Origin of the sequence: Rhizobium sp. BK529, assembly GCF_014194105.1 — a bacterium.
Classification (GTDB): Bacteria; Pseudomonadota; Alphaproteobacteria; order Rhizobiales; family Rhizobiaceae; genus Rhizobium.
In genome coordinates, this window is sequence record NZ_JACIAU010000004.1 from 1 (window position 1) to 56,772 (window position 56,772).

The 56,772-nt window shown below is 59.7% G+C and carries 56 protein-coding genes and 1 tRNA gene (1 of these 57 only partly in view); 29 read left to right on the forward strand and 28 right to left on the reverse strand.

Features of this window, described 5'->3' with window-relative positions; all coding sequences use genetic code 11:
* A partial coding sequence (locus FHX08_RS31280; protein WP_207896882.1) for a hypothetical protein occupies window positions 1-200 on the forward strand: 200 nt, incomplete at its 5' end.
* Between the two features lie 252 nt (window positions 201-452).
* The gene (locus FHX08_RS22730; protein WP_132655469.1) at window positions 453-2,393 is read left to right on the forward strand and encodes a M23 family metallopeptidase; all 1,941 of its coding nucleotides are present in this window, start codon (window positions 453-455) and stop codon (window positions 2,391-2,393) included.
* 69 nt (window positions 2,394-2,462) lie between these two features.
* Here FHX08_RS22730 and clpB read toward each other — a convergent pair whose 3' ends face one another.
* The 6 genes from clpB to FHX08_RS22760 form a co-directional block, all read right to left on the reverse strand.
* Window positions 2,463-5,066, reverse strand: a complete 2,604-nt coding sequence (clpB, locus tag FHX08_RS22735; protein WP_132655471.1) for an ATP-dependent chaperone ClpB — start codon at window positions 5,064-5,066, stop codon at window positions 2,463-2,465.
* Between the two features lie 454 nt (window positions 5,067-5,520).
* Entirely contained in the window at window positions 5,521-6,225 is a 705-nt protein-coding gene (locus tag FHX08_RS22740) for a DUF4167 domain-containing protein (protein ID WP_132655473.1), read from the reverse strand.
* 345 nt (window positions 6,226-6,570) lie between these two features.
* Window positions 6,571-7,440, reverse strand: coding sequence for a peptide chain release factor N(5)-glutamine methyltransferase (gene prmC, locus FHX08_RS22745; protein ID WP_132655475.1), 870 nt, complete (start codon window positions 7,438-7,440; stop codon window positions 6,571-6,573).
* The gene (prfA, locus tag FHX08_RS22750) at window positions 7,437-8,516 is read right to left on the reverse strand and encodes a peptide chain release factor 1 (protein ID WP_132655476.1); all 1,080 of its coding nucleotides are present in this window, start codon (window positions 8,514-8,516) and stop codon (window positions 7,437-7,439) included. Before prfA ends, prmC begins: the two co-directional genes overlap by 4 nt.
* 28 nt (window positions 8,517-8,544) lie before the next feature.
* Window positions 8,545-10,812, reverse strand: a complete 2,268-nt coding sequence (gene ptsP, locus FHX08_RS22755; RefSeq protein WP_132655478.1) for a phosphoenolpyruvate--protein phosphotransferase — start codon at window positions 10,810-10,812, stop codon at window positions 8,545-8,547.
* 90 nt (window positions 10,813-10,902) lie between these two features.
* Window positions 10,903-12,177 carry an aspartate kinase gene (locus FHX08_RS22760; protein ID WP_132655480.1) on the reverse strand — a complete coding sequence of 425 codons (1,275 nt, stop codon included), beginning with the start codon at window positions 12,175-12,177 and terminating at the stop codon, window positions 10,903-10,905.
* A gap of 403 nt (window positions 12,178-12,580) precedes the next feature.
* Here FHX08_RS22760 and FHX08_RS22765 point away from each other — a divergent pair, with 403 nt between their 5' ends.
* Both FHX08_RS22765 and ubiG read left to right on the forward strand, forming a co-directional pair.
* Complete coding sequence (locus FHX08_RS22765; RefSeq protein ID WP_132655482.1) at window positions 12,581-13,066, forward strand: BA14K family protein; 486 nt, start codon at window positions 12,581-12,583, stop codon at window positions 13,064-13,066.
* A 155-nt stretch (window positions 13,067-13,221) separates the two neighbouring features.
* Window positions 13,222-13,968, forward strand: coding sequence for a bifunctional 2-polyprenyl-6-hydroxyphenol methylase/3-demethylubiquinol 3-O-methyltransferase UbiG (gene ubiG, locus FHX08_RS22770; protein ID WP_132655484.1), 747 nt, complete (start codon window positions 13,222-13,224; stop codon window positions 13,966-13,968).
* 9 nt (window positions 13,969-13,977) lie between these two features.
* On the opposite strand, the gene FHX08_RS22775 is transcribed toward ubiG, so the two are convergent.
* From FHX08_RS22775 to FHX08_RS22795, 5 genes are read right to left on the reverse strand one after another with little or no spacing between them, the layout of a single operon-like run.
* Window positions 13,978-14,556 carry a DUF3291 domain-containing protein gene (locus FHX08_RS22775; protein ID WP_132655486.1) on the reverse strand — a complete coding sequence of 193 codons (579 nt, stop codon included), beginning with the start codon at window positions 14,554-14,556 and terminating at the stop codon, window positions 13,978-13,980.
* Between the two features lies 1 nt (window position 14,557).
* The gene (locus FHX08_RS22780; RefSeq protein ID WP_132655488.1) at window positions 14,558-14,986 is read right to left on the reverse strand and encodes a DUF1178 family protein; all 429 of its coding nucleotides are present in this window, start codon (window positions 14,984-14,986) and stop codon (window positions 14,558-14,560) included.
* Complete coding sequence (locus tag FHX08_RS22785; RefSeq protein ID WP_132655490.1) at window positions 14,983-15,840, reverse strand: carbon-nitrogen hydrolase family protein; 858 nt, start codon at window positions 15,838-15,840, stop codon at window positions 14,983-14,985. The genes FHX08_RS22780 and FHX08_RS22785 overlap by 4 nt, the downstream gene beginning before the upstream one ends.
* Window positions 15,841-15,849: 9 nt before the next feature.
* Window positions 15,850-16,107, reverse strand: coding sequence for a glutaredoxin 3 (gene grxC / locus FHX08_RS22790; protein ID WP_132655492.1), 258 nt, complete (start codon window positions 16,105-16,107; stop codon window positions 15,850-15,852).
* Between the two features lie 33 nt (window positions 16,108-16,140).
* Window positions 16,141-16,917 (reverse strand): ComF family protein, encoded by a 777-nt coding sequence (locus FHX08_RS22795; RefSeq protein ID WP_132655494.1) that lies wholly within the window; start codon window positions 16,915-16,917, stop codon window positions 16,141-16,143.
* Between the two features lie 76 nt (window positions 16,918-16,993).
* Between FHX08_RS22795 and FHX08_RS22800 the strand changes: the two genes are divergently transcribed.
* On the forward strand, window positions 16,994-17,878 hold the full coding sequence (locus tag FHX08_RS22800) for a methyltransferase domain-containing protein (RefSeq protein WP_132656276.1): 885 nt from the start codon (window positions 16,994-16,996) through the stop codon (window positions 17,876-17,878).
* A gap of 15 nt (window positions 17,879-17,893) precedes the next feature.
* Here the strand turns inward: FHX08_RS22800 and FHX08_RS22805 are convergent, their stop codons facing one another.
* From FHX08_RS22805 to FHX08_RS22830, 6 genes are all read right to left on the reverse strand, one after another.
* A complete protein-coding gene (locus FHX08_RS22805; protein WP_132655496.1) occupies window positions 17,894-18,061 on the reverse strand; it encodes a Flp family type IVb pilin in 168 nt (55 codons plus the stop codon).
* Window positions 18,062-18,130: 69 nt separating this feature from the next.
* Window positions 18,131-18,451: a hypothetical protein gene (locus FHX08_RS22810; RefSeq protein ID WP_132655498.1), complete on the reverse strand. Its 321-nt coding sequence runs from the start codon at window positions 18,449-18,451 to the stop codon at window positions 18,131-18,133.
* A 126-nt stretch (window positions 18,452-18,577) separates the two neighbouring features.
* Window positions 18,578-18,991: an 8-oxo-dGTP diphosphatase MutT gene (gene mutT / locus FHX08_RS22815; protein ID WP_132655500.1), complete on the reverse strand. Its 414-nt coding sequence runs from the start codon at window positions 18,989-18,991 to the stop codon at window positions 18,578-18,580.
* Window positions 18,988-19,794 (reverse strand): GNAT family N-acetyltransferase, encoded by an 807-nt coding sequence (locus FHX08_RS22820; protein ID WP_132655502.1) that lies wholly within the window; start codon window positions 19,792-19,794, stop codon window positions 18,988-18,990. Before FHX08_RS22820 ends, mutT begins: the two co-directional genes overlap by 4 nt.
* On the reverse strand, window positions 19,775-21,016 hold the full coding sequence (gene argJ / locus FHX08_RS22825; protein WP_132655504.1) for a bifunctional glutamate N-acetyltransferase/amino-acid acetyltransferase ArgJ: 1,242 nt from the start codon (window positions 21,014-21,016) through the stop codon (window positions 19,775-19,777). The genes FHX08_RS22820 and argJ overlap by 20 nt, the downstream gene beginning before the upstream one ends.
* A 226-nt stretch (window positions 21,017-21,242) precedes the next feature.
* Window positions 21,243-22,127 (reverse strand): peptidylprolyl isomerase, encoded by an 885-nt coding sequence (locus FHX08_RS22830; RefSeq protein WP_132655506.1) that lies wholly within the window; start codon window positions 22,125-22,127, stop codon window positions 21,243-21,245.
* Between the two features lie 247 nt (window positions 22,128-22,374).
* Between FHX08_RS22830 and secA the strand changes: the two genes are divergently transcribed.
* The 3 genes from secA (at window position 22,375) to FHX08_RS22845 (ending at window position 27,944) form a co-directional block, all read left to right on the forward strand.
* A complete protein-coding gene (gene secA / locus FHX08_RS22835) occupies window positions 22,375-25,092 on the forward strand; it encodes a preprotein translocase subunit SecA (protein ID WP_132655508.1) in 2,718 nt (905 codons plus the stop codon).
* Between the two features lie 158 nt (window positions 25,093-25,250).
* Complete coding sequence (locus FHX08_RS22840; protein WP_132656277.1) at window positions 25,251-26,666, forward strand: oligosaccharide flippase family protein; 1,416 nt, start codon at window positions 25,251-25,253, stop codon at window positions 26,664-26,666.
* Window positions 26,667-27,944 (forward strand): GNAT family N-acetyltransferase, encoded by a 1,278-nt coding sequence (locus tag FHX08_RS22845; RefSeq protein WP_132655510.1) that lies wholly within the window; start codon window positions 26,667-26,669, stop codon window positions 27,942-27,944.
* Here FHX08_RS22845 and FHX08_RS22850 read toward each other — a convergent pair.
* A complete protein-coding gene (locus tag FHX08_RS22850; RefSeq protein WP_132655512.1) occupies window positions 27,919-29,577 on the reverse strand; it encodes an AMP-binding protein in 1,659 nt (552 codons plus the stop codon). The genes FHX08_RS22845 and FHX08_RS22850 overlap by 26 nt on opposite strands.
* A 223-nt stretch (window positions 29,578-29,800) precedes the next feature.
* Here FHX08_RS22850 and FHX08_RS22855 point away from each other — a divergent pair, with 223 nt between their 5' ends.
* Window positions 29,801-30,781, forward strand: coding sequence for an aldo/keto reductase (locus tag FHX08_RS22855; protein ID WP_132655514.1), 981 nt, complete (start codon window positions 29,801-29,803; stop codon window positions 30,779-30,781).
* 70 nt (window positions 30,782-30,851) lie between these two features.
* Here FHX08_RS22855 and FHX08_RS22860 read toward each other — a convergent pair whose 3' ends face one another.
* Window positions 30,852-31,430: a TetR/AcrR family transcriptional regulator gene (locus FHX08_RS22860; protein WP_132655516.1), complete on the reverse strand. Its 579-nt coding sequence runs from the start codon at window positions 31,428-31,430 to the stop codon at window positions 30,852-30,854.
* A 124-nt stretch (window positions 31,431-31,554) separates the two neighbouring features.
* Between FHX08_RS22860 and FHX08_RS22865 the strand changes: the two genes are divergently transcribed.
* Both FHX08_RS22865 and FHX08_RS22870 read left to right on the forward strand, forming a co-directional pair.
* Window positions 31,555-32,850, forward strand: coding sequence for an MFS transporter (locus FHX08_RS22865; protein ID WP_132655518.1), 1,296 nt, complete (start codon window positions 31,555-31,557; stop codon window positions 32,848-32,850).
* 85 nt (window positions 32,851-32,935) lie between these two features.
* A tRNA-Leu gene (locus tag FHX08_RS22870) sits at window positions 32,936-33,020 on the forward strand.
* A gap of 112 nt (window positions 33,021-33,132) precedes the next feature.
* Here FHX08_RS22870 and FHX08_RS22875 read toward each other — a convergent pair.
* Window positions 33,133-33,414 (reverse strand): hypothetical protein, encoded by a 282-nt coding sequence (locus tag FHX08_RS22875; RefSeq protein WP_132655520.1) that lies wholly within the window; start codon window positions 33,412-33,414, stop codon window positions 33,133-33,135.
* 156 nt (window positions 33,415-33,570) lie between these two features.
* On the opposite strand from FHX08_RS22875, the gene FHX08_RS22880 reads away from it, so the two are divergent.
* Entirely contained in the window at window positions 33,571-35,313 is a 1,743-nt protein-coding gene (locus FHX08_RS22880; protein WP_132655522.1) for a cation:proton antiporter, read from the forward strand.
* A gap of 21 nt (window positions 35,314-35,334) precedes the next feature.
* Here the strand turns inward: FHX08_RS22880 and FHX08_RS22885 are convergent, their stop codons facing one another.
* Entirely contained in the window at window positions 35,335-35,637 is a 303-nt protein-coding gene (locus FHX08_RS22885; RefSeq protein ID WP_132655524.1) for a hypothetical protein, read from the reverse strand.
* Window positions 35,638-35,827: 190 nt separating this feature from the next.
* On the opposite strand from FHX08_RS22885, the gene FHX08_RS22890 reads away from it, so the two are divergent.
* Both FHX08_RS22890 and FHX08_RS22895 read left to right on the forward strand, forming a co-directional pair.
* Window positions 35,828-36,418, forward strand: a complete 591-nt coding sequence (locus tag FHX08_RS22890) for a YqaA family protein (protein WP_132655526.1) — start codon at window positions 35,828-35,830, stop codon at window positions 36,416-36,418.
* A gap of 22 nt (window positions 36,419-36,440) precedes the next feature.
* Window positions 36,441-36,956 carry a disulfide bond formation protein B gene (locus FHX08_RS22895; protein ID WP_132655528.1) on the forward strand — a complete coding sequence of 172 codons (516 nt, stop codon included), beginning with the start codon at window positions 36,441-36,443 and terminating at the stop codon, window positions 36,954-36,956.
* A gap of 72 nt (window positions 36,957-37,028) precedes the next feature.
* On the opposite strand, the gene FHX08_RS22900 is transcribed toward FHX08_RS22895, so the two are convergent.
* Entirely contained in the window at window positions 37,029-37,586 is a 558-nt protein-coding gene (locus FHX08_RS22900; RefSeq protein WP_132655530.1) for an HNH endonuclease, read from the reverse strand.
* 112 nt (window positions 37,587-37,698) lie between these two features.
* Window positions 37,699-38,385, reverse strand: coding sequence for a DNA-3-methyladenine glycosylase family protein (locus FHX08_RS22905; protein WP_132655532.1), 687 nt, complete (start codon window positions 38,383-38,385; stop codon window positions 37,699-37,701).
* On the opposite strand from FHX08_RS22905, the gene gluQRS reads away from it, so the two are divergent.
* Entirely contained in the window at window positions 38,384-39,265 is an 882-nt protein-coding gene (gene gluQRS, locus FHX08_RS22910) for a tRNA glutamyl-Q(34) synthetase GluQRS (RefSeq protein ID WP_132655534.1), read from the forward strand. The two genes, FHX08_RS22905 and gluQRS, sit on opposite strands and share 2 nt — an antisense overlap.
* On the opposite strand, the gene FHX08_RS22915 is transcribed toward gluQRS, so the two are convergent.
* Window positions 39,230-40,201, reverse strand: a complete 972-nt coding sequence (locus FHX08_RS22915; RefSeq protein WP_132655536.1) for a YihY/virulence factor BrkB family protein — start codon at window positions 40,199-40,201, stop codon at window positions 39,230-39,232. The genes gluQRS and FHX08_RS22915 overlap by 36 nt on opposite strands.
* 68 nt (window positions 40,202-40,269) lie before the next feature.
* Here FHX08_RS22915 and FHX08_RS22920 point away from each other — a divergent pair, with 68 nt between their 5' ends.
* The 7 genes from FHX08_RS22920 to FHX08_RS22950 all read left to right on the forward strand — a co-directional run bounded on the left by FHX08_RS22920 (window position 40,270) and on the right by FHX08_RS22950 (window position 45,657).
* On the forward strand, window positions 40,270-41,103 hold the full coding sequence (locus tag FHX08_RS22920) for an SDR family oxidoreductase (RefSeq protein ID WP_132655538.1): 834 nt from the start codon (window positions 40,270-40,272) through the stop codon (window positions 41,101-41,103).
* An 18-nt stretch (window positions 41,104-41,121) separates the two neighbouring features.
* A complete protein-coding gene (locus FHX08_RS22925) occupies window positions 41,122-41,325 on the forward strand; it encodes a twin transmembrane helix small protein (RefSeq protein WP_007825545.1) in 204 nt (67 codons plus the stop codon).
* A 14-nt stretch (window positions 41,326-41,339) separates the two neighbouring features.
* A complete protein-coding gene (locus tag FHX08_RS22930; protein ID WP_132655540.1) occupies window positions 41,340-41,918 on the forward strand; it encodes a cob(I)yrinic acid a,c-diamide adenosyltransferase in 579 nt (192 codons plus the stop codon).
* 37 nt (window positions 41,919-41,955) lie between these two features.
* A complete protein-coding gene (locus FHX08_RS22935) occupies window positions 41,956-42,741 on the forward strand; it encodes a rhomboid family intramembrane serine protease (RefSeq protein WP_132655542.1) in 786 nt (261 codons plus the stop codon).
* A 183-nt stretch (window positions 42,742-42,924) separates the two neighbouring features.
* Window positions 42,925-43,674: an electron transfer flavoprotein subunit beta/FixA family protein gene (locus FHX08_RS22940; protein WP_132655544.1), complete on the forward strand. Its 750-nt coding sequence runs from the start codon at window positions 42,925-42,927 to the stop codon at window positions 43,672-43,674.
* Between the two features lie 24 nt (window positions 43,675-43,698).
* A complete protein-coding gene (locus tag FHX08_RS22945) occupies window positions 43,699-44,628 on the forward strand; it encodes an electron transfer flavoprotein subunit alpha/FixB family protein (RefSeq protein WP_132655546.1) in 930 nt (309 codons plus the stop codon).
* A 147-nt stretch (window positions 44,629-44,775) separates the two neighbouring features.
* Window positions 44,776-45,657, forward strand: a complete 882-nt coding sequence (locus FHX08_RS22950; protein WP_132655548.1) for a 3-hydroxybutyryl-CoA dehydrogenase — start codon at window positions 44,776-44,778, stop codon at window positions 45,655-45,657.
* A gap of 175 nt (window positions 45,658-45,832) precedes the next feature.
* On the opposite strand, the gene tlpA is transcribed toward FHX08_RS22950, so the two are convergent.
* A complete protein-coding gene (gene tlpA / locus FHX08_RS22955) occupies window positions 45,833-46,495 on the reverse strand; it encodes a thiol:disulfide interchange protein TlpA (RefSeq protein WP_132655550.1) in 663 nt (220 codons plus the stop codon).
* Window positions 46,496-46,521: 26 nt separating this feature from the next.
* Between tlpA and argH the strand changes: the two genes are divergently transcribed.
* From argH to FHX08_RS22975, 4 genes are all read left to right on the forward strand, one after another.
* Window positions 46,522-47,925, forward strand: a complete 1,404-nt coding sequence (argH, locus tag FHX08_RS22960) for an argininosuccinate lyase (protein WP_132655552.1) — start codon at window positions 46,522-46,524, stop codon at window positions 47,923-47,925.
* A 134-nt stretch (window positions 47,926-48,059) separates the two neighbouring features.
* A complete protein-coding gene (lptM, locus tag FHX08_RS22965) occupies window positions 48,060-48,254 on the forward strand; it encodes an LPS translocon maturation chaperone LptM (protein WP_132655554.1) in 195 nt (64 codons plus the stop codon).
* 12 nt (window positions 48,255-48,266) lie between these two features.
* The gene (lysA, locus tag FHX08_RS22970) at window positions 48,267-49,535 is read left to right on the forward strand and encodes a diaminopimelate decarboxylase (RefSeq protein WP_132655556.1); all 1,269 of its coding nucleotides are present in this window, start codon (window positions 48,267-48,269) and stop codon (window positions 49,533-49,535) included.
* A 168-nt stretch (window positions 49,536-49,703) separates the two neighbouring features.
* Complete coding sequence (locus tag FHX08_RS22975; RefSeq protein ID WP_132655558.1) at window positions 49,704-52,343, forward strand: TIGR02302 family protein; 2,640 nt, start codon at window positions 49,704-49,706, stop codon at window positions 52,341-52,343.
* Between the two features lie 57 nt (window positions 52,344-52,400).
* Here FHX08_RS22975 and FHX08_RS22980 read toward each other — a convergent pair whose 3' ends face one another.
* The 3 genes from FHX08_RS22980 to FHX08_RS22990 form a co-directional block, all read right to left on the reverse strand.
* Window positions 52,401-52,760, reverse strand: a complete 360-nt coding sequence (locus FHX08_RS22980) for a response regulator (protein WP_132655560.1) — start codon at window positions 52,758-52,760, stop codon at window positions 52,401-52,403.
* 119 nt (window positions 52,761-52,879) lie between these two features.
* On the reverse strand, window positions 52,880-53,422 hold the full coding sequence (gene hpt, locus FHX08_RS22985) for a hypoxanthine phosphoribosyltransferase (protein WP_132655562.1): 543 nt from the start codon (window positions 53,420-53,422) through the stop codon (window positions 52,880-52,882).
* Between the two features lie 111 nt (window positions 53,423-53,533).
* On the reverse strand, window positions 53,534-54,199 hold the full coding sequence (locus tag FHX08_RS22990) for a hypothetical protein (protein ID WP_132655564.1): 666 nt from the start codon (window positions 54,197-54,199) through the stop codon (window positions 53,534-53,536).
* A gap of 205 nt (window positions 54,200-54,404) precedes the next feature.
* On the opposite strand from FHX08_RS22990, the gene ftsE reads away from it, so the two are divergent.
* The 3 genes from ftsE to FHX08_RS23005 form a co-directional block, all read left to right on the forward strand.
* The gene (ftsE, locus tag FHX08_RS22995) at window positions 54,405-55,064 is read left to right on the forward strand and encodes a cell division ATP-binding protein FtsE (protein ID WP_132655566.1); all 660 of its coding nucleotides are present in this window, start codon (window positions 54,405-54,407) and stop codon (window positions 55,062-55,064) included.
* A gap of 67 nt (window positions 55,065-55,131) precedes the next feature.
* Window positions 55,132-56,079 (forward strand): cell division protein FtsX, encoded by a 948-nt coding sequence (locus tag FHX08_RS23000; protein WP_409527417.1) that lies wholly within the window; start codon window positions 55,132-55,134, stop codon window positions 56,077-56,079.
* Window positions 56,080-56,144: 65 nt separating this feature from the next.
* On the forward strand, window positions 56,145-56,772 hold the 5' portion of the coding sequence (locus tag FHX08_RS23005) for a YdcF family protein (protein ID WP_184327654.1). Its footprint extends 86 nt past the window's final position; 628 of the gene's 714 nt are visible here — the first part of the coding sequence; it begins with the start codon at window positions 56,145-56,147; its stop codon lies off the right edge, out of view.

A 56,772-nucleotide genomic window follows, 5' to 3' on the forward strand; every position in this document is an offset into this window, starting at 1 on the left:
TTGATTTCTTCAGAACGAGGAACTTCGTCGCCAGCAGCGCCGCCGCCCTCGTCAGTGAGTGGGCTTATAAGCCTACACCCGCAAAACAGTCAACAGGCCTTTTTCAAAAAAATCGTTTTTCTCGTATCCTGTTGTTTCTTCATGGGATTTTATATTGGTCATTGGAATTCGCTTGTTTCCCGGATTCCCGATCGCGCTGATAGAGGCCGCAAAACATGACTGTTTGTCGGTTTTCTTGTGGAAGATACGATTTTGATCCAATTTGCCCCGACATCATCACATTCTACTGGTCTGAGGAAACACACACGTTTCACGCAGGCATGCGCACGTAAGATGCCCATTCCGGTGTGATTTGACTTCAGTGCCCAAAATATGCACATCTTTCGCCCCAGCCAGGATGGCCCGCGGATGCTCAGAACGACATCGAATGTAAGGATGCGAACTCCACTGCCATGATGACGGAGAAAATGATGATCCGCTCGCTCGGCAGCGAGCCTCCGCTTCTGGCAGACGGGCGACGCGCACCCGACCGGCGCGAGGTTTCGCTTCGCTGGCTTTCGGGCACGTTCCTCACCGGCATTACCTCTTCAATCCTTATGGGGGTCGCGCTTTTTGCCGCCCTCGACGGCCGCCAGCAGCTGGCAATCCCGGCAGAAGCCTATGCGTCCGCTGCCGATGCGCATCAGGATACGTCTGTGACCCGCGGTGGCCGTCTGATCGCTCCCGTCATCGCGGCAAAGCCATCCGACCGAGCCATCATGGAAGTCTCGACCGTGGTCCATGACGGTGAGAAGGAGGTCGTACGCCGCCAGCCCTTCTCTCATGTGAAGATGATGTTGGCTGCCAATCACGTTGCGACTGAGGATTATCCGGACTTTGATCCCCTGGCGATCTTCTCGGCCGATGAACCGCAGCCAGCGCCGCAAAGCCGCACGGGTGCGATTTACGGTTCCGATGTGGAATCCGAAGTGGCACTGAAGACCATTCCTTTCCCAACCGGCAAATCCGACCTCAACATGGCGCCCGGACTTTCGCTTGATGAAGTCGAGGAGAACGTCCGCTCCAACGGTTCGGTTCTGACGGACGGAAACGCCCAGCTCGCCGCTCTCTACTATGTCGATCCGCGCCGCTTCTCCAATGAAGACAACGACGTCGACCTGACCGCTGGTCTCGCGGCCCGCGTCCTAGAGCAGAACATGACGGTCTCAGCGCCGGAATCCATCACGCCGCAAACTGAGGAATTCGCCGACGACATCCTGCCAGTGCGCCAGGATATGACGATCGCCAAGGCGCTTGCCGATTCCGGCTACCCGCAGCCGCAGGCGGACGGCATGTCCGGTTATATCGCTCCTCTTCTCGGAACCGATACGCTTTCGAAGGGCGACGTCCTGCGTATCGGCATCATTCAGAAAGGCGAGCAGGCGAAGATCATTCGCGCCAGTATCTACCGCGGCACCCGCCACCTGATTACCGTTGCACTCGATGATAGTGGGCGTTTCGTAGCCGGCAGCGAGCCACCCATGCTGGATGCGATCGCCACCGCCTTCGAGGACAATTCCTTCGCCCCAGCCGCCGGCCAGAACCTGCCGCGCGTCTATGATGGCATTTACCGCGCAGCGCTCTCCTATGGCATGACTCCGGACATGACGGCGCTGATCATCAAGCTGCTCGCGGCCAATGTCGACTTCCAGGCGCAATTGAAACCAACGGATTACCTCGAGGCCTTCTTCTCCGTTGCCGACAGCAAAGGCCAGGCGACCGAGGATTCCGAACTTCTCTACGTCAATGCCCGCTTCGGTGATACACTGACCCGCTTCTATCGGTTCCAGGATCCGGAAGACGGTACGATCGATTACTTCGACCAGGACGGCAAGAGCATCCGCCAGTTCCTGTTACGAAACCCCGTTCCGAACGGGATCTTCAAGTCTGGCTTCGGCATGCGCCGCCACCCGATTCTCGGCTTCGCGCGCATGCATACCGGCGTCGATTGGGCAGCCCCGCGCGGCACGGCGATCATCGCGGCCGGTAACGGCACCGTCGAAAAGGCTGGCTGGGATTCCGGCGGCTATGGCAACCAGACGATTATCCGCCACGCCAACGGCTACGAATCCTCCTATAACCACCAGAGCGCCATCGCCAAGGGCATCGTGCCCGGTGCCAAGGTGCGGCAGGGCCAAGTCATCGGCTGGGTCGGCACAACGGGTGAATCCACTGGTCCGCATCTGCACTACGAGTTGATCGTCAACGGCACCAAAGTAGACCCACTGCGCATCCGCCTCCCCGGCGGCAAGTCGCTTCAGGGCGAGGCTCTTGCCAAGTTCGAGGACGAGCGCAAGCGCATCGACACACTGCTGAACACCCAGCCCGCTACTGATCAGGTCGCAAGCAAATAATTCTTCCTTTCTGCGGAAACAAAAATGGCGGCTCTCGGGCCGCCATTGCCAATTGTCATCTGTGCAGCCTTATGCGGCTTCACTCACCGATTGCTTCGACCGGAACAGCAACCGGTCCGAACCGCTGGTGATCTTGACCGTCGATCCATCCGGCACTTCACCCGAGAGGATCTGCTCGGCAAGCGGATCCTGGACGAACTTCTGGATCACCCTCTTCAGCGGACGAGCGCCGTAAACCGGGTCATATCCTTTGTTCGCCAGCCAATTGCGGGCATCCTCGTCGAGATCGAGCACAATCTTGCGCTCAGACAGCAGCGAGACGAGCCGCTTCAGCTGGATATCGACGATCGCGCCCATTTCCTCGCGTTTGAGGCGGTGGAAGAGAATGATCTCGTCGATACGGTTCAGGAACTCTGGCCGGAAGTGACTGCGAACCACTTCCATCACCTGATCGCGAACCGTCTCGCTATCATCGCCCTCACGCAATTGCGTGAGATATTCGGCACCGAGGTTCGACGTCATGATGATCATCGTGTTGCGGAAGTCGACTGTCCGGCCCTGACCGTCAGTCAAACGACCATCGTCCAGCACCTGCAACAGGATGTTGAAGACATCGGGATGCGCCTTCTCGATCTCGTCGAACAGCACGACCTGATAGGGCCTGCGGCGGACGGCTTCCGTCAGCGCACCACCTTCATCGTAACCGACATAGCCGGGAGGCGCACCGATCAGCCGGGCCACGGAGTGCTTCTCCATGTATTCCGACATGTCCATGCGTACCATCGCCGACTCATCATCGAAGAGGAAACGGGCGAGCGCCTTGGTGAGCTCCGTCTTGCCGACACCGGTCGGACCGAGGAATATGAAAGAGCCGATCGGTCGGTTCGGATCCTGAAGGCCGGCTCGAGCACGGCGCACGGCGCGTGAAACCGCCTGAACAGCATCGCCCTGACCGATCACCGACTTCGCCAACTCGTCTTCCATGCGCAGCAGCTTGTCGCGTTCGCCTTCCAGCATCTTGTCAACCGGAATACCGGTCCAGCGGGAAACGACGTGGGCGATATTGTCGGGGGTCACGACCTCCTGCACCATCGCATTGCGGCTGTTGTCTTCTTGGCTTTCGGCATCGGCAAGCTGCTTTTCGAGACCAGGGATTACGCCATAGGCAAGCTCGCCGGCGCGCTGGAATTCACCCTTGCGCTGGGCGATCGCCAGTTCATTGCGAGCATCGTCGAGCTGCTTTTTCAGGTCAGCGGCAAGACCGAGCTTCTGCTTTTCCGCCTGCCAGCGGGCCGTCAGCGCATCTGCCTCTTCCTCAAGGGAAGTCAGCTCACCTTCCAGCCGCTTCAGCCGATCGGCGGAGGCAACATCGGTCTCCTTCTTCAGCGCCTCGCGTTCGATCTTCAGCTGGATGATGCGACGGTCAAGCTCATCGAGTTCCTCCGGCTTCGAGTCCACCTGCATGCGCAGGCGGGCAGCGGCTTCATCCATCAGGTCAATCGCCTTGTCCGGCAGGAAGCGGTCCGTGATGTAGCGGTTCGAAAGGGTCGCAGCCGCAACCAGCGCGGCATCGGCGATGCGCACCTTGTGATGCTGCTCATACTTTTCCTTCAACCCGCGCAGGATCGAGATCGTATCCTCGACCGTCGGTTCCTCGACCATGACCGGCTGGAAACGGCGAGCAAGGGCCGGATCCTTCTCGACATGCTTGCGGTATTCGTCGAGCGTGGTTGCGCCGACACAGTGCAGTTCGCCGCGGGCGAGGGCAGGTTTCAGCAGATTGGAGGCATCCATAGCCCCATCCGCCTTGCCGGCGCCAACCAGCGTATGCATTTCGTCGATGAAGAGGATGATCTCGCCGTTTTCAGACTGAACCTCGTTCAGAACAGCCTTCAGGCGCTCTTCGAATTCACCCCGGAACTTCGCACCGGCGATCAGGGCACCCATGTCGAGCGCCATCAGCTTCTTGTCTTTCAGACTCTCCGGCACGTCGCCATTGACGATGCGCAGCGCAAGGCCTTCGACGATTGCCGTCTTGCCGACGCCAGGCTCACCGATGAGAACAGGGTTGTTCTTGGTGCGGCGGGAAAGAACCTGGATCGTCCGGCGGATTTCGTCATCGCGGCCGATGACCGGATCAAGCTTGCCCTCGCGGGCTTCACTCGTCAGGTCGCGTGCATATTTCTTCAGGCTGTCGAAGCCCTGCTCGGCACTCGCGGTATCGGCCGTACGACCCTTGCGAATGTCATTGATCACCTGATTGAGAGCCTGCGCAGTCACGCCGGCATTCTTCAGCGACTGATAGGTCGAGGCAGAGGTTTCGATCGCCAGCGCCTGCAACAAACGCTCAACCGTGACGAAACTGTCACCGGCCTTCTTTGCAGCCTCTTCGGCCGTGGAGAAAACCTTGGCGAGCGGCTGGGCGAGATAGATGTTACCGCCACCGCCAGAAACCTTCGGCAATTTGGCAAGCGCTGCATCATTGGCAAGGCGCGCAGCTTTCGCATCACCGCCGGCACGTTCAATCAGCGAAGCGGCCATACCTTGATCATCATCGAGCAGGACCTTGAGAACATGTTCCGGCGTGAATTGCTGGTGTCCCTGCGCAAGCGCATAGGTCTGCGCGGACTGAACGAAACCGCGCACCCGTTCGGAGTATTTTTCGATATTCATATGTTACCTCCATGAATCGCCCTGCCCTTCATAAGGCACAGACCGATGATTGAGATTGAGCTCCCTCAAAAGGCAAGCCCCGTTTGTCGCCGTTGAGATTTGCGGCAAACGATCTGGGCAGGATATGGTGGAGAATCCCAAGAGTTTAAAGGGGTAACACACCGGAAAACTGTCGCCGGCAAGCCGTCCCTGCGCGCGCTATCTGCCATCAACGCGACATCCGGCAGGCATCCGTTTCTGTCGAGAAGTCTTCGATCGGACTGGGGCGCGGGACATCAATTCGAAATTCCATTTGTGGTCGGTCGGCGCCCAGCTGGCGTCCTTGCTTTTGAGCGCCTGCGGCCGAAGTAGGATCGATCGCCATCCTTGTTCCTGACGCAAACTTCAGGCGGCTTCGCAATAGAAAAGGCCGCCCGGAAAGAGCGGCCTTTGAAAGTCTGCGTTTGAAGTAAGCTTATTCGGAAGCGGCCTCGGCGAGAGCCGGCGCGTCCACGGGAGCGCCTTCTTCGCCGGCCGCTTCGCCTTCGGCACCACGGCGCGGGCGGCGGGGACGGCTGCCGGCGTTGCGGCGGCGGGGCTGGCGCTCGCGCTGCGGCGCGGCAGAGCCTTCCTCTTCCATGGCGACCTCGGCAGGAATGCCTTCGATATCCGGCTGCGGGCCGGTTCCATCGATCACTTCCACCTCAGCCTGTGAGGGCGCAGGTGCCGCGGCCACTGGCTGCTGCTGTTCGCGCCGCGGCTGGTGCGGCGGCTGAATGACGACGACATCGTCATTGTCTGCCGTATCCAGTTCGTCGCCATCCCGGTCCGCATTGTCACGATCATTAAACTCGTGGCGGTCATCGCGCTGAAAGCGCTCCTGCATCTGCGCCTGTGCGGCGGCGATGATGCGATTATAGTGCTCGGCGTGCTGCAGGTAGTTTTCAGCAATGACGCGGTCTCCGGAGCTCTGGGCGTCACGGGCGAGCTGGGCGTATTTCTCCGCAATGTGCTGAGCAGTGCCGCGGATCTTCACATCGGGGCCGGAGCTGTCATAAGTCCGGGTCAGCGGGTTTCCACCCTTGCGGTTGAAATTGTTGTTATTGTTATTTCCACCGCCGCCATTGTTATTGTTATTGCCACGCCCTCGACCGCGCTTGTTCTGCTGTCCTGGCCTCATCGATCGTTCACCTGAATTCTCTGTTTGTGATTGGATACATGGCACCAACCGCCAAGACCGGTCTATCCGGATCAGGGCCTTCGTGCCGCAAGCATAGTGCGCCTTCGCGCCGACCTGCCGCTTGTCTTCAAGTCAGTTTGACTGATTCACACATTGGGTCGTGTTCAACCTTTGAAACTCTCGTTTAAAAGAGCAGACCCCCGAAGCTGAGCAAGTACCGAACGAATCTCGTTCATTCCTATGCGCCCAACGCGTGAGCGCAACCTATATTGCTTCCTCGGGAAATCCAAGCCTTTTCTTCGCAATAGCAACAATGTCCAGTTCGATGCTGCAATTTGTCGCCGATCATGTCGGCGAGAACACGAGCACTCTGTCGTTCTGACCATAATCTCTAACGGATTTGAGGCACTTGAAGCCTTCCGCTTCGAAGATCGCCGTCACATCGTTTCGCTGATCATAACCGATTTCCAGTCCGACGACCCCATTCGGTCGTATGAACCTTGCCGCATCCTTTGCTATGGCTTTGTAAGCGTCAAGCCCATCCGGGCCGCCGTCCAGAGCTGCAGCCGGATCAAATTTCGTCACTTCGGGAGCGAGATCGTGAATGACATTGGAAGCAATATAGGGCGGATTTGAGACAATCGCATGAAACGTCCCGTGGATGTTCTCGAACCAGTTCGATCGAATGGTTGTGAATCGCTCCTGCAATCCGTTTCTTTCTGCGTTTGATCTTGCCGTTTCAAGTGCATCGGTCGAAATATCGCTGCCGACGCCTGATGCTTCCGGGCATTCACTTAGGAGCGCAAGGCAAATCGCTCCGGTCCCGGTTCCGATGTCCAGAATATGGAGATTGCCCTCGATCTTTGCAAGGTCACGCAGATAAGGAATAATCGTATCGACGAGAATTTCGGTATCCGGCCGCGGCTCCAGCGTGCCTGCGGAAAGCCAAAGCGGCAGGCCGTAGAACTCCCGCTCGCCAAGAATGCGATGGACCGGCTCGTGCTTCAATCGCCTCGCGATCGCTCGACCGATGACCTCTGCCTGCTCCTGCGAAATCTCTTCACGACCGGCTGTTAACATCGCGGTCGGAGAAAGCTTCAGCAATCCGGCGATCAGCAGCCGCGCATCGGTTTGCGGATCGTCGATACCCGCTTCCGTGAAAAGGCGCCGGGCCTCGGCAAGCATTTCTGAAACCGTCGGCCCGGACGCAGTCATTGCTGTTCGCCAAGCTGTGCGAGCTGGCTCGCCTGATAGTCGGCCAGCAGCGCATCCACCACTTCGTCGATCTCGCCGACCATCATCCGGTCGAGCTTGTAGAGCGTCAGGTTGATGCGATGGTCGGTCACGCGCCCCTGTGGAAAATTATAGGTGCGGATGCGTTCAGAACGGTCGCCCGAACCGACCTGGCTCTTGCGGTCGGCGGAACGTTCGCTGTCGGCCCTCTGCCGCTCGGCATCATAAAGACGCGAGCGCAGCACCTGCATGGCCTTTGCACGGTTCTGGTGCTGGGACTTTTCCGAGCTGGTTACCACGATGCCCGTCGGCAGGTGGGTGATACGCACTGCCGAATCCGTCGTATTGACGTGCTGGCCGCCCGCACCGGAGGAGCGCATCGTGTCGATGCGAATATCTTCCGGCCGGATTTCAATATCGATTTCCTCTGCCTCGGGAAGGACCGCAACCGTAGCCGCCGAGGTATGGATACGCCCGCCCGCTTCCGTCTCCGGCACCCGCTGGACACGGTGCACGCCGGATTCGAATTTCAGCTTTGCAAAGACGCCCTTGCCGGTGATCGTCGCGATGATTTCCTTATAGCCGCCGGCTTCGCCTTCGCTCGACGACAACACTTCGACCTTCCAGCCGTGCGTTGCGGCGTAACGCTCATACATGCGGAAAAGGTCGCCGGCGAAAAGAGCCGCCTCGTTGCCGCCAGTACCGGCTCGGATTTCCAGGATCGCGCTCTTCTCGTCGGCTGCGTCCTTCGGCAAGAGCAGGATCTGGATCTCGTTCTCAAGCGCCTCGATACGCTCTTTCACGTCAGGCAGCTCAAGTTCTGCAAGGTCGCGCATGTCGCGGTCGACAGACTTGTCCTCGAGCAGCACTTCCAGATCGGCAAGCTCGCCGATTGCTTTCTGATAGGCGCGGATCTTGGTCACGACCGGCTGCAGTTCGGAATATTCGGATGCGAGCTTTACATAAACGTCAGCCGAAGGGCCAGCCGACATGCGCGCTTCGATCTCACCGAAGCGGCGCTCAAGCTCGCGCATCTTTTCAATGGGAAGCTTCGCCACCCCTTGCTCCTGTTCTTCTTATATATGTCTAAAGGGGAATATTGTGGCTCTCAGCGAAGCGGGCAAGCACCTCGCGCATCGGCACGGTCGTATTCCGGTCGTCCAGCGCCTCATTGACGACCTTCGTCAGTGCCCCAACGTCGAGGCCGAGCAGCATCGCCTTGACGGGACCAATCGAGGCCGGCGACATAGAGATGGAACGGAAGCCGACGCCGAGTAGGGCCATGGCCGAAAGCGGCTTCCCGGCCAACTCGCCACACAGCGTCACGGGCGTTTTGTTGCGATCCGCTCCGCGCACGATATCGCGCAGAATCCGCAGGAACGGCCGCTCCAACGGATCGAAGCGTTCGGAAACGCGGGCATTGCCGCGGTCGACCGCCATAGCGAACTGGAAGAGGTCGTTGGAACCGACCGAGACGAAGTCGACCGCATCCATCAACTCATCGAGCTGCCAGAGCAGCGCCGGCACTTCCAGCATCGCCCCGAACTGCAGCTTACGAGGCAGACCATGACCGAAGCGTGAAAGATGTTGTACTTCCTTCTGCAGGAGTTCACGTACCTGCCGCAGCTCTGAAACCTCGGTCACCATCGGCACCATCAGCTTCAGCTCGGCACCGGCCGCAGCCTTCAGCATGGCGCGCAACTGCGTGCGCAACAATCCAGGCCGGTCGAGCGACAAGCGGATTGCCCGCCAGCCGAGTGCCGGGTTCTCTTCCTCATGGCCGCGGAAATATGGGACAACCTTGTCGCCGCCGATATCGAGCGTCCGGAAGGTCACAACACGACCGCCCGCCTGCTTCAGCACATTGCGGTAGAATATCTCCTGCTCTTCCGCCTTCGGCATGGTCGAGGCGATCATGAACTGCAGTTCAGTGCGGAACAGGCCGATACCTTCTGCGCCCGATTCCGCCAGCTGAGGTAGGTCGACCAGCAGGCCGGCATTCATCAGAAGCTGGATGCGCTGACCATCCTTGGTGACCGGCTCGACGGAACGCAGCGCCCGGAACTGCTCCTGCCGCCTTGCACGGAAGCGAACCTTTTCTTCATAAGAACGCTGATGCTCCGGCCTTGGCCGGATATGCACATGCCCCTCGTCGCCGTCGATGATGACGGCGTCGCCATTTTCAGCGAGCGCCACCACACCCGCCGCCTGGCCGATGACAGGAATGCCCATCGCGCGTGCGACGATGACCACATGGCTGGTGACCGCACCTTCTTCCAGCACCAGCCCGCGCACATTGGCGCGCGGATAATCGAGGAGCTCCGCTGCACCCATGGCGCGTGCAAGAATAATCGCGTCGTTCGGGAAGCCCTCAGCCGTCGTGCGGCCCGTATAGCCGGTCAGAACGCGCAGCAGCCGGTTCGCAAGATCTTCGAAATCATGCATCCGCTCGCGAAGATACGGATCGGTAAGACGCATCATGCGCGCTTTGGTGTCGCTCTGGACCTTCTCGACCGCCGCTTCCGCCGTCAGGCCGTTGCGGATGGCTTCTTCCAGCTTACGCACCCAACCCTGGTCATGGGCGAACATGCGATAGGTTTCGAGCACCTCGCGATGTTCACCTTCCATGGAAACATCGCGGCGCGACAGCATGTCGTCGATGGAGATCCTGAGCGAACCCATGGCTTCCGCCAGCCGCCGGATTTCCTTTTCCGCATCCTCGTTGAGCAGATTGTTGACGACGATGCGCGGCTCGTGCAGCACGACGTAGCCGAGGCCGATCCCGTCATTGTACGTATCGCCGTCGATCGTGACCGAGCGGGTAAGGTCAAGTTCAAGGCCGGGCTTGGTGATCTTCTTGAGTTCACCTGTCGCGATCATCTCGGCGAGAACCATCGCCGTCGTCTCGAGCGCTTCCAGCTCCTCCTCGCGATAATTGCGGCTCGCCTTGTTCTGTACGACGAGAACGCCGAGCGACCGGCCCGTGCGCAGAATCGGCACGCCGAGGAAAGAGTGATAGATCTCTTCGCCTGTTTCCGGCAGGTAACGGAAAGCCGGATGCGACTGCGCGTCAGAAAGATTAAGCGGCTGTGCCGATGCGGCAATCGTACCGACGAGGCCCTGCCCCATCTTCAGCTGCGAAAGGTGGACGGCTTCCTTATTGAGACCTTCAGTAGCATAGAGCTCGAGAACACCGTCGGCGCGCAGCACGTAGACGGAGCAAACTTCCGCCACCATGTTGCTGGCGATCTGGCGCACGATCCGATCGAGCCGCTCCTGCGGCTCCAGTGGCTCCGCCATCAACTCGCGCAGCCGCTTGAGCAGCACGCGCGGACCGCCGGAAAGGTCTCTCATTGCGACTCAAGCTCCCCGAAACAAACGCTTAATGCGGCCAGAACAACCGGCCGCATCTTCAACCTGAAGGGGCAGGCCGCCCGCTGGGAATCAATTTTTATCCAGACCGTAGCAGGAATGCAAAGTTCTGACAGCGAGTTCTGCATAAGGACCATCGATCAGGATCGAAATCTTGATTTCCGAGGTCGTGATCGCCTTGATGTTGATGCCTTTTTCGGCCAGCGCCCGGAAGGCTGTTGCCGCCACACCAGCGTGGCTGCGCATGCCGATACCGATGACGGAAACCTTCACCAGCCCCGATTCGCTCTGCGCGACGTCATAGCCAATCTTCTCCTTGTTGTCGGAGAGAACCTTGATGGCCTTCTCGACATCACCGGAGGGAACGGTGAAGGTCATATCCGTCTTCGAACCATCTTCGGAGATATTTTGGACGATCATGTCGACATTGATGTGGCTTTCGGCGAGCGGCCCGAAGATCGCGGCAGAAACGCCTGGCCGGTCGGCAAGACGGCGAAGCGAGATCTGAGCCTCATCCTTGGCATAGGCGATGCCGGTGACTACTTCCTGTTCCACGATTTCATCCTCGTCACAAATCAGCGTTCCGGGAGGGTTCATGAGGTCACCCATGCCCGGAGCATCGGGATCCTCGAACGACGAACGCACGAAAGTGCGCACCTTGTGCACCATGGCAAGCTCGACCGAGCGCACCTGAAGAACCTTGGCGCCGAGCGACGCCATTTCCAGCATTTCTTCAAAAGCGATCTTCTTCAGACGCCGCGCCTTGGGCTCGATGCGCGGATCGGTCGTGTAAACGCCATCGACGTCCGTATAGATGTCGCAGCGATCGGCTTTGACAGCAGCTGCGATTGCCACGGCCGACGTATCCGATCCGCCGCGTCCGAGCGTCGAGATACGATTGTCAGGGCCGAGGCCTTGGAAGCCAGCGACGACAGCAACCTGCCCCTCGCCCATGCGTTTGATGATATCGGCCCCATCGATTTCCACGATGCGAGCTGCGCCATGTGCATTGTCTGTGCGGATCGGGATCTGCCAGCCCTGCCAAGAACGTGCATTGATGCCCATGCTCTGCAGCGCGATTGCGAGAAGGCCTGACGTAACCTGTTCGCCGGAAGCGACGATGGCGTCATATTCGCGTGCGTCGTAGAAGGGCGAGTTGGCGCCGATTACCTTCGGCATGTTCTGCACCCAGCCGACCAGCTCATTGGTCTTGCCGGACATGGCGGAAACGACGACCGCCACTTCATGACCGGCATCGACTTCACGTTTCACATGGCGGGCAACGTTCTTGATGCGGTCCAGATCAGCGACGGAGGTTCCGCCGAATTTCATAACGATGCGTGCCATAAGCCTCTACCACGACCCGCGCGCGACTGCCGGAAAACGGGATTTGCTTCTCCGGTACGCCACGCGTTCACAATCCGCCGGGAGACGCATTGCCCTCCCGGGCATCAGAAAACCTCGGCTGCCGAATGGCCGAAGAGCCCGGAAATACTGGTTTCTGGAACGCTTCTAGCCCGCCAACCAAGGACGAAAGTTGGCGCGTCTCTTAGCGAGTTTGGCAAGGGGTGGCAAGGGCGGGGAAAGGGTGAAGTGGAGACGGCAGGAGTTCGCTGGAAACGGTCCGCGCCGCCCCTGCAAAACATCCCTTTCACCATACCCGTCAAATCGGAGCATGAAGGCGATTGAACTTAGTGGCCCGAAATGCGTTTAAACAGCAATAGATAAGTCGAGAAAGCTGGTGAGCAGAATGAGAAGATTAGCGATAATTGCACTGTCGATAGTAACCGCATTCTCCGGAATGCCCGCTTGGGCAGGGCCGGCCTATACGGCAAACCCTGTCCAGTCGGCAGTGCAACCCGAAGCCACCGGCGACCAGGCCGAGCTTCTTCAGGTGGGCTGCAACAATTTCACGAAATGCCCTCGTTATAACCAAGGTTGGGGCCGCAATTACCGCTATTCGGACCGTTATCGCTATGATCGCGGATGGGACAGGGACCGCCGCTATTATGGCGACCGCTACTACCGCGACCGGTATTATCGCCACCATGACAATACCGGGGCTATTATCGGGGGCTTGGCCGCCGGGGCGCTCATCGGTGGCATCATAGCCTCGCAGCCGCGCGTGCGGACGGGCAGTTCGCATGCCGATTATTGCTACAGCCGGTATCGCTCATACCGCGCGTATGACAATACGTACCAGCCCACATACGGCCCGCGCCGTCAGTGCCGCTAAATCCGCATTAGCTAGGATCCGAAACCCCGCGAAGACGCGGGGTTTTTTACTGCCTTCAGACTTGCTCTATTTTTAGCGGTCCATGCTAACCGGAGCGCCCTTGACTTATCACCTCGATCGTCCGACTTCACTGGCAGGACAAAGGAGCTGGCAATATGACCGAAGCGGCAAAGACCACCATCGACCAAAGCGAAGTCGATCGCTTTTCCGCCATGGCGGCCGAGTGGTGGAGCCCAACCGGCAAGTTCAAGCCGCTGCACAAGTTCAATCCTGTTCGCCTGGCCTATATCCGCGACAAGGCAGCGGAGAATTTTTCTCGCAACCCGAAGAGTGCCAAACCGCTTGAAGGTCTGCGCGTGCTCGATATCGGCTGCGGCGGCGGCCTTCTGTCGGAGCCGGTTGCCCGTATGGGAGCCGACGTTGTCGGCGCGGACCCGTCTGAAAAGAACATCGGCATCGCCTCGACCCATGCCAAGGCATCAGGCGTTGCGGTCGATTATCGCGCCGTGACAGCCGAACAACTCGCCGAAGCCGGCGAGACCTTCGATATCGTGCTCAACATGGAGGTCGTCGAGCATGTGGCCGATGTCGAACTTTTCATGAATACTTGCGCCGGCATGGTCCGGCCGGGCGGGCTGATGTTCGTTGCTACCATCAACCGCACCATGAAGGCGGCCGCGCTTGCCATCTTCGCCGCAGAAAATGTCCTGCGCTGGCTGCCACGCGGCACGCATCAATATGAAAAGCTGGTGCGTCCCGAAGAGCTGGAAAAGCCGCTTACCACAAACGGCTTCGAAATCATCGACCGCACGGGCGTCTTCTTCAATCCGCTGGCAAACCAGTGGAACCTGTCGAAGGACATGGATGTGAACTACATGCTGCTGGCAAAACGACCGGCTTGATCCGACGGTCTAGATTTTCAAGGTTTGGACAAAAGCGAGCAGATCCTTTTGGGTCTCGGCATTGCGCGCGGTAAGCTCTTTGACGCGGTCGCGATCGATCACGATTTCCGCCCCGTCAGGCCCATAGGGCTGTTTGAAAGTGAAGGCCTTCGGGCTTGCGCCGTGGTCGGCAAGATATTCGAGACGCTCCACACCCTCCTGCCAGTCCGGCCGATGATAAGCTGACACCCACCACAGGACCAGCGGCGGCCAAGTTTGCTTCACATTCCATTTGCGGGCATGTTTCAGCGCGTCGGCGTGAACACCATTATAGGTGAAAGCCATCAGAGACTCGATATCGACCCACAATGACAGGGAAGATGGCGCGGAGGTAAAACCGCTGCCCTCGATGTAACGCGGAAAAACCTGCGGCCCCCAGCTTCTGGGGCCGGGATATCCGGGATAGCCGGAACGGCCAATGAAGCCGCATGCCCGGGCGGCAGCTTCGAAATTCGCAGGTTCACGAAGAACGAAGCCTTCGACGGCCCGGCTGTCAGAAGGTGCGACATGCAGGCCAAAATTATAGAAGGCCAGCCTCGCAGTCTCCATATCAGTTCACGTCTTCAGGCAGGATCGGCAAGGCAGCAATCTCTATGCCCTCTTCCACCAGTGACTGGGCTTCATCGGGCGTCGCCTGGCCGATAATGCCGCGAGCATCCACCTCACCGTAATGGATCTTGCGGGCTTCTTCGGGAAAGCGTGTTCCGACATCTTCGGAATTCGCCTTGATAGTGGCAATGGCTTCCTTCAGCTTCACGAAGGCCTCGCGGCGGGCCGCATCCATGGCAACCGTTTGCATTTCTTCCTTCTTGCGTGCGGTCGAAACCGATGGCGCCATCAAAGATTTAGAGACGGAAGCGGAATTGCACACCGGGCAAGTTAGAAAGCCACTTGCAACCTGCCGGTCGAAATCGGCACTTTCAGAAAACCAGCCTTCGAACTCGTGGGCATTCTCACAAATAAGGGAATAGCGGATCAAGCTGCTGCGCCTCCTGAAACTTCCCCCGCAATCCTCTCGATGGAAAACTCCCGACCATTCTTAAGGTTCGGAATCTTGTCATGCGCAGCCTTCACCGCCGCCAGATCGATCTCTGCCAGAATGACCGCCTCGTCGGTAGGGCCAGCCGAAGCCAGCACCTTCCCCCAGGGATCGATAATCATCGAGTGGCCGAATGTCTCCCGTCCATCCTCATGCAGGCCGGCCTGCGCAGCAGCAATGACGAAAACCCCGTTCTCGATGGCGCGCGCCCGCAGCAGGATTTCCCAATGCGCCTCGCCCGTCTGCTTCGTGAAAGCCGCCGGAACGGTTATCACTTCCGCACCGGCAACCGCCTGCGCACGGAAAAGCTGCGGGAAACGCACGTCGTAACAGATGGTGAAGCCCATCTCGGCGAAAGGCAACGACAGGACACGGGCCTCCGATCCTGCCCGATAAGCCGCACTTTCGCGCCAGCTCTCGCCATTGTCGAGATCGACGTCGAACATATGGATCTTGTCGTAGCGATTGAGGATCTTGCCGTCAGGCCCGAAGAGAAAGCCGCGATTGGCCATCTTGCCGTCATCGAGCGCAATCGCCGTGGAGCCGATATGCATATAGATGGCAAGCTCAGCTGCAAGCGCCGAGCCGGTCTTGACGATGATGTCATTGCTCTCATCACGCAGCACTTCCTTGGCCGCGGCACGGTTGCGCTGCAGCATGCCCGTCATTTCGGGCGTCTGCACGTAGGTCGCACCCTTTGCGGCTGCTTCTCGGACGAGGCGCGCCATCGACGCGGCATTCCGCTCCGGATCGACACCCGAGCACATTTGGATAGCGGCGGCCGTGAAGCTCATTTCCCTTCCTCAGGCTGCCAGCAGCGGATCGAGCTTGCCTGCCCGATCGAGTGCATAGAGATCGTCGCAGCCGCCGACATGCGTGCTGCCGACGAAAATCTGCGGAAAGGTGGTGCGGCCATTCGACTTGCCGAGCATTTCCTGGCGAAGCTCGGGTGAAAAGGTCGCGTCGTGCTCGACATAGTCCACGCCCTTCTCTTCAAGCAGAGATTTAGCGCGTGCACAAAAGCCGCAGAACTGCCGTGTATAAATGGTAACAGGTACCATGAATGATCTCCAGACGATGCTGTTTTCTTATTGTCATATAGTTTCTGCAAAGGCCCTTGCAAAGGTCAAAACCGTGATATCGGCAGCACCTGCCTTGCGTAGCACCCGCGTAGCCGCACTGACTGTAGCACCTGTCGTATAAACGTCATCGACGAGCACGATGCGTTTGCCGAAAACGTCATTCTCTTTATTGGCGGCGATAACAAAAGCGCCGCGGACATTGTCCTCTCGCGCCCGCACGCCCAGACCGACCTGTTGGCTGGTCCGCTTTGCGCGCAGAAGGGTTCCGGGCAATAGCGGTTTTTCGGCAAGCCGGGCCAGATGTCGGGCAAGTTCCGCCGCCTGGTTGAACTTGCGCGAAACCATACGAGTGCGATGAAGGGGAACTGGAATGATGGCGTCGGAGCGCTGGACCATGCCATCGGAAGCACGCAGCATCCAGCCGGCCATCATCGGGGCAAGGTCGGTGCGATCCCGGTATTTGAGACCATGCACGAGGGTGCGAATGGCATTGTCATGTGCGGCTACCGAACGCAGCCGGTCGAATGGCGGTGGGTTGGCAATGGCCTCGGCGCTCAGAATGCCAATGCCGAGATCGTGGGAAAAAGGAATGCCGAGCACTTCGCAATAAGGCCGCTCGATGAAACGGACGTCGGACCAGCATTTGGAACAGAGCCCACGATGGCCACCCGTCGAAATGCCGCACGCTGCGCAGGCTGGTGGATAGACCAGATCGGCGAGCACAGAGAACGGCCGCAGAAGCCGCGTCCATACCCGTCCCTTCTCTCTTTCTGTCTCGATCATCCCCATATGAAGAGACTAGCGTGTCACGCAGCAAAGGAAAATCGTCTTGCCGCCTGCGGGACAGGAGAATATGGACATCGCCATGGATACCATCTTCGACAAGGCGCAGATCGCCGCAAACCGTCGCCGCGCGCTCGCGAATGGCGACCTGAAGGCGGGGTTCCTGCTCGATATCGCCGCTGAGGAATTGGCGGACCGCTTGGCCGTCGTGGAACGCAGTTTCGAACATGCGGTAGAACTGCACGGTACCACAGGTGTCGCCGCCCATGCGGCGATAGCGACCGGCAAGGTCGGCAGCCTCACTCGCGTGGAAAGCGACATCCGCTATGTGGCACCAGGTGAGCCTTTCGTCGAAGCACCGCTCGAAGACGTACCGCTTGCGCCCCAATCCGCCAATCTGGTGATTGCACCGCTCAATCTGCATCTGACGAACGATACCCCCGGCGTCTTCATCCAGATCCGCCGGGCATTGAAGCCGGATGGGCTGTTCCTCGCTGCCATTCCGGGCGCCGGTACGCTGCAGGAACTGCGCGAGGTGCTGCTTGCAACCGAAATCGAAATGACCGGCGGCGCAAGCCCGCGCATCATCCCCTTTGCCGACGTGCGCGATGTCGGCGGCCTGCTGCAACGGGCAGGCTTTGCGCTCCCCGTCATCGATGCGGAGAATTATACGGTTCGCTATGATTCACTGTTTCCGCTGATGCGCGACTTGAGAGCGATGGGTATGACCAATCCGCTGGTGGCCCGCAGCCGTAAGCCGCTGACACGCAGCTTCTTCCTGCGCGCAGCGGAAATCTATGCCGAGCGCTATTCGGATTCGGACGGCCGTATCCGCGCGACATTTTCAATGATCTACGTGTCGGGATGGGCGCCGCACGAAAGCCAGCAGCAGCCGCTTAAGCCGGGATCGGCAAAAGCCCGGCTTGCCGATGCCCTGAAGGTGGAAGAACAGAAGCTCAAGCAGTGAGGCCTTGGTGGCGGCTCAGTTGATCGTCAGGTTGTTATCAATGGTGTTGAACATGCCTTGCAGGCTGTTGGTGAAGGTACCCAGGCCGCCAATGAGGGCAGCGGCCATCAGTGCTGCGATCAATCCATATTCGACCGCGGTTGCACCTGTTCTGTTTGCCAGAAACTTCTTTAGCAAATTCATCAATCCAACCCTTTTTGCGCCCAAGATGACAATGAAATTGACGGTCTCCCCGCGGGAGGCTTCATTTCCTCAGCAGCCGGCGCCGACACCGTAGCCCTGGACGACACAGACCGAACCAGGTGTATCCTGGAGGACGCTGCGGCGGATCGTATAACGCTTGCCATTCTCGGTCTTCGGGATCGAGCCAGTGGTGATCGTGTCAAAATCCGCCGGCGCGCTGGCGAGCACGCTCTTTTTGGAGGAATCTGCCAGCATCGGCGTCAGGATAAGGGTGAGCGCCACCACGGCCGTACCGAACAGAAGGGCAATATTCAGTGCCCCCGTCCTGCGCGAAGCAGACGAAGAAGCCTGTTCCTTCTCACGCACAGCTTTCCAGAAATCGTCGTCCATGACGTCAAGCCCTTAAATACACACACGCCAATTGCTTGAGTGAGGCCGATCATTGCCAGAAGGTGCTAAATGATCGATTAATATCCACAGGCGAAATCGCCGTTTCGAGCCAATAATCAGCAAGAGCTAAAGTAAATCCTGGAGTACCGGGATGAGCGGTTCGTCAGCCGGCGGCATCGGATAATCGCGCAGCGCCTGCGGGCGCACCCATTTGATCGCCTGTCCCTCGCGACCGTGCGGAATGCCTTCATAGCGACGGCAGACGTAGAGCGGCATCAGTAGATGAAACGCATCGTAGCTGTGGCTGGCAAAGGTCAGTGGCGCCAGACACGGCACCTTCGTCGTGATGCCGAGCTCTTCGTTCAACTCGCGCACCAGCGTCTCCTCCGGCGTCTCGCCGTGCTCAACCTTTCCGCCCGGGAATTCCCACAAGCCAGCAAGCGATTTGCCTTCCGGTCGCTGTGCCAGAAGGATACGCCCGTCGGTGTCGATCAGCGCGCAAGCGGCGACGAGGAGAAGCTTCCTTCCCGCCCCACTCATTCGCAACGCTCCCGCCAGTAACAATAGTGATAGACATCGCGGAAACCGAGACGCTCATAAAGAGCGATTGCCGGTGCATTGGAAAGTTTCACCTGCAGCCAGGCGGTGCGGGCGCTGCGCATCCGCGCCCAGCGCAAAGCCGAGGTCAGGATTTCGATGCCGAGCCCTTTGCGGCGATGCGCGTGGGCAACCGAAAGCGACATGATGCCGGCAAGATCGTTGTCCTGCACGCAGAGAACGGTTGCTAAAGAGCCGTGGGCTGCATCCTCGATCATGAAGAGCCCCGACGGAGGCTTGATCGCCGAGATGATCTCGGCGAGCGCCGGCTTCAGCGAGACGGGCGCATGATCGACCGCAAGGTTGGCATCGACGAACCGGCCGATATCGTGGGTCGGAAGATGATCGAGCGTATCGGGCAGATCGGCCTGCGACAGATCGCAAACCATGACGGCCGTCTCATCGAAACACTTCCATCCCTGTTCCTTGATCAGGTTGACCAGAACAGGCGAGGCAAGCGGTGTCTCACGCACCACGGCTGGACGGCCATAAGCCTCGAACTTGCGGCTTGCCTTCTCCAGCCGGATTTCGACGTCGCGGTGATCGGAGGGATCGAGCGGAACGATGGAATTCAGGCGATTGGAGGGATGTCCCGCCGTCAGGCGGACCTGCCAGCTTCCATCATATTGCACGGACGCCGCCGGCCAGGCACGAAAGCCCACGGCTTCCAGCCGCCGGACCAGCGGCAGATTCTGCTTCGGAAGGGATGCCTGCATCAACGAACGATCAGCTCCGGTAGTCGCCATTGATCGCAACATATTCCTTGGTGAGGTCGCAGGTCCAGACCGTGGCCTTGCCTGAACCCAGGCCAAGATCAACCTTCACAGGAATATCCTGCTTCTTCATGACGGCGGAGGCTGCATCTTCGGAATAGGAAGGGTCTCGCTCGCCGTTGACGGCGACGCGCACATCGCCGAACCAGATGGCTAGCCGGTCGCGATCAGCCATTTCGCCGGCCTTGCCGACGGCCATGACAACGCGGCCCCAGTTGGCGTCCTCACCGGCAGCCGCGGTCTTGACCAGCGGTGAATTGGCGATGGAAAGCGCAATCGTCTTGGCGGCGGCATCGCTCTCCGCACCGGTCACGGTGATTTCGAGCATCTTCGTGGCGCCTTCACCGTCACGAGCGACCTGGATCGCCAGATCCTTGAGAAGATCGTTCAGAGCCGAACGGAATGCATCGAGCTGCTGATCTTCCGCACTCGTGATCCGCACTTGCCCGTCGGCTGCGGCAGCGCCCGTCGCAAAAAGCATCAGCGTATCCGACGTCGAAGTATCGCTATCGACCGTCATGGAGTTAAAGCTCGGTTCGACGCCGGCAGACAGGAGCGACTGCAGGGCGGCAGAGGCAATATCGGCATCCGTGACGACGAAGGACAGCATGGTCGCCATGTCGGGTGCGATCATGCCGGCACCCTTGGCGATACCATTGATTGTCACCGTGACGCCGCCGATTTCGGCCGTGCGGGTCGCAACCTTCGGATAGGTGTCGGTGGTCATGATGGCCTTGGCAGCCTCGAACCAGAAATCGCCCGTGGCATCGGCCTGCATCTTGTCGAGCACACCGGCAAATTTGGTGGCGTCGAGCGGTTCGCCGATAACACCCGTCGACGCAAGAAAGATCTCGTTTTCGCGGCAGCCGACAGCAGCAGCAGCGGCCTTCGCCGTCAGCTCGGTCGCAGCGCGGCCCTTCATGCCGGTGAAAGCATTGGCGTTGCCGGAATTGACGACGACGGCACGAGCCGTACCGTGCGGCAGGTTCGCCCGGCAGAAATCGACCGGTGCGGAGGGGCATTTCGACTTGGTGAAAACGCCCGCGACAGCCGCAGGCGCATCAAAGACCATCATCAATACGTCCGTCCGGTTCTTGTACTTGATGCCGGCGGAAGCGGTCGCCATGCGCACACCACGAAGTGCGGGCAGCGAGGCAAAGGTTTTCGGGGCAAGCGGAGAAACGGTAGCGGACATGGAAGCGACCTGCCTATGAGCATTTCCAGGCGAAATGGAAGCGGCTCGCCGTCCGGAAATGCGACAACAAACGATGTTTGAGCATCATGCCGAAGAGTGTGAGCGGCTTTCGGGCGACATCATGCTCTGTTTTATGAATTAGATCCGGATGATTTTAGGCCGATCAGGCAAAAAATCATCCGGATCTAATGAAGAGCCCGGAAGAACCGGGCCCTGATGCTTATGATTACTGCTGCGGGGCGGGAGCCGGGGCGGGCTCAGCGCCCGGCTCTGGCTGCTTGTTTGCGTCTTCGTAACCCTTGCGGAGCGTTTCGTCCATGATATCGACCTTGGACTTGGCCTTCGCATCGTTCAGAAGCGCAAGATATTTGTCGCGCATGACGAGCTGACGAACCTGGTCCTGAACTTGTTCGAACGGCGGCGGCGGAGCGTCACGCTTATCCTCGACCTTAATGACATGATAGCCGAAATCGGTCTTCACAGGGGTCTTGGAATAGGTGCCTTTTTCGAGAGCGAAGGCTGCATCCTCAAATTCCTTGACCATGCGCCCGCGGGTGAAATAGCCCAGATCGCCACCGTCATCCTTGTTCGGATCGGTGGACTTTTCCTTGGCAAGCTCGGCAAAGTCCTTGCCGGAGTCGAGCTGCTTGATGACGTCCTTGGCCTCGTCCTCAGTCTTGACGAGGATGTGGCGGGCGTGAACCTCTTCTTGCTTCGGCAAGCCGGCGACTTCCTTGTCGTAGCGTGCCTTCACGTCGGCATCGGTCACGGTGTCGACGACATGCTTCTTGAAGTAGGCGTTGTGAAGCTCACGGTCGGTCAGATACTGCAGGCGCTTCTTGAAGTCGTCGGTCTGATCGAGCTTCTCGGCGGTAGCGTCTGTGGCCAGCAGCTTGACGTCGATCGCAGCAGACAACGCGGCGACCTTCTTCTGATCGTCCGGGAGCTGTGCGAGCTGCGGGTCGAGATTGGCGACAGCCAGATCGAGTTCCGACTGGTGGATTTCCAGATTGCCGACCTTGGCGACGACGGCGTCGTCAGCATAGGCCGGAATCTGGAAGGCGACGAAGGCCGTAAACGCCAGCGCAGCAAGTTTGTTGGTGCTCAACATCAAATAACCCTTCACAATTATACCCGCCGGCTTCAGCTTTCGTGAATCCAGCCCGAAAACAGGCTTCAACATCGGAATGTGGCCTTTCTATATCGGCCAAATCCGTTGACATCATTTGCCCCCCCTCTTATCTGTCACGCAACCTCGCGTCCAGAACAGTTTCCGGGCGTTTTCAACGCGCGCCTGTTTTTCGGCCGGGTAGCGAATAAGAAACGTCGGGGAAGAATATTCAGAAAGGACCAGTCATATGGTCAGCTTTGGCGGTATTGCCCGCAAGTTATTTGGCTCAGCCAACGATCGCCGCGTGCGGTCCTTCCAGCCGAACGTCGCCGCAATCAACTCTATAGAAGAGAAAACCAAGGCGCTGACGGACGAGCAGCTTGCCGCCAAGACGGTGGAGTTCCGTGCTCTCCTCGCAGAAGGCAAGACGCTGGACGATATCCTGATCCCGGCCTTCGCGGTCGTTCGCGAAGCCTCCCGCCGCGTCCTCGGCATGCGACCTTTTGACGTACAGCTCGTCGGTGGCATGATCCTGCATTCCAACGCCATCGCCGAAATGAAGACCGGTGAAGGTAAGACGCTGGTCGCTACACTGCCGGTTTATCTGAACGCGCTTGCCGGCAAGGGCGTGCATGTCGTCACCGTCAACGACTATCTCGCACAGCGTGACGCCGCGACCATGGGCCGTCTTTACGGCTTCCTCGGCCTCACCACCGGTGTCATCGTTCACGGCCTTTCCGACGAGGAGCGCCGCGATGCCTACAATTGCGACATTACTTACGCGACCAACAACGAGCTCGGCTTCGATTATCTGCGCGATAATATGAAGTACGAGAAGAACCAGATGGTACAGCGCGGCCACAACTTCGCAATCGTCGACGAAGTGGACTCGATCCTCGTCGACGAAGCCCGCACGCCGTTGATCATCTCCGGCCCGCTCGACGACCGCTCCGACCTCTACAACGCCATCGATGCCTACATTCCGCTGCTGACGCCGGAAGATTACGAGATCGATGAAAAGCAGCGTTCGGCCAACTTCTCCGAAGTCGGCACCGAAAAGCTGGAAAACCTGCTGAAGCAGGCTGGTCTCCTCAAGGGCGCCTCGCTCTATGACATCGAAAACGTCGCGATCGTTCACCACATCAATAATGCCCTGAAGGCCCACAAGCTCTTCCAGCGCGACAAGGACTACATCGTCCGCAATGGCGAGATCGTCATCATCGACGAATTCACCGGCCGCATGATGCCGGGCCGCCGCTACTCGGAAGGCCAGCACCAGGCGCTGGAAGCCAAGGAAAAGGTACAGATCCAGCCGGAAAACCAGACGCTGGCTTCCATCACCTTCCAGAACTACTTCCGCATGTACGACAAGCTCGCCGGCATGACCGGTACGGCGCAGACGGAAGCGGAGGAATTCGGCAACATCTACAATCTTGACGTCATCGAGGTTCCGACCAACCTGCCGATCAAGCGTATCGACGAAGACGATGAAGTCTATCGGACGGTCGAAGAGAAGTATAAGGCGATCATCACTGAGATCCTGGATGCCCATGAGCGCGGCCAGCCGGTGCTTGTCGGTACGACTTCGATCGAAAAGTCCGAATTCCTCGCCGAGCTGATGCGCAAGCAGGGCTTCTCGAACTTCCAGGTTCTGAATGCCCGCTATCACGAGCAGGAAGCCTATATCGTCGCCCAGGCCGGCGTGCCGGGTGCCGTAACGATCGCCACCAACATGGCCGGTCGCGGCACCGACATCCAGCTCGGCGGCAATCTCGAGATGCGTGTGGAACGTGAACTCGGCGAAGTCGAACCAGGCCCGGAACGCGACGCCAAGATCGAAGCGATCCGCGAAGAGATCAAGCAGCTGAAGGAAAAGGCGCTCGCCGCCGGCGGTCTTTACGTCATCGCCACCGAGCGCCACGAAAGCCGCCGTATCGACAACCAGCTGCGCGGCCGTTCCGGCCGTCAGGGCGACCCCGGCCGGTCCAAGTTCTACTTGTCGCTGCAGGATGACCTGATGCGCATTTTCGGCTCTGACCGCATGGACAGCATGCTGCAGAAGCTGGGTCTCAAGGAGGGCGAGGCAATCGTCCATCCCTGGATCAATAAAGCTCTGGAACGTGCGCAGAAAAAAGTCGAAGCCCGTAACTTCGATATCCGCAAAAATCTGCTGAAGTACGACGACGTTCTGAACGACCAGCGCAAGGTCATCTTCGAACAGCGCGTCGAGATGATGGAAGCGCCGAATATTTCCGAAACGGTGTCCGACATGCGTCGCGAAGCCATCGATGATCTGGTCGCGACCCATATTCCGGAACGCGCCTATGCCGAACAGTGGGATGCGGCAGGCCTGAAGACACAGGTTGCCAATATCCTCAATCTCGATCTGCCGATCGAGGACTGGGTAAAGGAAGAGGGCATCGGCGAGGACGACATACGCGAGCGCCTGTCGGAAGCCGCCAACGCCGCCTTCAACGAGAAGGTCGAGCGCTTCGGTCCCGACATCATGCATTATGTCGAGCGCCAGATCGTCATGCAGACGCTGGACCATCTGTGGCGCGAGCACATCGTCAACCTCGACCACCTGCGCTCCGTCATTGGTTTCCGCGGCTATGCCCAGCGCGACCCGCTGCAGGAATATAAGTCGGAAGCTTTCGAACTCTTCCAGTCGCTGCTTAATAACCTGCGTCAGGCCGTCACGGCGCAGCTGATGCGTGTCGAGCTCGTTCAGCAGGCTCCGGAACAACCGGAACCGCCGGTCATGCAGGCGCACCATCTGGACCCGACAACCGGCGAAGATGAGTTCACGAATACGACTTATCGGGCGCTTGAAGTCGCCGTCCCGCCGGAAAACCGCAATCCTGACGATCCGTCGACCTGGGGCAAGGTAGGCCGCAACGAGGCCTGCCCCTGCGGTTCAGGCAAGAAATACAAGCACTGCCACGGTGCTTTCGAACAGGCCTGAGAATGGCGCCTTCGGGCGCCATTTTTCTTGGTATTTCCGCCCAGTTATGGATCAGTGCGACAGAATACAGCGCCCTGTTAGGCATACCGTTTCTTAACCCTGATCTGGCAAGACTTGCCGCTATAATTGCCCTGCCCTTAGAGTTTTGCGTGTTCAGAATGGCGGTCATGGAAACAGCGGAAAAGATGCTGCCCGCGGGGCTGCGGCCGATCGCCAGCCGGGCGCTGCGCAGCCTTGCCATAGTTCTTGCCGAACGGGGCGACAAGGCCGCCGCCCAGCGTATGGCGCTGATCGCCTTTGCGATCCGCATCCTGAGTGCAGCCCTCGCCTTTCTGTCGCAGATCGTGCTCGCCAGGCTGATGGGCGAATATGAATACGGCATCTTCGTTTTCGTATGGGTGCTGGTCGTCCTCTGCGGCGACCTTTCCTGTCTTGGCTTCCATACCGCAATCGTCCGCTTCCTGCCGCAATATCGTGCTGCCGGCGCCTTTGCCGAAATCCGTGGCCTGACCGGCACCGCCCGAGTCTTCGCGATGTTCTCAGGCACGACCGTTCTCATCACCGGCATGCTCGGCCTGCATTTCTTCGGCGACAGGATCGAAAGCTATTACCTCGTGCCGACCTTCCTTGGCCTTATCGCCATGCCGATGATCGCGCTCGGCGATATTCTCGAGGGCACGTCGCGGGCCAACCACTGGCCGGTCATGGCGCTGAGCCCCGTCTATATTGTCAGGCCAATTCTCATCATTCTCTTCATGCTGATAGCCGTCGTCTTCGGCGCGCCGCACACCGCAGTCACCGCCATGCAGGCTGCACTTGCGGCAACGTTCGTCACTGCGCTCGGCCAATACGCCGCCACGCTCTATCGGATGCGCCGGCACTATGACGCCGGCCCGCGCAAAGTCGACTTCCTGGAATGGCTGGGCGTTGCTTTTCCGATCTTCCTGATCGAAGGCGTGAGCTTCCTGCTGACCAATTCCGACGTCATCGTTGTCGGTATCTTTCTCGAGCCGCATGATGTCGCGATCTACTTCGCGGCCGCCAAGACCATGGCGCTAGTGCATTTCATCAATTTCTCGGTGAAGGCCGCCGCCGGTCCCCGCTTCTCCTCCATCATCGCCGAAGGCAACCGGACCGATCTTGCTATTGCCGCTGTCGATGCCGCCCGTTGGACGTTTTGGCCTGCCCTCGGCATCGGTCTCGCTGTCCTGGCTGCCGGGCATCTGCTGCTGTCGCTCTTCGGTGGTGCTTTTACGGCCGGTTATGTGCTGATGGCGATCCTGCTGGCCGGCATCCTCGCCAAGGCGTTGGTCGGCCCTGCAGAGACGCTTCTGATGATGGCGGGCAAACAAAACCTCTGCGTCGCTCTTTATGCCGGAGCGCTCGCCGCTAACGTCGGCCTCAATATTCTACTGATCCCACACTACGGTATCGTCGGTACGGCGATCGCCACTGCCTCCGCCATGGCCGTGGAAGCGATGCTGCTGCATGTCTTCGTGCGCCGCGCACTTGGCTTCACGCTCTTCGCCTTCGCGACCCCTTCCGCCGCAACGCCAGAAATGAGAGCCCGATAGATGGTACGCGTACCACCCATCACCGAGAGCACCGACAGCAACGCGAACCGCATGGTTCACGATCTTGCCGCGCTCAAGTTCGACGCGCCGCAGGCCGAAGGGCGCATCGAAATCGGCCGGCCGGGCCGCGAACTCTGCCTCTACCCCGGTAAGCTCGGCTACGATCTGCAGGAGGAACTGGACTTCCTTTCAAACCGCGCGATGGAGCCGAACGTCTTCTTCAGCGGCCGTTTCCTGGCCCCCGCCATGCCGCGGCTGGAGGATCGGCAGGTCAATTTCGCCATCATCCGCGATCAGAATGAGCATCGCAGCCGCATGCGCCTGCTGATGCCGTTCTCAGTCGACAAGCCGGGTTTTGCCGTCGGCCCATCGATTATCCGCGGCTGGGCAAACAGCTTCGGTCCGCTCGGCACCCCGCTCGTCGATGCCGAGGACGCGGCCGAGACGCTGGACAATCTCTTCGAAGGCCTGATCACGCCGGACCTCGGCCTGCCGGGCACGCTGGTGCTGCCAGACGTACGGCTGAACGGCATCTTCGTGCGCATGGCCAAGGCCGTAGCGCTCAGCCGCAACCTGCCGCTGACGATCGCCAATCCCTATGAGCGGCCGATGCTGCAGAGCGATGACGACGCCATGGTCTATCTCGGCCGCACCATATCCTCCTCTCACCTGCGCGAGATGCGCCGCCAGTGGCGGCTGCTCGAAGAGCTCGGCACGGTCGTCCACACCGTTGCCCGCCAGCCGCGGGAGATTCACATGCGCTTCGAGGAATTCCTGGCGCTAGAGGCCGGCGGCTGGAAAGGCAAGCGCCGCAGTGCGCTGGTGACCGACCGCTATCACACCGCCTTCGCCCGCGAGGCCGTCTCCAACCTGGCGGAGGTCGACGCCGTACGCATCCACACGATCGACCTCAAAGGCAAGGCAATTGCCTCCGTCGTCGTGCTGATGATGGGCGGCGAGGCCTACACCTGGAAGACCGCCTATGACGAAAACTATTCCCGCTACTCGCCGGGCAAGCTGCTGATGAGCGAGCTGACGGAATGGCATCTCGACGACGCCAACGTCGTGCGCTCGGATTCCTGCGCCGTCTCCGATCATCCGATCATGAGCCGCTTTTGGCGGGAGCGCGAGGAGATGGGCACGCTGGTGATCGGCCTCACCCAGAACGGCGACCGCGACATGCGCCAGGTCGCGGCCCAACTTCACATGTACCGCAGCACCCGCAACATGGCGAAGATGCTGCGCGAGAAGATCATGTCGCTTGCCGGCCGAGGCTGATTTCGGCTTCCGCGGCAGCCTTTTCCCGCAGCAGCCGGCGTATCACCTTACCTGTCGTCGTCAGCGGCAAGGCATCCACAAACTCGACCTCGCGCGGATATTCGTGCATTGAAAGCCGCGTCTTTACCCAGTCCCGGATTTCTGCGGCCAGCTCCGCGCTGGGCTCGTGGCCCGGTGCAAGCACGATATAGGCCTTGACGATTTCGGTTCGCAACGCATCGGGTTTGCCAACGGCAGCGGCGAGCTGTACGGCCGGATGACCGATGAGACAGTCCTCGATCTCCGCCGGACCGATGCGGTAACCCGAAGAGGTAATGACGTCATCGTCGCGGCCCGCGAAGGTGACATAGCCCTCCTCATCTTGCCGGCCGATGTCGCCGGTCAGCAGCCAACCCTCGACATATTTCCTCTGCGTCGCATCGGGATCGTTCCAGTAGCCGAGGAACATTACCGGATCAGGGCTGGCAATGGCGATCTGTCCTTGCTCTCCGACCGGCAGCTCGGCACCTTCATCGTTGACGATCGCCACCTTGTGGCCAGGCGAAGCGCGTCCGATTGCACCTGGCTTCGTAACGCCGAAGGCAGCGCTGGAAGACAGCACAAAATTGCATTCCGTCTGCCCGTAAAATTCATTGACCGTAATACCGAGCGTGCGGCGCACCCACTCATAGGTCTCACGGCCAAGCGATTCGCCCGCCGAGCCGATCGTGCGCAGCACGAGATCATATTTCAAGCGCGGCGCATCAACGGATTTCAGGAGCCGCAACGCCGTTGGCGGAATGAAGGCGTTGCGGACCTTCATCTCGGCCATGATGCGATAGGCCGTGTCCGCATCGAATTTCTGGGCCGGCGAAGAGACGACAGGTACACCGAGCAGCAGGCTCGGCAGTAGCGCATTGAGCAAACCGCCAGCCCAGGCCCAGTCCGACGGCGTCCAGACTTTATCTCCCGCCTGCGGGAAACCTTCGTGGACAAACTGCATGCCCGGAATGTGGCCGGCGAGCACCCGATGACCGTGCAGCGCACCCTTCGGAGGGCCTGTCGTGCCCGACGTGAAGATCATCAGGGCCGGCTCATCCGGTCCCGATTGCGCGATATCGAAGACGGGCGGATAGGCCGAGACCAGATCGGCAAAGCCGAGCGTATCTGCCGAAGGTCCTTCGATGCTGATGATATGTTTGACGTCAGGCAGCCGGTCGCGGATCTGATTGATCCGAGCAAGACCGAAGCCGTTGGTTATGACGGCTGCCGCGCCCGCGGCCTTCAGTCGGTATTCCAGCGCTTCGACCCCAAAAAGCAGAGCAAGCGGCAGAGCAATCGCGCTCATCTTGTAGATCGCCACATGCGAAATGACCGTCTCGAAACACTGCGGCAGAAGCAGCGCCACGCGATCTCCCCGGCCGATGCCGAGTGCTGAAAGCGCGTTGGCGAGGGATGATGAGCGGGCAGCTAGCTCGCCATAGGTCAAAGACAGGTGATCGCCGTCAGGGCTGAAGTGTTCGAGGCAGATGCGACCGGGATCACGCCCCGCCCAATCGTCGCTGACGGCACGGCCGATATTGAAATCCTCAGGGATCTGCCAGGAAAAATCGCAGTAGAGCGTGTCGTATTGATCGCCAGACGGCAGTTTCATGGGCAAGATCCGGTAAGATGCTGCACCAGCTAACACCTCCCAGTGCGGACACGCAAGCGGTGTAGTTCGCAAGGATAAGGCGAGATCCCGCTCAATGGTCGCCCATTGTTGCGCTAACCGCAGAACAAATTCTCCGCCAGGCTGGCTGAGACTTCCACGATTTCTGCGCTACATCATACGCATGCGTCTGGGGAGTCGCTGAAATTCATCACGGAGCACTTTCATGGAATATGTAAAATTCGGGAAGACCGGTCTCGAAGTCTCGAAGATCTGCCTCGGCTGCATGACCTATGGCGATCCGAATCGCGGAAACCACGCCTGGAGCCTGCCGGAGGAAGAAAGCCGTGCGCTGCTCAAGCAGGCGATCGATCTCGGCATCAACTTCCTCGATACAGCCAATACCTATTCCAACGGCTCCTCGGAGGAGATCGTGGGCCGTGCCATCAAGGATTTCGCCAAGCGCGAAGACATCGTGCTTGCCACCAAGGTCTTCAACCGCATGCGCCCCGGCCCGAATGGCGCCGGCCTGTCGCGCAAGGCGATCTTCGATGAGATCGACAACAGCCTACGCCGCCTCGGCACTGACTATGTCGACCTCTATCAAATTCACCGCTGGGACTACACGACACCGATCGAGGAAACGCTGGAAGCCCTCCATGATATCGTGAAGGCCGGCAAGGCGCGCTATATCGGCGCCTCCTCCATGTATTCCTGGCAGTTCGCCAAGGCGCTCTACACGTCGCGTCTCAACGGCTGGACGGAATTCGTCAGCATGCAGAACCACGTGAACCTGCTCTACCGCGAAGAAGAGCGGGAAATGCTGCCGTTCTGCGAGGACCAGAAGATCGCCGTCATTCCCTGGAGCCCGCTTGCCCGCGGCCGTCTGACCCGCGACTGGGACGAGAAGACCAACCGCAGCGAGACCGACGAATTCGGCAAGACGCTCTACAAGCAGGCCGAGGATGCCGACCGCAAGATCGTTGAGAAGGTTGCCGAGATCGCCAGGGCTCATGGCCTCTCCCGCGCCCAGGTCGCCACTGCCTGGATCCTGCAGAAAAGCGCCGTCACCGCCCCGATCATCGGTGCCTCCAAGCCGAACCACCTGACGGATGCCGTCGGAGCGCTGACGGTGAAACTGAGCGCCGAGGATGTCGCAGCACTCGAAGCGCCCTACATTCCGCACAATGTCGCCGGCTTCAAATAAGCCGCCACGGCAATCTCCTGCTGATAACGCGGCGGGAGATCATTCCATTCCGACAAGAGCGCGCACCGATTTAGAACGACTGCGCCGGGTCGAGCTTGCGGCGCATCGTGACCAGGAACTGTTCAGCGAGCGCCCGATCCTCGACCGCCCTGGCCAGAATAACAGCCCCCATCATCGAGGAGAGCGTCGTCGTCGCATTGGCGCGACGCTCCTCCGACGTTTCACCCGGCACGATATCCTGGAGAACAGCGACCAGCGTCGATAAACCCTCGCTGAAGGTCGCACGAACCGCACCTTCGCTGCGGCTGACTTCCTGGGTCAGCGAGGCGAATACACAGCTTCCACCTGGATCGTCGACCGTGCGCCAGTGGATGTAGTGATCAAGCAGCGCTTGTAGTGGCCGCTCTGGATGGCTGGCAATCTGCTCTCGCCAGCGTTCCTCCACGCGTTCGATCAGATTGCGGCTGACTTCCAGCGCAAGATCGTCCTTTGATTCGAAATGGCCGTAAAATCCGCCATGGGTCAGACCGGCGGCTTTCATGATGTCGGCGACGCCGACGCCGTCAAATCCATTCTCGCGAAAAAGCACGCTGGCAGCCGTCAGGATCTTTTCACGGTTTTCTGCAAATTTTTCTCGGCTGACCCGCATTTTTCGTCTCCGGAAATGGTCACTTGACAATTTATATGATGTCCATCATCAATACGCAACAAATATGATGATCGTCATGTAAAACTCTCTTGTATGGTCCCCACGTCATAAACGGAATTTGCCCATGGTCTCTGCAGTCCTTGCATCCTCCCTTGCCCGGCGAAACATTCATTATGGATGGGTCGTCGTCGCCGCCACCTTCCTGACCATGCTCGTAACCGCCGGCGCCATGGGTGCGCCGGGTGTCCTCATCAAACCGCTGCAGGACGAATTCGGCTGGGAAACCTCGCAAATCTCGTCTGCTCTTGCCATCCGCCTGATCCTCTTCGGTCTGATGGGTCCGTTTGCAGCAGCCTTCATGAACTATTTTGGCGTCCGTAAAGTCATCGTCTTTGCACTCGCCCTCATCGGGGCTGGCTTCGTCGGCTCGCTATTCATGACCAAGCTGTGGCATCTGCTGGCGCTCTGGGGCGTCGTCGTCGGCTTCGGCACCGGGCTGACCGCCATGGTGCTGGCAGCCACGGTTTCCACTCGCTGGTTCGTCAAGCATCGAGGCCTCGTCGTCGGCATGCTCTCGGCGAGCTCAGCGACGGGCCAGCTCGTCTTCCTACCGCTGATGGCGGAGCTGACCGAACGCTATGGCTGGCGCGCGACCGTCTTCTTCGTCTGCGCCATGATCATGGTCGCCGCCCTTCTCGTGCTCCTGTTCATGCGTGATCGCCCCTCTGATGTGAACCTGCCCTCGGTCGGCGAAACCCAGATCACGCCAGCCCCTGTCCGCGGCACGCTCGGCGCAGCACTTGCAACGCCGCTCACCACACTCAAGGAAATCTCGAAGACATCGACCTTCTGGATCCTGTTTGCCACCTTCTTCATCTGTGGGCTCAGCACCAATGGTCTGATCCAGACACATTTCGTCACCCTCTGCGGCGATTTCGGCATCATGCCGGTTGCGGCCGCAAGCGTTCTTGCCGTCATGGGCATCTTCGATTTCTTCGGCACGATCGGTTCCGGCTGGCTTTCCGACCGCTTCGACAATCGCTGGCTGCTCTTCTGGTATTATGGTCTGCGCGGCCTCTCGCTGCTCTTCCTGCCCTTCAGCGATTTCTCTTTCTACGGCCTATCGATCTTCGCCGTCTTCTACGGACTAGACTGGATCGCCACCGTGCCGCCAACCGTCAAAATCGCTGCCGACCGCTTCGGCCGTGAAAAAGCAGGTCTCGTTTTCGGCTGGGTCTTTGCGGGCCATCAGCTTGGCGCTGCCACGGCCGCCTACGGCGCCGGCCTGTCGCGCACGGCGCTGGAAAGCTACCTGCCCGCCTTCTTCATTGCCGGCGCCTTCTGCCTGCTCGCCTCGGTTCTGGCGATCACGCTGAAAAAGTCAGGTCTGACCGGAGCAAGCGCAACGGTCGCCCACTAAACATCAAATTCCACGCAGCTAAACTTCGCCCGCCGTCTTGCACGCGCGGGCGAACGCATGTTAGACAGCCGCCTCGTATTTCGCTGCCCCATTGGCGGAATTGGTAGACGCGCTCGACTCAAAATCGAGTTTCGAAAGAAGTGCTGGTTCGACCCCGGCATGGGGCACCAAACATCTCTGAAGCGAATTTCATGCTTCGCCCCCCAAAAGGCGAAGGCATGCTTCTCGCAGATTAATGCTGCGGTCTCGGCGGAGTGGAATGCCGAATCCCCAGCGAAGTCGTTAGTCACAACGGCGAACCGTTTTTGTGACAGTGCCTTCGTCGGTCTCACGGGTCACGCTCCGCGTGTAGCAGCGGTCACGGTCCCGATCGCGCCAGCGATCCCGTTCGCGCACCGCGCCGAACGTAATGCCGCGATCACTGATGGTAACGCCGGGGCGGTCACGGTCATAACCGTCATAGGCACGCTCGCGTGTGACGGTTACGCTATCTGCCATCGCAGGCGCTGCCGCTGAGGCTAGGGCAAGGGCAGCGATTGCGCAGTTGATGAGGATTTTTCGCATCTCTCTTCTCCTTGTCTTCACATAAGGGCAACGACACGGGAGCTTTGTAGTTCCGAAAAAAGCCGGCAATTTACGCCTATTCCCTTCAAATCAACTCTTTAACTTTGCTGGCGCTTCATCCTAAAGTGCCGGCCTCCGGGCATTTTGAGAGGGCTGATGCATCAGGAAACGGGACTCATTGCGACGGTAGCCATAAGCTTCGTCTTCGCGGCAATTCTTGGCTATGGTGCAGACAGGCTGCGGCTGCCGCCGCTGGTCGGCTATCTCGCCGCCGGCGTTGTTATGGGACCTTTCACGCCGGGGATCGTGGCGGACACGGAGCTTGCCAGCCAGCTTGCCGAAATGGGCGTGATTCTGCTGATGTTCGGCGTTGGCCTGCACTTCTCCGCATCCGATCTTCTTGCCGTGCGCGGCGTTGCCATTCCCGGCGCCATCGGCCAGATCCTGCTGGCGACCCTGCTCGGTATCGGCCTCGGCGAACTCTGGGGCTGGAGCCTCGGCGCCGGCGTTGTCTTTGGCCTTAGCCTGTCTGTCGCCAGTACCGTCGTGCTTTTGAAAGCGCTGGAAGAGCGTAACCTCGTCAATACCGCCGGCGGACGCGTTGCCGTTGGCTGGCTGATCGTCGAGGATCTGGCAATGGTGCTGGCGCTCGTGCTGCTGCCGGCGCTGGCCGAGCTTCTCGGCGGCCATGCGGGCGACACCTGGCACGGCGTCGACCTGCCACTTTCAGCCACGATCGCCCTCACCCTGGCAAAGGTCGGAGCCTTTGCCGCCATGGCGATCTTCCTCGGCCCCCGCATCGTGCCCTGGCTTCTGACATTGATTGCGCGCACCGGCTCGCGCGAGCTCTTTACCCTCGCGGTTCTTGCCATCGCGCTTGGCATCGCCTTCGGCTCGGCAGCGATCTTCGGCGTCTCCTTTGCACTCGGCGCCTTCTTCGCCGGCGTGGTCATGAGTGAATCCCATCTCAGCCACCGCGCCGCAGCCGATTCCCTGCCGCTGCAGAACGCCTTTTCGGTGCTGTTCTTCGTCTCGGTCGGCATGCTTTTCGACCCGTCGATCATCCTGCGTCAGCCTCTTGCCATCATTGGCGCATTGGGGCTGATCATCGTTGGCAAGGCAGTCATCTCTTTTGCGATCGTTACCCTGTTGCGCTATCCGATCGGCATGGGCCTGACGGCCGCCGGCGGCCTTGCACAGATCGGTGAATTCTCCTTCATTCTCGCCGGTCTCGGCGTCTCGCTTGGACTCCTGCCCCAGGAAGGGCAAGATCTGATCCTTGCCGCGGCCATTCTTTCCATCACGCTCAACCCGCTCGTCATCTTCGCGGCGGAAAAGCTGAACGGCCGCATCAAGTTGAGGTGGCCGCGTATCTATGAAAGCTACGGCCGGAAGAACCAGGACATCCTGGCGCGGGAACTGGAAAAAATCCGGGCACTCGGCGAGGAGCGTGCCCGCCAGCATCATCTGCGCATCCAGCAGCTCGTCGATACCTTCCCGCTCTTTTCCGAAGTCGGCGAGGATGCCCTCGAGGAACTGCTGCTGCTGTTCAACCCGAAACTTGCCTCGCCGGGCGAACGCGTCATCCGGCGCGGTGACCGTGGCGACAGCATGTTCTTCATCTCCTCCGGCGCGGTCGAGGTGCGGCTGGCAAGCGGCGCGGTGCGACTTGAGCCCGGCGCCTTCTTCGGTGAAATGGCGCTACTTAGCGGCGGACGCCGCACGGCTGATGTCATTGCGGTCGATTTCTGCCAGTTCGAAGTACTGGAGCGGCGCGACTTCAACATGTTCATGTCGCGCCATCCGAATCTCCGCGCCGTCGTCAGCGAGATGGCGCAGAAGCGCACGGAAATGAACGTGATGCGCCAGCAGTGGGAAAAATCCATGGATCTTTCCTGAAAGGCGCCGCGCACCTGGTGATCAGGCTGTCGTGACATTGTCCAGTTTCGGCCAATAAAGATCCGAATCGAAATCAGCCGGGATACGATCGAGCCGGCAGATCGCCTCAGCCGCGAATTCGATTTGCATGGCAAGATACCTGAGCGATGCCGGCATAGGCACACCGACGGCAAATTCCTTGACTCGTGAACGGTGATACCCGCTGGCGTCAAGGCGTCGCTCGGCCTCGCGGCGGACATCCTCATGGTCCGGTCGGCGACGATTCAGACTACCATCCCGTTCTTTGGCGATGCTAAGCCCGCCCTCTATGACCCTCAATTTCACGACTTGCCACAACCTATTTCAAACCCGCCGACAACTTGCCGCAGATTCACAGCCTTGCCATCCTGCTAAATCTTGGGAGGGCACATCACGAAAATTTTCAACGCGAACACCGGGAAGCCGCAGAGCGAGCATTTACAGCATCATGATCGCCCCCTAATGCTTTGTGCGTTGCAACAGGGAAAGGAAACGGATGCTCCGCAGACTTTACGACTGGACCATGTCTCTGGCCTCCAAAAAATGGGCTGAAGTCTGGCTCGCCGTCATCGCCTTCGTCGAAAGCTCCGTCTTTCTCGTTCCGGCCGATGTCCTTTTCCTGCCGATGGCGCTTGCCAAGCCCGAACGCTCCTATCGCTACGCGATGGTTGCCACCGTCGCATCGGTCCTCGGCGGGATAGCCGGTTGGGCGCTCGGCTACTATGCCTACGAAACCGTGGCGCGCCCGATTCTGGAATTCTATGGAAAGCTCGATCAATTCGAGCAGATGAAGTCCTACGTTACCTATGAAACGATCCTGCTGCTGCTCGTCACGTCAGGCCTTGCGCATCTGCCGCCGATCAAGGTCGTCACGATCCTGTCCGGCGTCATCCATGTGGGCCTGCCGCTCTTCATCGTTTCGGCAATCATCGCCCGCGGCGCGCGCTTCCTCTTCCTCGCCTGGCTGCTGCGCCGTTACGGCGAGCCGATCCGCCACTTCATCGAGAAGCGCCTCGGCCAAATCGTCGGCGTCGGCGCGGCGGTCGTAATCGTGCTATACATCGCCTACCGATATTTTGCCCACTGAGCCAACTTCGCGGAGTTCCGCCATGAATGCCACATCCTCGCCGCTTGCCCGTCCGGCCGTATTGCTTCCGCTCCTGCTCGCCATCGGCATGGCGGTGGTGGTCGGAACGGCTCTCGGATTCCAATATATCGGCGGCTATATTCCCTGCGCGCTCTGTCTGCTGCAGCGCCAGCCCTATTATTATGGGATTCCGATCGCTGTCGTTGGCGCCATTGTGGCTCTCATCGGCCTGCCGAACTGGCTGACGCGCGCAATCATTCTCGCCGTCGGCATCCTCATGCTCGTCGGCGCCGGCATGGGCGTCTATCACGCGGGCGTCGAATGGCACTTCTGGCCCGGCCCCGCCACCTGCTCGACCACGGCCAGCAGCATGACCACCAATGCAGGCGATCTGCTCGGCGAGCTGAACACGATCAAAGGCCCGTCGTGCACGGATGCAGCATTGCGCGTTCTCGGACTGTCCTTCGCGGGCTGGAATGTGATCGCAAGCCTGGTTCTCGCAGCCTTCGCCTTCTGGAGCGTGAAGAAGACTGCCTAGGCACCTAAAGCCTGTCGCGCAAAACTGCGTAGCGGTCTTGCGATAACGACTGCGCAAGCTAACGATCTTGAATCAAGGCTGCAGCTCGGTATCCCAGTAGAGGTAATCGAGCCAGCTTTCATGTAGATAATTCGGCGGGAAGAGCCGGCCGTTATTGTGCAAGTCCTGCACCGTCGGCTGATACGGCTTTTGCGCCGGGAACATGCCTGCCTGTCTCGGAAGCTTGCTGCCCTTGCGCAGATTGCAGGGCGAACAAGCCGCCACGACATTCTCCCAGGTCGTCTCGCCGCCATGCGCGCGCGGGATAACGTGGTCGAAGGTCAGATCGTCATGAGCGCCGCAATACTGGCACTCGAACCTGTCGCGCAGGAAGACGTTGAAACGTGTGAAGGCGGGATTGCGGGATGGCTGAACGTAAGTTTTTAGGCACACGACACTCGGCAGCCGCATCGAGAAGCTCGGTGAAGAAACCTCATGCTCATATTCAGCAATGATATTCACACGGTCGAGAAATACCGCCTTGATCGCGTCCTGCCAGGACCAGAGCGACAAGGGGTAATAACTCAGCGGCCGATAGTCAGCGTTCAGAACGAGCGCCGGCAGGGCCTGTGGGGAGACTGCAATCGTCAAGGAGCCCTCCTGGATCGATTCGGCATCTGCACTTGTATATTAGGCCGGTTGTTACAGGATTGTGAAGTCCAATAAATTCAGGGAATAAAGGCGAATCGAGGGACGGTGCCGTTCAACCGATCGGCAACACGTCCCGACGCATTTTTGCGGCATAATAAGCCCAGAAAAGCCGGGCCGCGACGGAGCGCCAGGGCGACCAGATTTCTGCAAGCCCGGCAAGCGCTTTGGCCTGCGGGCGCTCGGCGAGACCGAATGCCGCAGCAACCGCTGCCTGGAGCGCCACGTCACCCGCCGGAAACACATCCACATGCCCGCCGCAGAACATCAGATAGACTTCTGCCGTCCATGGTCCGATTCCTTTCTGTGCCGTCAATTCCGCCAGCGCTTCGGCAGGAGGCTTTTGGAGCAGCCCCTGCAGATCGATTCGCCCCTCAGCGACGGCTTGGGCGATTCGCATCAGCGTATCTGCCTTGGCACGCGAAAGACCGAATTCACGCCAGGCTTCCGGATGAAGCATTATGTAAGTCTCGGCATTCAGCAACCCGCTCTCGGGCTGCATCCGCCGCCAGATCGCCTCGGCGCTGGCGCGCGAGACCATCTGCGAAACGATGATATGGGCAAGGCCGGCAAAGCCCGGTTCGCGCAGCCTGAGCGGGACAGGACCGGCTTCCCTGGCAATCGCCGCCAGGCGCGGATCGAGAACAAGAAGAGCGGCAAGCCCCTCTTCAATATCCTTTTCATTGCTGATGACCCGCACCTTGCCTCGCGATCGCTTTAAATCCATGCCAGAAGAAAGCATGATCACTACTCCGCGTCAAAAACCCGTCTTCCGTTTCGCCCCAAGCCCCAACGGGCCGCTGCACCTTGGTCATGCGCTGTCTGCACTCATCAATGACGACATGGCCAAGGCCGCAGACGGCCGGCTGCTGCTGCGCATCGAAGACATCGATCTGACCCGTTGCACCCCCGAATTCGAAGCCGGGATCTATGCTGATCTCAATTGGCTTGGTATCGAATGGGAGCAGCCGGTCCGTCGCCAGCAGGAACATTTCTCCGAGTATCAGGCAGCCCTTCATTCGCTGATCGAACGCGGACTGGTTTACCCCTCGTTTCTGACACGCAGCGAGGTAAAGACGCGCGTCGCCGCCTATGAGCGGATGGGCGAGCCCTGGCCGCGCGATCCTGACGGCACGTCGCACTATCCCTCCGACGATCGTGACCGCAGCGACGAAGAGCGCAACGCAATGCTCGTCTCGGGTCTCAAGCATGCATGGCGGCTCGATATGAACAGGGCACTGGATCTGGTCGGCGCGCCGCTGTTCTGGACGGAAACCGGTGACGAACGAAAAGGCGAGATACTGGCCGAGCCGGCGGTCTGGGGCGACGTCGTGCTCTCACGCTCGGATGCCCCCTCCAGCTACCATCTCTCCGTCGTCATCGACGATGCGCTGCAGGGCGTGACCCATGTCGTACGCGGCCTCGACCTTTTCCACGCCACCTCTGTGCATAGACTGCTACAGAACCTGCTCAACCTGCCGCAACCGATCTATCATCATCATCGCCTCATCGTGGACGCCAACGGCCGCAAGCTATCGAAGAGTGAGGGTGATACCGGTCTCGCGGAACTGCGTGGCCGCAAACTCTCAGTTGCCGATATTCGCCGTCTTGTCGGACTTTGAATCGGAGACGCGGTCGCGTCCGACCACCGAGAAGGTTCGCGAAAAATTGCGCAGCACCCGGAATTTCATCAGCGCCGCATTGATCTCGGCGCCGACGATGAAGATGACACCTACCATGTAGAGGAAGATGAGTACGATCACCACCGATGCCAGACCGGCATAGGTGGCGGTGTAAGTGGCGAAGGTCGCCAGATAATAGGCAAAGATCAGCGCGCCGACGAGCCAGAACAGCAGGGTCAGAGACACACCGGGAATGACATCGAAGACACGGCGCTTTCCGGCGGGCAACCAGAGATGGACCACGAGCAGCGCGATGACCAGCATGAGGAGCGTGCCGTAGATGCGCCAGCTGAAAATAATTTCGAGCGTGTCGACAGTGATTGGCAACCATTGACGGACCCTCACCGGCAGCCATTCGAGCGTATCGTTATGCAACAGCCAGTGGCGCGCATAGTCGAGGCCGACAGGGACTGCCACGAGCAGAATGCTGATAACCGCAAAGATGATCACGGCCACGAGTACGTAACCGAGACTGGCAAGGCGCGTGAGATACCAAGGCCGTGTCTCCTGCACGCGATAGGCGCGATTCAGGGAGATTCTAAGCGCCTCGACACCGTTCGAGGCAAAATAAGCGGCAGCCAGCACCGAGATGGTCAGAAGCCCGCCGCGCGGGATCGTCAACACCTGCACTACCTGGTCGGCGAGCGGCTTGGCGATCGCCTCCGGCCATGTGTCGAAGATCAGGTGGATGGCCGTGGTGGAAAACTGATCGGCCCCGAGAAAATTGGCGAGCGCCGTGCCGAAAATCAGGAAGGGAAAGACCGCAAGCAGGCTGGAAAGCGCCACATGGCTTGCCATGGCAAAGCCATCGTCCTCGATCAGGTGGCAGATGGCGTCGTAGACCACATCGTAGAGCGTGCGCAGGGCCTTCGGCATTCGGCTTCCCAATTGTATCCTTTCGGCGAATATGGGAAACAAGTCCCATTTTGTACAGGAATCATTGAATGGCCGACCAGCGCACCATCGTCGTGACCGGATGCTCTTCCGGCATCGGCGCCTATTGCGCACGCGCCCTTAAGGCGGATGGCTGGCGGGTCTTCGCCACAGTACGCAAGATCGGTGACCTGGCAGCGCTGGAAGCCGACGGCATCGAAGCTGTTTTGATGGACTACACGCAACCCGAGACGATCTCGGCTCTGGTGGCCACCGTGACCGAGCGCAGCAACGGCCGGATCGATGCGTTGTTCAACAACGGCGCCTATGGGCAGCCCGGCGCAGTCGAGGATCTCCCTACGCAGGCGCTGCGCGACCAGTTCGAGACCAATGTCTTCGGCTGGCACGAACTGACCAAACAGATTATTCCCTTCATGCGTCGGCGCGGCCAAGGCCGGATCGTGCAATGCTCCTCAATCCTCGGCGTCGTGCCCTATCGCTATCGCGGCGCCTACACGGCATCGAAATTCGCGCTCGAGGGCCTGAGCATCACCCTGCGCATGGAACTGCAAGGAAGCGGTATTCACGTCAGTCTGATCGAGCCGGGACCGATTACCAGCCGCTTCACCGCCAATGCGCTGGCGAAGATCAAAGAGCATATCGACCTCGAAAGCTCACCCCACGCGGTCGAATACCGTCGGCAGCTGGCCCGTCTTGAGGGTTCGGGCCCCATCAACCGCCACAAACGTGGCCCCGAGGCAGTCTATGCAGTGTTGACGCATGCATTGAACTCGAAAAATCCGAAGCCACATTATCCCGTAACAACTCCGGCAAAACAGGGCATATTGCTGAAGAGGCTGCTTCCAGCCGATCTCTTCTACCGCCTGATGCGCTGGACGGACTGAAGAAGAAAAGAGACAGCCATGTCCACGGTCACCTATGTCATCGCGATCATCGTCATGGGCCTCGTCGCCCTCGTACTGATCCGCGGCCTGTTCAACATGATGAAGGGTGGCGATGCGAACCTTTCCAACAAGCTGATGCAGCTGCGCGTGCTGCTGCAGGCGATCGCCGTCATCCTGATCATGCTGACGCTCTGGCTGACAGGCGGCGGGCGCCCGAGCTGATCTGAGGGCCGGCGATGGTAAGGCTCAACAAAATCTACACCAGAACCGGCGATGACGGCACGACGGCGCTTGTCTCCGGCCCGCGCCGCACCAAGCACGATCTTCGTGTCGAAGCCTACGGAACGATCGACGAAACCAATTCCGCAATCGGTATCGCAAGGCTGCACACAGCAAATCTTGCTGAACTCGATGCCACGCTGGCATTGATCCAGAACGACCTATTCGATCTCGGCGCCGATCTCGCCACACCCGAAACCGCGGAGCCGCCGGCCTACGAGCCGCTGCGCATCGTCGAAAGCCAGGTAACGCGGTTGGAACAGGATATCGACCGGCTGAATAGCGATCTGGAACCGCTGAAATCCTTCGTGCTGCCCGGCGGAACCGCCGCTGCCGCCCATTTGCACCTCGCTCGCACGCTTGCACGCCGCGCCGAACGGCTGATGGTGGCGCTTGCCCGGAGCGAAGGAGAAATCGTTGGCGCTGCGGCGCTCAAATACGTGAACCGCCTCTCCGACTTCCTCTTCGTTGCCGCTCGGCACGCAAATGACGGCGGCAAGGCAGATGTGCTTTGGGTTCCCGGGAAAAACAGATAGGGTCGCAGCCATCACGATCGCCCGGGGGCAGGCCTTCATGTTCATACCGCTGCACGATGCTAATACGCTGAAGTACATCAAGGTCCAGTGGGTCACACTCGGCCTGATGGTCGCAGATATAGCCACCTGGATATTCACCGCTGTTGAAAGTGAACAGGTTGCCCAGAGTGCGACCGTCGGTCTCGGCTATATACCGGCCATCATTTTCGGCTATGCGGTGCTGGCGCCAGGGCTGGAGATCGTGCCGGAAGCGGCGACCTACATTACCTATTCCTTCGTTCATACAAGCTTCTGGCATCTTGCCGGCAACATGATCTTCCTCTGGGTCTTCGGCGACAATGTCGAAGATGCGATGGGCCACCTGCGCTTCCTCGCTTTTTACCTTCTTTGCGCTGCAGCCGGCGCTCTCTGCCACGGCCTGCTGTCAACGACGTCGGAAGCGCCGCTCGTCGGCGCATCCGGGGCCATTTCGGGCGTGGTGGCCGCCTATCTCGTGCTGCATCCACGCGTGCGTGTCTGGGTTCTGGTCTTCTTCCGCGTGCCGCTGCCTTTGCCAGCGTTCATCCCGCTCCTGCTTTGGGTCGGCCAACAATTCTTTATGCTGCTGATCGATCCCAGCGGCAACGTATCCTGGGGCGCGCATGTCGGCGGCATCATCGCTGGCGCCCTGCTTGTGCTGGTTATGCGCAGGCCGGGCGTACCGCTCTTCGACCGGCAGATCGTCGCGCCTCGTGCCGTTCGCGACCGGCCGATCCCTATCCGCGTCACGGCCTCAGGCCTGCCCGTGCCGCCGCGCCTGCCCTGGGGGCGCGACAAGCTATAATATTGACGTGAACGTAAACGTTAATATATTGCCATTCAAATCGACCGTCTGCGTCACGGAAGCGTTGTATTTGGAGGAAAAACGCGTATCCATGTCGCCATTCGACAATCGGAGCAGCGCCCGAGCGCGCATTTTCCCAGAAGTCTCTATTGAAGGCCCATCTCTGTTCGAAGGAAGGACCCCATGAAAATTCTCGTCCCAGTCAAACGCGTTGTCGATTACAACGTGAAGATCCGCGTCAAGCCGGATGGATCGGGCGTCGACCTTGCCAACGTCAAGATGTCGATGAATCCGTTCGACGAGATTTCGGTCGAAGAAGCCCTTCGCCTGAAGGAAGCCGGCAAGGCTGAAGAAGTGGTCGTCGTGTCGATCGGCCCTGCCAAGGCAGAGGAAACGCTGCGCACAGCGCTCGCCATGGGCGCCGATCGTGCCATCCTCGTCGAGACCGATGATGCCGTCGAGCCACTTGCCGTCGCAAAGATCCTCAAGGGTGTTGCAGATGCCGAAAAGCCGGGCCTGATCATCGTCGGCAAGCAGGCGATCGACGACGATTCCAATCAGACCGGCCAGATGCTCGCAGCCCTCCTCGGCTCCGCCCAGGCGACCTTCGCCTCCAAGATTCAGATCGATGGCGACAGCGCCACGGTTACCCGTGAAATCGACGGCGGTCTGCAGACGATCAAGATCAAGCTGCCGGCTGTCGTGACGACCGACCTGCGTTTGAACGAGCCGCGCTACGCCACCTTGCCGAACATCATGAAGGCAAAGAAGAAGCCGCTCGACAAGAAAAGCCCGGCCGATTTCGGTGTATCCACCGCCCCACGCCTCAAGGTTTTGAAGACGGAAGAGCCCTCCGGCCGCAAGGCAGGCGTGAAGGTGAAATCGGTTGCCGAGCTTGTCGACAAGCTCAAGAACGAAGCCGGCGTACTGTAAGTTCTGGAAAGGGAGAACACGATAATGGCCATTCTTCTTCTGGCTGACCACGACAGCGCGAGCCTTTCCGACCAGACTGCCAAGGCTCTGACGGCTGCTTCCAAGATCGGCGGCGACGTTCATGTGCTGGTCGCAGGCAAGGGCGCCAAGGCTGCTGCCGATGCTGCTGCGAAGCTCTCCGGCGTCTCCAAGGTACTGCTGGCTGAGAGCGACGAGCTAGCCAACAACCTTGCCGAACCGCTCGCCGACCTGATCGTTTCGCTCGCCGGCAGCTATGACACGATCGTCGCTGCTGCCACCTCCACCGGCAAGAACGTCATGCCGCGCGTCGCAGCGCTCCTCGATGTCGCCCAGGTCTCCGAAATCATCGAGGTAGTGTCGCCCGACACCTTCAAGCGGCCGATCTATGCAGGCAATGCCATTCAGACGGTGCAGGCGAGCGACGCCAAGAAGGTCGTCACCGTGCGCACCGCCTCCTTCGCCTCGGCTTCCGAGGGCGGCTCGGCTGCGGTCGAAGCAATCCCGGCCGTCTCGGATCCCGGCCTTTCGAATTTCGTATCCGACGCACTGTCGGCCTCCGAGCGTCCGGAACTGACGTCTGCCAAGATCATCATTTCCGGCGGTCGCGCGCTCGGCTCCGCCGAGAAGTTCAAGGAAGTCATCCTGCCAGTCGCCGATAAGCTCGGCGCTGCCGTCGGCGCTTCGCGCGCCGCAGTTGATGCCGGTTACGCGCCGAATGACTGGCAGGTCGGCCAGACCGGCAAGGTCGTCGCCCCGCAGCTCTACATCGCCTGCGGCATCTCGGGTGCCATCCAGCATCTGGCCGGCATGAAAGATTCGAAGGTCATCGTCGCCATCAATAAGGACGAGGAAGCGCCGATCTTCCAGATTGCCGACTATGGACTTGTCGCCGATCTCTTCGACGTGCTGCCGGAGCTCGAAAAAGCCCTCTGATCGGGCAGATTGACTTCTTTTCGCACTTGCGAATGACTGGAAAATTGTCTTCTATCGGTCTACTACTTTTGCCGGGCGATCTTTCGTCCGGCAATTTCATATAAAAATACCGGCAGCGCGGGGGTGTATGCCGGGCGGGGGTTGGAGATGAGTGCGGTGTTGAAGAATATTGGTATCATCGGTGCGGGCCAGATGGGCTGTGGCATCGCGCATGTTTCGGCCGCCGCAGGATACAAGGTTCACATCTACGATCTGTCGCAGGATCGCATCGAATCCGGCCTTGCCACCATCAACGGCAATTTTGCGCGCCAGGTGACGAGCGGCAAGATGAGCGACGAAGAGCGCAGCGCAGCGCTTTCGCGTATCACCGGCTCCGCCGATATCAACGACCTCGCTCCTTCCGACCTCGTCATCGAGGCGGCGACCGAGGATGAAAGCGTCAAGCGGAAGATCTACGCGCAGGTCTGTCCGGTGCTGAAGCCGGAAGCAATCCTTGCCACCAACACCTCTTCCCTGTCGATCACCCGACTTGCCGCAGCGACCGACCGCGCCGAACGCTTTATGGGCATCCATTTCATGAATCCGGTACCGGTTATGAAGCTCGTGGAACTGGTGCGTGGTATCGCCACCGAAGAAACGACCTTCGCCGCCGCCAAGGAATTCGTCGCATCGCTGGAAAAGACCGTCACGGTCGCCGAGGATTTCCCGGCTTTCATCGTCAACCGCATCCTTCTGCCGATGATCAACGAAGCGATCTACACGCTGTACGAAGGCGTCGGCACCGTCGATGCCATCGACACTGCCATGAAGCTTGGGGCCAACCATCCGATGGGGCCGCTGCAGCTTGCCGATTTCATCGGCCTCGATACCTGTTTGTCGATTATGCAGGTGCTGCATGATGGCCTCGCCGACAGCAAATACCGTCCCTGCCCGCTTCTGGTGAAATATGTCGAGGCAGGCTGGCTCGGCCGCAAATCCGGCCGCGGCTTCTACGATTATCGCGGCGAAACCCCAATTCCGACCCGCTGAGCGAGCATCGCCTGAAGAGGCGAGTGGAACAAATGCTCGCAACGTGCTTTCCTTGCATGAACGGAAGGAGACGCCATGTCGAGCGAATTGCCGATGTTTCTGCTTCAGTGCTGTGTCCTGATCGGACTTTCCGGCATCTTCTTCATTCGCGGCGCCGGCGACCCCTGATCGCTCGCTATGAACCGACAGCACCCTTGATCAGCGCCTTGGCATCTTCGCTGTCCCATGCCGCCGGGCCGTTCATGGCCGAAATCAGGCACCCCTTGTCATCGAGCAGCAGCGTTACCGGCAGACCGAACGCAAGGCCCTCCTTCTTCAGACTGTTGAACACGCCGATCGTGTTGTCCCGGTAGAGCTGCAGGGCATCGACGCCGATTTCGCTGAGGAATGCCTTTGGCTTTTCGTCGTCGCCGGTGTCGATATTGACGGGCACGACCTGGAACTTGTCGCTGCCCATCTGCTTCTCCAGCGCGTTCAGCGCCGGCATCTCCTCGCGACAGGGCACGCACCATGTGGCCCAGAGATTGAGAAGCACGGTCTTGCCCGAGAAATGATCGAGCGTCATCGGCTTGCCATCGGGGCCGTTGAAGGCGATGGTCTCAAGCTTCTTCGGCTGGCTGGCGGCAACCATGGCCGCAACCTGACCCTTCATCAGCGGGCTCAGATTGGCAGCATGCTCCTTCGTCAGCGGGCACTCGGCCGAGGCCGTATCACTGACGCCATTGCCAATGCCCGTCTCCTTCACGTATACCGCTGCCGCACCGGCAACAATGCCTGCAACGGCGGCGATTGCGATCAGTTTAACGGACGGCAGCCCGAAGGGTTTTTTTGTCGTCATTTCATTCTCCAGGACGGGCATCTTCCATGGCCGAGGACAATACGGATACCAAATCCTCCAACCAGATGTGGGGCGGACGTTTTGCTTCCGGTCCCGATGCGATCATGGAGGAGATAAATGCCTCGATCGGTTTCGACAAGAAGCTGTTTGCCCAGGATATCCGCGGATCGATTGCCCACGCTACAATGCTCGCCCATCAGGGCATCATTTCATCAGACGATAAGGACAAGATCGTTCACGGGCTAAACACGATCCTGTCAGAAATCGAAAGCGGCAATTTCGAATTCTCGCGCCAGCTCGAAGACATTCACATGAATGTCGAGGCTCGGCTTGCGACCCTGATCGGTGCGGCCGCCGGCCGTTTACATACGGCCCGCTCGCGCAACGACCAGGTAGCGCTCGATTTCCGCCTGTGGGTCAAGGAAGAGCTGCAGAAGACCGAGGCGATGCTGACCGATTTGATCGCAGCCTTCCTCGACCGTGCAGAGGAACATGCCGAGAGCGTCATGCCCGGCTTCACGCATCTTCAGACCGCCCAGCCGGTCACGTTCGGCCACCACTGCATGGCCTATGTCGAAATGTTCGGCCGCGACCGTTCGCGCGTTCGCCATGCTATTGAACATCTGGACGAAAGCCCGATCGGTGCGGCGGCACTTGCCGGCACCGGCTATCCGATTGACCGCCACATGACGGCAAAGGCTCTCGGCTTCCGCGAGCCGACCCGCAATTCGATCGATACCGTCTCCGATCGCGACTTCGCTATCGAATTCCTGGCAATTGCCGCGATCTGCGCCGTGCATCTGTCGCGTCTTGCCGAGGAAATCGTCATCTGGTCGACTCCGCAATTCGGCTTCGTGCGCCTTTCCGACGCCTTCTCGACCGGCTCCTCCATCATGCCGCAGAAGAAGAATCCGGACGCGGCCGAGCTGGTGCGCGCCAAGACCGGCCGCATCAACGGCTCGCTGATCGCCTTGCTGACAATTATGAAGGGCCTGCCGCTTGCCTATTCCAAGGACATGCAGGAAGACAAGGAACAGGTCTTCGACGCCGCCGAAAGCCTCGATCTGGCGATCGCCGCCATGACCGGCATGGTCCGCGACATGACGATCAACACGGCCAGAATGAAAGCAGCAGCCGGATCCGGTTATTCGACTGCGACCGATCTTGCCGACTGGCTGGTGCGCGAGGCGGGCCTTCCATTCCGCGACGCTCACCATGTAACTGGCCGTGCCGTGGCACTCGCTGAAAGCAAGGGCTGCGATCTTTCGGAGCTTTCGCTTGCCGATCTGCAGGCGATCAATCCGGCCATTACAGAGAAGGTCTATGACGTGCTGACGGTCGAAGCCTCCGTCGCCAGCCGCAAGAGCTTCGGCGGCACCGCACCATCGGAAGTCAAGAAGCAGATAGCCTATTGGCGTACCCGCAACTAATGCATTTCCGGGCAAAGCGAAAACCTGTTCACCATCGGGAAATGCGCTGAGCACGAAGCTTCAACAATCAGGGTGCACAAGGCTGATAAACTTCGCTATGAAGGTGCCAGCCAGTGCCCGACATGAGGATATCCATGCAGACGAGCTTGCCGCATTTCATCCGCCTCACGGTGGTTTTTGCCGTCATCGGCCTTGCCGTTGCCGGATGCGGCCGCAAGGGTGATCTTGATCCTCCGAGCGCCAACGCGACGAAGGGCGGCGATCTTTCCAAGCCGACGAAACAACCAGGCTCCGTCGACAAGCCTTTTATTCTCGATCCCCTTCTCTAAGGCCAGACTCCTGTGAACCATTTCGAGTATCGCGACGGCATTCTCCACGCCGAGAATGTTTCCGTTCCTGACCTCGCCAAGGCGGTCGGCACGCCGTTCTACGTCTATTCGACAGCGACGCTCGAGCGCCATTACCGGGTATTCGCCGAAGCCTTCGGCGACATCGATTCCATGGTCTGCTACGCGATGAAGGCGAATTCGAACCAGGCCGTGCTGAAAACACTCGGTCGGCTCGGCGCCGGTATCGATGTGGTGTCGGAGGGCGAACTGCGCCGCGCGCTTGCTGCCGGTATTCCCGCGAGCCGCATCATGTTCTCGGGTGTCGGCAAGACCCCGCATGAGATGGATTATGCGCTGGAAGCCGGCATCTACTGTTTCAACGTCGAATCCGAACCGGAGCTCGAAATCCTCAACCAGCGCGCCGTCCGTGTCGGCAAAAAGGCTCCCATCTCCTTCCGCATCAATCCCGATGTCGATGCCCGCACGCACGCGAAGATCTCGACCGGCAAGAAAGAAAACAAGTTCGGCATTTCCTGGGAGCGTGCCCGCACTATCTACGCCCGCGCCGCCAGCTTGCCAGGCATTGAAGTGACCGGCATCGATATGCATATCGGCAGCCAAATCACCGAGCTACAGCCCTTTGACGATGCCTTCAAGCTGTTGCACGATCTGGTCAATACGTTGCGCGCCGATGGCCACACGATCCACCATGTCGATATCGGCGGCGGGCTCGGCGTTCCCTACAAGGACGACAACAATCCGCCGCCCTTGCCGGACGCCTATGCCGCAATCGTCAAGAACCAGCTTCGCGGGCTGAACTGTAAGATCATCACCGAGCCCGGCCGACTGATCGTCGGCAATGCCGGCATCCTCGTCACCGAGGTCCTCTATGTGAAGGATGGCGGCGAGAAGACTTTCGTGATCGTCGATGGCGCGATGAACGACCTCATCCGCCCGACCCTTTATGAAGCCTATCATGAGATCAAGCCGGTGGTGATTTCGGCTGCTAACGCTCCGCGCATCCGTGCCGATGTCGTCGGCCCCGTCTGCGAAACGGGTGATTACCTCGCCCTCGACCGCGAAATGGCAGCCCCGAAGCCGGGCGACCTCCAGGCCGTCAGCACCGCCGGTGCCTATGGCGCGGTCCAGGCCGGTACCTACAACAGCCGCCTGCTGGTGCCCGAAGTGCTGGTCAACGGCGACGAATTTCACGTCATTCGCCCACGCCGCACCTATTCGGAATTGATCGGTCTCGATTCCGTTCCGGCCTGGCTGGACTGAAAGTCGCAATCACTTTTTGGCTACCAAAGGCGAAAAACTGGTATTCGGGGGGCCTCGCCCTCGCCTTCGCCACAAAGAGTGTTATCCTTTTCCTTCGCGAGCGTATTGCCCAGCAATCGCCGGAAGGGCCCTGTGTTCCCTGAACGCCAGATCGCGGAGACCGGATTGATGACAAGCCCCGCAGGGCAGAAGAAGAAAGGCGCATTCGCGCTTCACCCCTCTCTGGCGCGGCTGGTGGCGGCAAAACGTTTCCTAGCCCGCATCGTGCTTTTCGCTGAGCAAGTCCTTCCGCTGGCGGTGCCGGTCCTTTCTATCGTTGCAATTTATCTCTCCGCCTCCTGGTTCGGCGTCTTTCGCGTCGTACCGGATTGGCTGCGCATCATCCTGCTGATCGCCTTTGCCGCCGGTTTGGTCGCCTCGCTGCTGCCATTCCGCAAGCTTCGCTGGCCACAGGTGGTTGAAGCCGATCGCATGCTCGAAGAGCGCAACGGCCTGCCGCACCAGCCGGTCATGGTGCAGGAAGATGAGCCAGCCTTCGACACGCCTTTCGCCCGCGCCTTGTGGCGCGAACACCAGACGCGCATGGCGCGGAAGATCGCGACGCTGGACGCCGGTTTGCCGCGACCCGATATTGCCCGGCACGACCGCTTCGCATTGCGCGCCATTCCGGCACTGCTCGTCGTCAGCGCCTTTGGTTATTCCCTGTCGATCAATGGCGGCTCCATTGCCGATGCGTTTCAGCCTGCTCCCGCTCAGGTAACGAGCAATCCCGCTGTGCGCGTTGACGCCTGGGTAACCCCGCCTGCCTATACCGGCCGGCCGCCGATCTATCTGACGGCCGATGGCAGCGAGCAGGCGCCGATTGGCGTTCCGCAGTTCTCCAGCCTCACGGTACGCGTCAGCGGCGGCCAGTCGGCCGAAAAAGTGATCTTCAGGAAAGCCAATGGCGAAAGCGAAGAAATCGCCGTTCAGGATGACAGCCGGCCACAGCAGCCAATCGCAAACACCAATGCCGAACAGGCTTCGGGCGCTCCCGCCGCGTCTCAATCGATGGCGCAGACGCACATCATGAAGCTTGAGGAGGATGGTGCACTGCAGGCAAATGGGCGCACCTGGAGCTTCAATGTGCTGCCTGACAAGGCGCCGGAAATCGCCTTTGACGGCATGCCACGCCGCGCCGTTAACGGCGCGTTGGAAATCGGCTTCACGATGAAGGATGATTACGGCGTGCAGGAAGCCCACGCAGAGATCGTCCCGATCGAATCCGACCCCTTGGCCACGCCGCTCTATCCGCTGCCCGAATTCAAGCTCGATATTCCCCGCCGCAATGCGCGCGACGGCAAGGGCTTGACAAGCAAGAACCTGACGGAACATCCGCTCGCCGGCAAGCGAGTGCGCATTACCCTCGTCGCCAAGGATGCCGCAGGCCAGACCGGCCGCAGCCCGCCCTACGAAATGGTCATGCCATCGCGCCCCTTCAGCGAGCCGCTTGCCGCCGCCGTTGCCGAAGAGCGCCAGACCTTTGCGCTCGATACCCGCAAGATGCCGGAAGCGATTGCCCTCAACGAGGCGCTGACGATCCGGCCCGAAGAGACCATCCCCAACACGACCCACTATCTGCTGATCGAATCCGCGCTCGCCCGCATGAAACTTGCCAAAGGCGACGAGCAGCTTAAGGATACGGCGCAATATCTTTGGGATATCGCTCTCGGCATCGAGGAGGGTGATCTCTCGCTTGCCGAGCGGCGGCTGCGAGATGCCCAGCAGAACCTTGCCGATGCGCTGAACCGCAATGCGCCCGACGCCGAAATCAAGAAGCTGATGGACGAGCTTCGCAAGGCAATGCAGGACTATGTGAACGAGCTCGCCCAGCGCCTGCAGAACGCCCCCATGCAGCAACCGAACCAGAATGCCCAGAATTTCCTGCGCCAGCAGGATTTGCAGCGCATGCTGGACCAGATCGAGAATCTGGCCCGGTCAGGCAATCGTGACGCTGCCCAGCAGATGCTCTCAGATCTGCAGCGACTGATGAACAACCTGCAGACGGCACGTCCGCAGCGCGGCCAGCAGAACCAGAACAGCCAGATGACGCAGCAGATGGACAAGCTCGGCCAGATCCTGCGCGACCAGCAGAAGCTGATGGAGCAAACTTTCCGCCTCGACCAGCAGCTCCGCGACCGCATGCAACGCGGCGATCCCAACATGGACGAAATGATGCCGGGCGAGGAAGGCGAGCAGCAACCACAGCAGGGCCAGGAGCAGCAGCAAGGCCAGCCGGGCGACCAGAACCAGATGACGGCAGAGCAACTGCGCGAAGCGTTAAAGCAGCTTCGTTCGCAACAGGATGCGCTTGGCAAGCAACTGCAGGAACTGCAGAAGAGCCTTGGCGATATGGGTATGAAGCCGGGCGAAGGCTTCGGTCAGGCCCAGCGTGAGATGGAGGGCGCCGGCCGCGACCTCGGCCAGGGCAACGGCAGCAGCGCCCTGGAAGGCCAGGGCCGCGCGCTCGAAGCCTTGCGCAAGGGCGCTCGCGACATGATGAGCCAGATGATGCAGGCACAGCAGGGCCAGCAAGGACAGCAAGGCCCGAACGGGCAGCTCGGCCAGGGCAACCAGAACGGCCGCGATCCGCTTGGCCGTCCACGCCAGACCGATGGGCCTGACATGAACAATGATGTGAAGATACCCGACGAGATCGATGTTCAGCGTGCCCGGGAGATCCTGGACGCGATCCGCGAAAAGCTCGGCAACAATCCAACCCAGGCGATCGAGCGACAGTATCTCGAGCGGCTGCTGGATATTCAGTGATGCCGAGAAAATGAAAGGCAGTTGGCGTGCCCAGAGGCACGCCCGTGCCACAAGATGTTAAGCCACCAAAGCTCGTGCCACCGCCTTGCGGATATCCGGCAGGGCGAACGGCTTAGGCACGACATCGACGATCTTTTCGGCGAGGTCGTCGGCCCGTTCGCGCTGTTCGGCATAGCCGGTCATCAGCAGGATTTTCAACGCCGGAAAGGCGTCCTTGGCCTGATGTGCAAGTTCGATGCCGTCCATGACCGGCATGCGAATATCGGAGAGCAGCAGGTCGTAACTGCCACCCTTCAGCTTCTCCAGCCCCTCCGCCCCATCGGCGGCTTCATCGGTCTCATGACCGTCAAGGCGTAGTGCCCGGGCTACGAAAGTGCGAAGGGAATCCTCGTCTTCCGTGATCAGAATTTTTGCCATCTGTGCATTGCTCCGTCGTCATGCCCCGCGACGGAAATCGCATGCGGTTCCCTAGCGATCGGTAAACATGCCAAGCCGATCGGCGAAATGGTTAACAAGCCGTCTTGAAGCGAGACGGCTCACGCGTCGCCGGTAACCACACCGACGAAGGGCAGTTCGCGGAAAGCATAGGCGACATCCATGCCGTAGCCGACGACGAAATAGTCGGGGCACTCGAAGCCGACATAGTCTGCTTCCAGCTTTTCCTTGCGCTTCACGCTCTTGTCGAGCAGCACGGCGATGGTGACGTTGCGCGCACCACGCTCATACAGGAGTTCCTTGGCAAATAGCAGTGTCCGACCAGATTCAAGGATATCGTCGATCAGCAGGACATCACGGTCCTTCACGTCGCTGTCGATGTCCTTGACGATGCGCACGCCCTGCGAAACCGTGCCAGTGCCATAGCTCGATAGCGTGATGAACTCGACTTCGGGAGCAAGGCCCGTATCGTGCAGGGCCCGCAGCAGGTCGGCGGCAAAAATGAAAGAGCCCTTGAGTACGGCGATGACCAGGAGATCTTTCGTCGGCCCGGCGGCGATCTCTCGCGCCATGGAATGATTGCGCTCGGCGATCTGCTCGGCGGTGAAGAGCGGCTCGATGTTTTTTCCGCGCACGACAGGCATAAAGACTTGCTCCATAAAATGAAGGGTAAGCCGTTAGCACATTAATTCCGCCGAAACACCCCGCAAGGACAGGTTTTTGCCACCGACGAACCTAAAAACGCCTGCCGGTTATCAAGGCATGAAGGAAAGCCGGACCTCCGGCAGCTTGCCGCCGGCATGTTGTACGCGGGCCGAAAAACCCCGGCTCTGGCCGGCATAGACGACATCCGTCGGCGGCTCGATGACGATGCTGGCCGTCAGCCGCTCGTCGGAGACGAGATCGGCGCGGATCGGCCTGACCTGCTGTGTCACACCGCTATCGTTCTCGATGATGCCGTTGATCAGCAGGATGCGCATGCCATTGGCATCGCGTGGCGTGATCGTCACATGGGAGAAATGAAGCGTATCGGTCGGAGAGGTTCCGCCCTGCGACAAGCCGGAAAATCCGCCGGCAAGCCCGAAGACCAGCACGAAGAGCGAGATCACCAGTGCCGCAAAGCCTCTTAGCGACGCCTGTTGCAGCCAGACCTCCGTGCCGAGCAAGGTTGCAGAGATGGTGGCAAGTGGACCGGACGGATGGGCCTTGGGCGAAGCGGTACGGCGGCTGTTGTCATTGAAGCTCGCATTGCGGACTCCGGCACGGGTCCCTTGCGGCTTCGCCTTGCCGACAACGACGAACTCGGCATCCGCAACATCATCCATTCGCGGCATGCGACGGACCTGGCGGATAGACGGTTCCGGCGGCAGAAAATCATAAGCCTGGCCGGCGGCCTGTCGTCTGAAGAAGGATGCTTCCATGGTGGCGGCCTCTCGGATGTCCACATGGTTTCGCTGCCTGAGACAATCTTGGCATTGAAACGAATCCACCCCAGTCGTAAATTTCAATGGTTAATGCTTCGCAAAGATCGCCATCAAACGGGCGTCTTTCCGGCAAAATTTACCGGCTGTTAACGGTGTTGGTTAACAAGTCATGCGGTGAAACCACGAAAGACTGAGCTGCCCGTTGATCCACTTCGAGAATGTCGGTTTGCGATATGGAATGGGCCCGGAAATCCTCCGGGACCTGACTTTCGACATCCCGAAAAAGTCCTTCCAGTTTCTGACCGGCCCGTCCGGCGCCGGCAAGACCACGCTGCTGCGCCTGCTCTTCATGTCGCTGCAGCCGACCCGCGGCCTGATCCGCATGTTCGGGCGTGACATCTCCGAAATCCCGCGTCCGGAACTGCCGCTGCTGCGCCGTCGCGTCGGCATCGTCTTTCAGGATTTCCGTCTTCTCGACCATCTGACGACCTATGAAAACGTCGCCTTGCCGCTTCGCGTGCGCGGCAAGGACGAGAGCACCTATAAGACCGATGTACTAGAACTCCTGAAATGGGTCGGCCTCGGTGAGCGCATCAATGTGTTGCCGGCGGTGCTATCCGGTGGTGAGAAGCAGCGCGCCGCCATCGCCCGCGCGCTGATGGACCGACCGGAAGTGCTGCTTGCCGACGAACCAACCGGCAACGTCGATCCGCCTATGGCCAAGCGCCTGCTGAACCTCTTCCTCGAACTCAACCGATTGGGCACAGCCGTGGTGATCGCTACCCACGATCTCTCGCTGATGGACCAGGTGGAAGCCCGCCGCATGATCCTTTCGGAAGGGCACCTCGATATTTATGACTAAGACGCCGACCAGGACCCGCACCAAGCAGCCTACCGCCGCTCCAGCCGAGCAGCCCAAGCGACCGGAGATGCGTGTGCGCCCGACGGCACCTATCCTGCCGCCGTCGAACATTCAGGGCAATGCGTTGACTGTGGTGATTGCCATCATGGCCTTCCTCGCCTGTCTGACACTCGGCGGCGTCAGTATGGTCCGCTCGACAGCAGCAAGCTGGGAAAGCCAAATCTCACGAGAGATTACCATTCAGATCAAGCCGGATGATAATCTGGATATGGAAAAGGCTCTCGTTCAGGCCCGCGATATCGCGCTGACCTTCGTCGGCACGAAGAGCGGCCAGATCGTCGATGAAGCCGCCACAGCGCGTCTGCTCGAGCCTTGGCTGGGCAGCGGGCTGGATATCAAGGAATTGCCCGTACCGCGCCTGGTCATCATCACCATCGACGAGAGTAATCCGCCAGATTTTGCGGCAATGCGCGACCTGCTGAAGGAAAGCATTCCGCAGGCTTTCCTCGACGATCACCGCACCTGGGTCGACAGGCTGGTTGCGATGGCTCGCACCACGGTCATGATCGGCACCGGCATCTTGCTGCTGGTCTTTACCGCTATGGTGCTGACGGTAGTCTTCGCCACCCGCGGCGTCCTCTCCGGCAACCGCCACATTGTCGAAGTGCTGCATTTCGTCGGTGCCGAAAGCTCCTTCGTTGCGACGGAATTCCAGAAGCATTTCCTGAAGATCAGCCTCAAGGGCTCAGCGATCGGCAGCGCACTGGCCGCCCTCTTTTTCGCAGGCGCCGGCTTCTTGCAGAGCAGGACGATAGCCACACCCGAGACCGATCAGGCGACGGCTCTGTTCGGCACCTTTTCAGTTGGCGCGCTCGGCTATCTCGGCATCTTCGCGACGATGATCGTGATCGCGCTCCTGACAACCTTAACCGCACGGCTCACCGTTATGCGCACGATCTATGAAATCGATACCTTGCGCTCCGATCCGACGCGTGCGGACGGTATCCCGAATTAATGCGCCATGCCGTTTTGCCACGAAAGCGTCTGTTCTGCGCCGCAATCAGCGTATAATCACGATTCATGACGATGGGCCATACGACACGCAATCCGATTCGCCCGGACCCGGAGCTTGAACGCCCCGTGAATGTCCCATCGCGGCGCGGCCCAATCCGCCGCGTTTTGCGCTGGGTGGGCTTTTCCTGCGTTCTGGTCGCAGCACTGATTTTCGTCGGCTTTTTGCGCTTTGCTGATTCGGTGACCACCTTAAAGCCACCTGCCGAGCCACGGGCGGATGCGATCATCGTGCTGACTGGCGGCTATCAGCGCATCGACCAGGCTGTCGAACTTCTGCAGAAAGGCGCCGGCAAGCGGCTGCTGATATCCGGGGCGCATCCTTCCACCACGCCAAACCAGATCCGCAGGATGACACAAGGCTCCGCCGATCTCTTCTCCTGCTGCGTCGACATCGGTTACGACGCGCTCGATACGATCGGCAATGCCGAGGAAGCCTCAAACTGGATTCACGCCAGGGGCTACAGGAGCATCTTGGTCGTCACCAACAACTATCATATGCCGCGCAGCCTCGCCGAGCTTGCCTATGTGGACCCCGACATCCAGTTCATTCCTTATCCCGTTGTCAATTCCGATCTGAAGACGAGCGATTGGTTCACCGATCCGAACGCCTTACGCGTCATGCTGGCTGAATATG

Coding starts and splice junctions, on each gene's coding strand:
- FHX08_RS22730 (WP_132655469.1), top strand. CDS start 453: ATGATGACGGAGAAAATGATGATCCGCTCGCTCGGCAGCGAGCCTCCG.
- clpB (WP_132655471.1), bottom strand. CDS start 5,066: ATGAATATCGAAAAATACTCCGAACGGGTGCGCGGTTTCGTTCAGTCC.
- FHX08_RS22740 (WP_132655473.1), bottom strand. CDS start 6,225: ATGAGGCCAGGACAGCAGAACAAGCGCGGTCGAGGGCGTGGCAATAAC.
- prmC (WP_132655475.1), bottom strand. CDS start 7,440: ATGACTGCGTCCGGGCCGACGGTTTCAGAAATGCTTGCCGAGGCCCGG.
- ptsP (WP_132655478.1), bottom strand. CDS start 10,812: ATGAGAGACCTTTCCGGCGGTCCGCGCGTGCTGCTCAAGCGGCTGCGC.
- FHX08_RS22760 (WP_132655480.1), bottom strand. CDS start 12,177: ATGGCACGCATCGTTATGAAATTCGGCGGAACCTCCGTCGCTGATCTG.
- FHX08_RS22765 (WP_132655482.1), top strand. CDS start 12,581: ATGAGAAGATTAGCGATAATTGCACTGTCGATAGTAACCGCATTCTCC.
- ubiG (WP_132655484.1), top strand. CDS start 13,222: ATGACCGAAGCGGCAAAGACCACCATCGACCAAAGCGAAGTCGATCGC.
- FHX08_RS22775 (WP_132655486.1), bottom strand. CDS start 14,556: ATGGAGACTGCGAGGCTGGCCTTCTATAATTTTGGCCTGCATGTCGCA.
- FHX08_RS22785 (WP_132655490.1), bottom strand. CDS start 15,840: ATGAGCTTCACGGCCGCCGCTATCCAAATGTGCTCGGGTGTCGATCCG.
- grxC (WP_132655492.1), bottom strand. CDS start 16,107: ATGGTACCTGTTACCATTTATACACGGCAGTTCTGCGGCTTTTGTGCA.
- FHX08_RS22795 (WP_132655494.1), bottom strand. CDS start 16,917: ATGGGGATGATCGAGACAGAAAGAGAGAAGGGACGGGTATGGACGCGG.
- FHX08_RS22800 (WP_132656276.1), top strand. CDS start 16,994: ATGGATACCATCTTCGACAAGGCGCAGATCGCCGCAAACCGTCGCCGC.
- FHX08_RS22805 (WP_132655496.1), bottom strand. CDS start 18,061: ATGAATTTGCTAAAGAAGTTTCTGGCAAACAGAACAGGTGCAACCGCG.
- FHX08_RS22810 (WP_132655498.1), bottom strand. CDS start 18,451: ATGGACGACGATTTCTGGAAAGCTGTGCGTGAGAAGGAACAGGCTTCT.
- mutT (WP_132655500.1), bottom strand. CDS start 18,991: ATGAGTGGGGCGGGAAGGAAGCTTCTCCTCGTCGCCGCTTGCGCGCTG.
- FHX08_RS22820 (WP_132655502.1), bottom strand. CDS start 19,794: ATGGCGACTACCGGAGCTGATCGTTCGTTGATGCAGGCATCCCTTCCG.
- argJ (WP_132655504.1), bottom strand. CDS start 21,016: ATGTCCGCTACCGTTTCTCCGCTTGCCCCGAAAACCTTTGCCTCGCTG.
- FHX08_RS22830 (WP_132655506.1), bottom strand. CDS start 22,127: ATGTTGAGCACCAACAAACTTGCTGCGCTGGCGTTTACGGCCTTCGTC.
- secA (WP_132655508.1), top strand. CDS start 22,375: ATGGTCAGCTTTGGCGGTATTGCCCGCAAGTTATTTGGCTCAGCCAAC.
- FHX08_RS22840 (WP_132656277.1), top strand. CDS start 25,251: ATGGCGGTCATGGAAACAGCGGAAAAGATGCTGCCCGCGGGGCTGCGG.
- FHX08_RS22845 (WP_132655510.1), top strand. CDS start 26,667: ATGGTACGCGTACCACCCATCACCGAGAGCACCGACAGCAACGCGAAC.
- FHX08_RS22850 (WP_132655512.1), bottom strand. CDS start 29,577: ATGAAACTGCCGTCTGGCGATCAATACGACACGCTCTACTGCGATTTT.
- FHX08_RS22855 (WP_132655514.1), top strand. CDS start 29,801: ATGGAATATGTAAAATTCGGGAAGACCGGTCTCGAAGTCTCGAAGATC.
- FHX08_RS22860 (WP_132655516.1), bottom strand. CDS start 31,430: ATGCGGGTCAGCCGAGAAAAATTTGCAGAAAACCGTGAAAAGATCCTG.
- FHX08_RS22865 (WP_132655518.1), top strand. CDS start 31,555: ATGGTCTCTGCAGTCCTTGCATCCTCCCTTGCCCGGCGAAACATTCAT.
- FHX08_RS22875 (WP_132655520.1), bottom strand. CDS start 33,414: ATGCGAAAAATCCTCATCAACTGCGCAATCGCTGCCCTTGCCCTAGCC.
- FHX08_RS22880 (WP_132655522.1), top strand. CDS start 33,571: ATGCATCAGGAAACGGGACTCATTGCGACGGTAGCCATAAGCTTCGTC.
- FHX08_RS22890 (WP_132655526.1), top strand. CDS start 35,828: ATGCTCCGCAGACTTTACGACTGGACCATGTCTCTGGCCTCCAAAAAA.
- FHX08_RS22895 (WP_132655528.1), top strand. CDS start 36,441: ATGAATGCCACATCCTCGCCGCTTGCCCGTCCGGCCGTATTGCTTCCG.
- gluQRS (WP_132655534.1), top strand. CDS start 38,384: ATGATCACTACTCCGCGTCAAAAACCCGTCTTCCGTTTCGCCCCAAGC.
- FHX08_RS22905 (WP_132655532.1), bottom strand. CDS start 38,385: ATGCTTTCTTCTGGCATGGATTTAAAGCGATCGCGAGGCAAGGTGCGG.
- FHX08_RS22915 (WP_132655536.1), bottom strand. CDS start 40,201: ATGCCGAAGGCCCTGCGCACGCTCTACGATGTGGTCTACGACGCCATC.
- FHX08_RS22920 (WP_132655538.1), top strand. CDS start 40,270: ATGGCCGACCAGCGCACCATCGTCGTGACCGGATGCTCTTCCGGCATC.
- FHX08_RS22925 (WP_007825545.1), top strand. CDS start 41,122: ATGTCCACGGTCACCTATGTCATCGCGATCATCGTCATGGGCCTCGTC.
- FHX08_RS22930 (WP_132655540.1), top strand. CDS start 41,340: ATGGTAAGGCTCAACAAAATCTACACCAGAACCGGCGATGACGGCACG.
- FHX08_RS22935 (WP_132655542.1), top strand. CDS start 41,956: ATGTTCATACCGCTGCACGATGCTAATACGCTGAAGTACATCAAGGTC.
- FHX08_RS22940 (WP_132655544.1), top strand. CDS start 42,925: ATGAAAATTCTCGTCCCAGTCAAACGCGTTGTCGATTACAACGTGAAG.
- FHX08_RS22945 (WP_132655546.1), top strand. CDS start 43,699: ATGGCCATTCTTCTTCTGGCTGACCACGACAGCGCGAGCCTTTCCGAC.
- FHX08_RS22950 (WP_132655548.1), top strand. CDS start 44,776: ATGAGTGCGGTGTTGAAGAATATTGGTATCATCGGTGCGGGCCAGATG.
- tlpA (WP_132655550.1), bottom strand. CDS start 46,495: ATGACGACAAAAAAACCCTTCGGGCTGCCGTCCGTTAAACTGATCGCA.
- argH (WP_132655552.1), top strand. CDS start 46,522: ATGGCCGAGGACAATACGGATACCAAATCCTCCAACCAGATGTGGGGC.
- lptM (WP_132655554.1), top strand. CDS start 48,060: ATGCAGACGAGCTTGCCGCATTTCATCCGCCTCACGGTGGTTTTTGCC.
- FHX08_RS22975 (WP_132655558.1), top strand. CDS start 49,704: ATGACAAGCCCCGCAGGGCAGAAGAAGAAAGGCGCATTCGCGCTTCAC.
- FHX08_RS22980 (WP_132655560.1), bottom strand. CDS start 52,760: ATGGCAAAAATTCTGATCACGGAAGACGAGGATTCCCTTCGCACTTTC.
- hpt (WP_132655562.1), bottom strand. CDS start 53,422: ATGCCTGTCGTGCGCGGAAAAAACATCGAGCCGCTCTTCACCGCCGAG.
- FHX08_RS22990 (WP_132655564.1), bottom strand. CDS start 54,199: ATGGAAGCATCCTTCTTCAGACGACAGGCCGCCGGCCAGGCTTATGAT.
- FHX08_RS23000 (WP_409527417.1), top strand. CDS start 55,132: ATGCGTGTGCGCCCGACGGCACCTATCCTGCCGCCGTCGAACATTCAG.